55 protein-coding genes, 4 tRNA genes and 1 pseudogene (2 of these 60 cut by a window edge) are annotated in these 56,562 nt (G+C 67.2%); 32 read left to right on the top strand and 28 right to left on the bottom strand.

Annotated elements, in window-relative coordinates; all coding sequences use genetic code 11:
• Positions 1-916, top strand: partial view of a tRNA glutamyl-Q(34) synthetase GluQRS gene (gene gluQRS / locus IDF66_RS11520; protein ID WP_190266937.1) — the 3' portion only. Its footprint begins 17 nt before the window's first position; only the last 916 of its 933 coding nucleotides appear in the window; its start codon lies beyond the left edge, outside the window; the stop codon is at positions 914-916.
• A gap of 21 nt (positions 917-937) precedes the next feature.
• On the opposite strand, the gene IDF66_RS11525 is transcribed toward gluQRS, so the two are convergent.
• From IDF66_RS11525 to tgt, 3 genes are all read right to left on the bottom strand, one after another.
• Complete coding sequence (locus tag IDF66_RS11525) at positions 938-1,957, bottom strand: hemolysin family protein (protein WP_190266938.1); 1,020 nt, start codon at positions 1,955-1,957, stop codon at positions 938-940.
• On the bottom strand, positions 1,954-3,375 hold the full coding sequence (locus IDF66_RS11530) for a hemolysin family protein (RefSeq protein ID WP_190266939.1): 1,422 nt from the start codon (positions 3,373-3,375) through the stop codon (positions 1,954-1,956). Before IDF66_RS11530 ends, IDF66_RS11525 begins: the two co-directional genes overlap by 4 nt.
• A gap of 271 nt (positions 3,376-3,646) precedes the next feature.
• Positions 3,647-4,930 carry a tRNA guanosine(34) transglycosylase Tgt gene (tgt, locus tag IDF66_RS11535; protein ID WP_190266940.1) on the bottom strand — a complete coding sequence of 428 codons (1,284 nt, stop codon included), beginning with the start codon at positions 4,928-4,930 and terminating at the stop codon, positions 3,647-3,649.
• Positions 4,931-5,004: 74 nt separating this feature from the next.
• Here tgt and IDF66_RS11540 point away from each other — a divergent pair, with 74 nt between their 5' ends.
• Positions 5,005-5,436, top strand: coding sequence for a hypothetical protein (locus IDF66_RS11540; RefSeq protein ID WP_190266941.1), 432 nt, complete (start codon positions 5,005-5,007; stop codon positions 5,434-5,436).
• A gap of 115 nt (positions 5,437-5,551) precedes the next feature.
• Here the strand turns inward: IDF66_RS11540 and IDF66_RS11545 are convergent, their stop codons facing one another.
• Complete coding sequence (locus IDF66_RS11545) at positions 5,552-6,871, bottom strand: UDP-N-acetylmuramoyl-tripeptide--D-alanyl-D-alanine ligase (protein WP_190266942.1); 1,320 nt, start codon at positions 6,869-6,871, stop codon at positions 5,552-5,554.
• 61 nt (positions 6,872-6,932) lie between these two features.
• Here IDF66_RS11545 and IDF66_RS11550 point away from each other — a divergent pair, with 61 nt between their 5' ends.
• The 15 genes and pseudogenes from IDF66_RS11550 (at position 6,933) to nuoN (ending at position 24,591) form a co-directional block, all read left to right on the top strand.
• A complete protein-coding gene (locus IDF66_RS11550) occupies positions 6,933-8,012 on the top strand; it encodes a D-alanine--D-alanine ligase family protein (RefSeq protein WP_190266943.1) in 1,080 nt (359 codons plus the stop codon).
• Between the two features lie 103 nt (positions 8,013-8,115).
• Entirely contained in the window at positions 8,116-8,529 is a 414-nt protein-coding gene (locus IDF66_RS11555; RefSeq protein WP_190266944.1) for a DNA-binding transcriptional response regulator, read from the top strand.
• A gap of 83 nt (positions 8,530-8,612) precedes the next feature.
• Positions 8,613-9,026: an NADH-quinone oxidoreductase subunit A gene (locus IDF66_RS11560; protein ID WP_164309595.1), complete on the top strand. Its 414-nt coding sequence runs from the start codon at positions 8,613-8,615 to the stop codon at positions 9,024-9,026.
• Positions 9,027-9,095: 69 nt separating this feature from the next.
• Positions 9,096-9,650: a NuoB/complex I 20 kDa subunit family protein gene (locus tag IDF66_RS11565; RefSeq protein WP_164309594.1), complete on the top strand. Its 555-nt coding sequence runs from the start codon at positions 9,096-9,098 to the stop codon at positions 9,648-9,650.
• A complete protein-coding gene (locus tag IDF66_RS11570) occupies positions 9,647-10,390 on the top strand; it encodes an NADH-quinone oxidoreductase subunit C (protein WP_190266945.1) in 744 nt (247 codons plus the stop codon). Before IDF66_RS11565 ends, IDF66_RS11570 begins: the two co-directional genes overlap by 4 nt.
• Positions 10,390-11,745, top strand: a complete 1,356-nt coding sequence (gene nuoD, locus IDF66_RS11575; protein WP_190266946.1) for an NADH dehydrogenase (quinone) subunit D — start codon at positions 10,390-10,392, stop codon at positions 11,743-11,745. Before IDF66_RS11570 ends, nuoD begins: the two co-directional genes overlap by 1 nt.
• A pseudogene (gene nuoF, locus IDF66_RS11580) lies at positions 11,742-13,765 on the top strand (NADH-quinone oxidoreductase subunit NuoF). The gene nuoD and the pseudogene nuoF overlap by 4 nt, the downstream one beginning before the upstream one ends.
• On the top strand, positions 13,762-16,182 hold the full coding sequence (locus tag IDF66_RS11585; RefSeq protein WP_190266947.1) for an NADH-quinone oxidoreductase subunit G: 2,421 nt from the start codon (positions 13,762-13,764) through the stop codon (positions 16,180-16,182). Before nuoF ends, IDF66_RS11585 begins: the two are co-directional and overlap by 4 nt.
• On the top strand, positions 16,179-17,588 hold the full coding sequence (nuoH, locus tag IDF66_RS11590) for an NADH-quinone oxidoreductase subunit NuoH (RefSeq protein ID WP_190266948.1): 1,410 nt from the start codon (positions 16,179-16,181) through the stop codon (positions 17,586-17,588). Before IDF66_RS11585 ends, nuoH begins: the two co-directional genes overlap by 4 nt.
• Positions 17,581-18,117 carry an NADH-quinone oxidoreductase subunit NuoI gene (gene nuoI / locus IDF66_RS11595; RefSeq protein ID WP_164309589.1) on the top strand — a complete coding sequence of 179 codons (537 nt, stop codon included), beginning with the start codon at positions 17,581-17,583 and terminating at the stop codon, positions 18,115-18,117. The genes nuoH and nuoI overlap by 8 nt, the downstream gene beginning before the upstream one ends.
• A 23-nt stretch (positions 18,118-18,140) precedes the next feature.
• Entirely contained in the window at positions 18,141-18,959 is an 819-nt protein-coding gene (locus IDF66_RS11600; protein ID WP_190267458.1) for an NADH-quinone oxidoreductase subunit J, read from the top strand.
• Entirely contained in the window at positions 18,956-19,255 is a 300-nt protein-coding gene (nuoK, locus tag IDF66_RS11605) for an NADH-quinone oxidoreductase subunit NuoK (protein ID WP_164309588.1), read from the top strand. Before IDF66_RS11600 ends, nuoK begins: the two co-directional genes overlap by 4 nt.
• 10 nt (positions 19,256-19,265) lie before the next feature.
• The gene (gene nuoL, locus IDF66_RS11610) at positions 19,266-21,164 is read left to right on the top strand and encodes an NADH-quinone oxidoreductase subunit L (RefSeq protein ID WP_190266949.1); all 1,899 of its coding nucleotides are present in this window, start codon (positions 19,266-19,268) and stop codon (positions 21,162-21,164) included.
• Positions 21,165-21,166: 2 nt separating this feature from the next.
• On the top strand, positions 21,167-22,882 hold the full coding sequence (locus IDF66_RS11615; protein WP_223309425.1) for an NADH-quinone oxidoreductase subunit M: 1,716 nt from the start codon (positions 21,167-21,169) through the stop codon (positions 22,880-22,882).
• Positions 22,879-24,591 carry an NADH-quinone oxidoreductase subunit NuoN gene (gene nuoN / locus IDF66_RS11620; protein WP_190266951.1) on the top strand — a complete coding sequence of 571 codons (1,713 nt, stop codon included), beginning with the start codon at positions 22,879-22,881 and terminating at the stop codon, positions 24,589-24,591. Before IDF66_RS11615 ends, nuoN begins: the two co-directional genes overlap by 4 nt.
• A 149-nt stretch (positions 24,592-24,740) precedes the next feature.
• Here nuoN and IDF66_RS11625 read toward each other — a convergent pair.
• The 5 genes from IDF66_RS11625 to IDF66_RS11645 all read right to left on the bottom strand — a co-directional run bounded on the left by IDF66_RS11625 (position 24,741) and on the right by IDF66_RS11645 (position 26,707).
• Positions 24,741-24,828 (bottom strand) — tRNA-Ser (locus IDF66_RS11625).
• A gap of 140 nt (positions 24,829-24,968) precedes the next feature.
• Entirely contained in the window at positions 24,969-25,178 is a 210-nt protein-coding gene (locus tag IDF66_RS11630; protein ID WP_164309583.1) for a CsbD family protein, read from the bottom strand.
• Positions 25,179-25,288: 110 nt separating this feature from the next.
• Positions 25,289-25,558: a hypothetical protein gene (locus IDF66_RS11635; protein ID WP_190266952.1), complete on the bottom strand. Its 270-nt coding sequence runs from the start codon at positions 25,556-25,558 to the stop codon at positions 25,289-25,291.
• A gap of 121 nt (positions 25,559-25,679) precedes the next feature.
• Positions 25,680-26,120, bottom strand: coding sequence for a nucleoside deaminase (locus tag IDF66_RS11640; protein ID WP_190266953.1), 441 nt, complete (start codon positions 26,118-26,120; stop codon positions 25,680-25,682).
• 41 nt (positions 26,121-26,161) lie between these two features.
• Positions 26,162-26,707, bottom strand: a complete 546-nt coding sequence (locus tag IDF66_RS11645; RefSeq protein ID WP_164309580.1) for a tRNA adenosine deaminase-associated protein — start codon at positions 26,705-26,707, stop codon at positions 26,162-26,164.
• A 91-nt stretch (positions 26,708-26,798) separates the two neighbouring features.
• Between IDF66_RS11645 and IDF66_RS11650 the strand changes: the two genes are divergently transcribed.
• A complete protein-coding gene (locus tag IDF66_RS11650) occupies positions 26,799-27,773 on the top strand; it encodes a prephenate dehydrogenase (protein ID WP_190266954.1) in 975 nt (324 codons plus the stop codon).
• Between the two features lies 1 nt (position 27,774).
• Here the strand turns inward: IDF66_RS11650 and IDF66_RS11655 are convergent, their stop codons facing one another.
• The 5 genes from IDF66_RS11655 to IDF66_RS11675 form a co-directional block, all read right to left on the bottom strand.
• Positions 27,775-28,398 carry a putative glycolipid-binding domain-containing protein gene (locus IDF66_RS11655; RefSeq protein ID WP_164309578.1) on the bottom strand — a complete coding sequence of 208 codons (624 nt, stop codon included), beginning with the start codon at positions 28,396-28,398 and terminating at the stop codon, positions 27,775-27,777.
• A gap of 79 nt (positions 28,399-28,477) precedes the next feature.
• On the bottom strand, positions 28,478-29,224 hold the full coding sequence (locus tag IDF66_RS11660; RefSeq protein WP_190266955.1) for a hypothetical protein: 747 nt from the start codon (positions 29,222-29,224) through the stop codon (positions 28,478-28,480).
• Positions 29,225-29,334: 110 nt separating this feature from the next.
• Entirely contained in the window at positions 29,335-31,032 is a 1,698-nt protein-coding gene (locus IDF66_RS11665; protein ID WP_190266956.1) for a cation:proton antiporter, read from the bottom strand.
• Between the two features lie 72 nt (positions 31,033-31,104).
• Positions 31,105-31,899, bottom strand: a complete 795-nt coding sequence (gene aqpZ / locus IDF66_RS11670; protein ID WP_190266957.1) for an aquaporin Z — start codon at positions 31,897-31,899, stop codon at positions 31,105-31,107.
• A 102-nt stretch (positions 31,900-32,001) separates the two neighbouring features.
• Positions 32,002-32,424: an NUDIX hydrolase gene (locus tag IDF66_RS11675; protein WP_317628663.1), complete on the bottom strand. Its 423-nt coding sequence runs from the start codon at positions 32,422-32,424 to the stop codon at positions 32,002-32,004.
• Positions 32,425-32,569: 145 nt separating this feature from the next.
• Here IDF66_RS11675 and IDF66_RS11680 point away from each other — a divergent pair, with 145 nt between their 5' ends.
• Positions 32,570-33,442: a bile acid:sodium symporter family protein gene (locus tag IDF66_RS11680; RefSeq protein WP_190266959.1), complete on the top strand. Its 873-nt coding sequence runs from the start codon at positions 32,570-32,572 to the stop codon at positions 33,440-33,442.
• Positions 33,443-33,482: 40 nt separating this feature from the next.
• Here IDF66_RS11680 and IDF66_RS11685 read toward each other — a convergent pair.
• Together IDF66_RS11685 and IDF66_RS11690 are read right to left on the bottom strand one after the other, a co-directional pair.
• Positions 33,483-33,555 (bottom strand) — tRNA-Arg (locus IDF66_RS11685).
• A 70-nt stretch (positions 33,556-33,625) separates the two neighbouring features.
• A tRNA-Ser gene (locus IDF66_RS11690) sits at positions 33,626-33,714 on the bottom strand.
• Positions 33,715-33,823: 109 nt separating this feature from the next.
• Here IDF66_RS11690 and hisC point away from each other — a divergent pair.
• A complete protein-coding gene (gene hisC, locus IDF66_RS11695) occupies positions 33,824-34,888 on the top strand; it encodes a histidinol-phosphate transaminase (RefSeq protein ID WP_190266960.1) in 1,065 nt (354 codons plus the stop codon).
• A 25-nt stretch (positions 34,889-34,913) separates the two neighbouring features.
• On the opposite strand, the gene IDF66_RS11700 is transcribed toward hisC, so the two are convergent.
• Entirely contained in the window at positions 34,914-35,900 is a 987-nt protein-coding gene (locus IDF66_RS11700; protein ID WP_387999225.1) for an alpha/beta hydrolase, read from the bottom strand.
• Between the two features lie 202 nt (positions 35,901-36,102).
• On the opposite strand from IDF66_RS11700, the gene IDF66_RS11705 reads away from it, so the two are divergent.
• Complete coding sequence (locus IDF66_RS11705) at positions 36,103-36,717, top strand: acyl-CoA thioesterase (RefSeq protein WP_190266961.1); 615 nt, start codon at positions 36,103-36,105, stop codon at positions 36,715-36,717.
• A gap of 27 nt (positions 36,718-36,744) precedes the next feature.
• Here IDF66_RS11705 and IDF66_RS11710 read toward each other — a convergent pair whose 3' ends face one another.
• Both IDF66_RS11710 and IDF66_RS11715 read right to left on the bottom strand, forming a co-directional pair.
• Positions 36,745-37,986, bottom strand: a complete 1,242-nt coding sequence (locus tag IDF66_RS11710) for a hypothetical protein (protein ID WP_190266962.1) — start codon at positions 37,984-37,986, stop codon at positions 36,745-36,747.
• A gap of 54 nt (positions 37,987-38,040) precedes the next feature.
• Positions 38,041-39,159: an acyltransferase family protein gene (locus IDF66_RS11715; RefSeq protein ID WP_190266963.1), complete on the bottom strand. Its 1,119-nt coding sequence runs from the start codon at positions 39,157-39,159 to the stop codon at positions 38,041-38,043.
• Between the two features lie 42 nt (positions 39,160-39,201).
• On the opposite strand from IDF66_RS11715, the gene IDF66_RS11720 reads away from it, so the two are divergent.
• Positions 39,202-40,224: a magnesium transporter CorA family protein gene (locus IDF66_RS11720; protein WP_164309568.1), complete on the top strand. Its 1,023-nt coding sequence runs from the start codon at positions 39,202-39,204 to the stop codon at positions 40,222-40,224.
• 22 nt (positions 40,225-40,246) lie between these two features.
• On the opposite strand, the gene IDF66_RS11725 is transcribed toward IDF66_RS11720, so the two are convergent.
• Positions 40,247-40,921 (bottom strand): winged helix-turn-helix transcriptional regulator, encoded by a 675-nt coding sequence (locus tag IDF66_RS11725; RefSeq protein WP_190266964.1) that lies wholly within the window; start codon positions 40,919-40,921, stop codon positions 40,247-40,249.
• Between the two features lie 154 nt (positions 40,922-41,075).
• Between IDF66_RS11725 and IDF66_RS11730 the strand changes: the two genes are divergently transcribed.
• Both IDF66_RS11730 and IDF66_RS11735 read left to right on the top strand, forming a co-directional pair.
• Positions 41,076-41,891 carry a class I SAM-dependent methyltransferase gene (locus tag IDF66_RS11730; protein WP_190266965.1) on the top strand — a complete coding sequence of 272 codons (816 nt, stop codon included), beginning with the start codon at positions 41,076-41,078 and terminating at the stop codon, positions 41,889-41,891.
• Positions 41,892-41,947: 56 nt separating this feature from the next.
• Complete coding sequence (locus IDF66_RS11735; RefSeq protein ID WP_317628664.1) at positions 41,948-42,595, top strand: DUF5701 family protein; 648 nt, start codon at positions 41,948-41,950, stop codon at positions 42,593-42,595.
• On the opposite strand, the gene IDF66_RS11740 is transcribed toward IDF66_RS11735, so the two are convergent.
• From IDF66_RS11740 to IDF66_RS11750, 3 genes are all read right to left on the bottom strand, one after another.
• On the bottom strand, positions 42,588-43,808 hold the full coding sequence (locus tag IDF66_RS11740) for a multidrug effflux MFS transporter (protein ID WP_190266967.1): 1,221 nt from the start codon (positions 43,806-43,808) through the stop codon (positions 42,588-42,590). The two genes, IDF66_RS11735 and IDF66_RS11740, sit on opposite strands and share 8 nt — an antisense overlap.
• Before the next feature lie 173 nt (positions 43,809-43,981).
• Positions 43,982-44,066: transfer RNA gene (locus IDF66_RS11745), tRNA-Ser, on the bottom strand.
• Between the two features lie 12 nt (positions 44,067-44,078).
• Entirely contained in the window at positions 44,079-44,537 is a 459-nt protein-coding gene (locus IDF66_RS11750; RefSeq protein WP_190266968.1) for a MarR family winged helix-turn-helix transcriptional regulator, read from the bottom strand.
• 52 nt (positions 44,538-44,589) lie between these two features.
• Between IDF66_RS11750 and IDF66_RS11755 the strand changes: the two genes are divergently transcribed.
• Positions 44,590-45,555 carry an NAD(P)H-quinone oxidoreductase gene (locus IDF66_RS11755; protein ID WP_190266969.1) on the top strand — a complete coding sequence of 322 codons (966 nt, stop codon included), beginning with the start codon at positions 44,590-44,592 and terminating at the stop codon, positions 45,553-45,555.
• Between the two features lie 36 nt (positions 45,556-45,591).
• On the opposite strand, the gene IDF66_RS11760 is transcribed toward IDF66_RS11755, so the two are convergent.
• The gene (locus tag IDF66_RS11760; protein WP_164309557.1) at positions 45,592-46,062 is read right to left on the bottom strand and encodes a MarR family winged helix-turn-helix transcriptional regulator; all 471 of its coding nucleotides are present in this window, start codon (positions 46,060-46,062) and stop codon (positions 45,592-45,594) included.
• A gap of 111 nt (positions 46,063-46,173) precedes the next feature.
• On the bottom strand, positions 46,174-47,370 hold the full coding sequence (locus IDF66_RS11765; protein ID WP_190266970.1) for a cysteine desulfurase-like protein: 1,197 nt from the start codon (positions 47,368-47,370) through the stop codon (positions 46,174-46,176).
• A gap of 64 nt (positions 47,371-47,434) precedes the next feature.
• Here IDF66_RS11765 and IDF66_RS11770 point away from each other — a divergent pair, with 64 nt between their 5' ends.
• From IDF66_RS11770 to IDF66_RS11790, 5 genes are all read left to right on the top strand, one after another.
• Positions 47,435-47,974 (top strand): bacterial proteasome activator family protein, encoded by a 540-nt coding sequence (locus IDF66_RS11770; protein ID WP_190266971.1) that lies wholly within the window; start codon positions 47,435-47,437, stop codon positions 47,972-47,974.
• A 25-nt stretch (positions 47,975-47,999) separates the two neighbouring features.
• A complete protein-coding gene (gene wzm, locus IDF66_RS11775) occupies positions 48,000-48,863 on the top strand; it encodes a galactan export ABC transporter permease subunit Wzm/RfbD (RefSeq protein WP_164309554.1) in 864 nt (287 codons plus the stop codon).
• 12 nt (positions 48,864-48,875) lie between these two features.
• Positions 48,876-49,685: a galactan export ABC transporter ATP-binding subunit Wzt/RfbE gene (wzt, locus tag IDF66_RS11780; protein WP_164309553.1), complete on the top strand. Its 810-nt coding sequence runs from the start codon at positions 48,876-48,878 to the stop codon at positions 49,683-49,685.
• Positions 49,682-50,596, top strand: coding sequence for a galactofuranosyltransferase GlfT1 (glfT1, locus tag IDF66_RS11785; protein WP_190266972.1), 915 nt, complete (start codon positions 49,682-49,684; stop codon positions 50,594-50,596). The genes wzt and glfT1 overlap by 4 nt, the downstream gene beginning before the upstream one ends.
• A 166-nt stretch (positions 50,597-50,762) precedes the next feature.
• Positions 50,763-51,641 (top strand): TIGR03619 family F420-dependent LLM class oxidoreductase, encoded by an 879-nt coding sequence (locus tag IDF66_RS11790; RefSeq protein ID WP_190266973.1) that lies wholly within the window; start codon positions 50,763-50,765, stop codon positions 51,639-51,641.
• A 6-nt stretch (positions 51,642-51,647) separates the two neighbouring features.
• Here the strand turns inward: IDF66_RS11790 and IDF66_RS11795 are convergent, their stop codons facing one another.
• From IDF66_RS11795 to IDF66_RS11805, 3 genes are read right to left on the bottom strand one after another with little or no spacing between them, the layout of a single operon-like run.
• Positions 51,648-53,063, bottom strand: a complete 1,416-nt coding sequence (locus IDF66_RS11795) for a phytoene desaturase family protein (RefSeq protein WP_190266974.1) — start codon at positions 53,061-53,063, stop codon at positions 51,648-51,650.
• A gap of 4 nt (positions 53,064-53,067) precedes the next feature.
• Positions 53,068-53,571, bottom strand: a complete 504-nt coding sequence (locus IDF66_RS11800) for a GtrA family protein (RefSeq protein WP_164309548.1) — start codon at positions 53,569-53,571, stop codon at positions 53,068-53,070.
• A 53-nt stretch (positions 53,572-53,624) separates the two neighbouring features.
• Positions 53,625-54,455 (bottom strand): aldo/keto reductase, encoded by an 831-nt coding sequence (locus IDF66_RS11805; protein ID WP_190266975.1) that lies wholly within the window; start codon positions 54,453-54,455, stop codon positions 53,625-53,627.
• A gap of 67 nt (positions 54,456-54,522) precedes the next feature.
• Here IDF66_RS11805 and IDF66_RS11810 point away from each other — a divergent pair, with 67 nt between their 5' ends.
• Positions 54,523-55,740 carry a prolyl oligopeptidase family serine peptidase gene (locus IDF66_RS11810; protein ID WP_190266976.1) on the top strand — a complete coding sequence of 406 codons (1,218 nt, stop codon included), beginning with the start codon at positions 54,523-54,525 and terminating at the stop codon, positions 55,738-55,740.
• Between the two features lie 66 nt (positions 55,741-55,806).
• Positions 55,807-56,562 carry the 5' portion of a phytoene desaturase family protein gene (locus tag IDF66_RS11815; RefSeq protein WP_190266977.1) on the top strand. Its footprint extends 780 nt past the window's final position, so 756 of the gene's 1,536 nt are visible here — the first part of the coding sequence; it begins with the start codon at positions 55,807-55,809; the stop codon falls past the right edge of the window.

The following is a 56,562-nucleotide window of genomic DNA, read 5'->3' on the forward strand; positions in this document are numbered from 1 at the left end:
ACTCCCAGCGCCGACGCCGGCGGGACGCTTCGCACCGTCGCCGTCGGGTGAGTTGCACGTCGGCAATCTCCGCACCGCCGTGCTGGCCTGGTTGTTCGCCCGCACCACCGGACGCGGGTTCGTCATCCGGATGGAGGATCTCGATCGGACGGCGGTCGGCGCCGACCAGCAGCAACTCGCCGACCTCGCCGCGATCGGCCTCGACTGGGACCCGCCGGTGATCTATCAGACCGGCCGACAGGAGATCTATCAGTCGGTGATCGACGATCTCCGTGACGCCGGCCGCACGTTCGAGTGCTTCTGCACCCGGCGGGAGATCCTCGAGGCACCGTCGGCGCCGCATGCACCGCAGGGCGCCTATCCGGGTACATGCCGGGATCTCACGGCGGCGCAGCGCGTCGAGAGGCGGGCAACCGGCCGTCCTCCTGCGGTGCGCCTGCGTTCGGACACCGACGTGTTCACCGTCGACGACCTGCTGCACGGCAACCACACCGGGGCCGTCGACGACTTCGTCATCCAACGCAATGACGGCACACCGGCGTACAACCTCGCCGTCGTCGTCGACGATGCCGCGCAAGGGATCGATCAGGTGGTGCGTGGCGACGACCTGCTGTCGTCGGCGCCGCGGCAGGCCTATCTCGCCACGCTGCTCGGGCACACGCCGCCGACCTACGCCCACGTGCCGATGGTGCTGAACTCCGAGCACGTCCGCCTCAGCAAACGTGACGGCGCGGTCACCCTGACCGATCTGGCCGAGCGCGGGGTGACCGCCGATGACGTGCTGTCGCATATGGCGTCGTCGCTGGGATTGGCCGATCGAGGTGAGCCGGTCGACATCGCCGCCATCCTCGAGCGGTTCCGGCCTGCCGCGCTCCCCCGTGATCCGTGGATTCTCACCGACGACGAGTGGTCGTGAGCGTTCGCGGGGGCTCCTCGGTCAGCCGGACCTCGTGGCCAGCAACCTCTCGAGCACGTCGTCGAGCGTGAGCAGACCGAGGACGCGGCCGCCGTCGACGACCGTCGCGACGTGGCCCTTCGACTCGCGCATCGCCGACAGCGCCTCGTAGACCGGAACGCTCGACACGAACGAGAGCACCGGCCGCATCAGGTCGGCGGCCGTGGTGTCGGGCCCGGCGGCGAGACTGTCGCGGACGTGGACGACACCGTCGATCGCGGTGGTGTCGTCGGACCCGTTGGCTCGCACCAGGAGTCGTCGATGATTACTGCGGCGCGAAGCCTCCTGGATCTGCTCCGGCGTCGCCGACCTCGGCACCGCGGTCACCGCACCGTGGCCGATCACGTCACCGACGGTGAGCGACTGGAGTTCCAGTGCACTGGTCAGGTGGGCGTGATACCGCTCGTCCAGGGTGCCGACAGTTGCCGAGTGCTCGACGAGATGTCGGAGGGCTTCCGAATCCTGGCCGGAGGCAACCTGATCGACGGCCTCGACCCCGACCTTCGCGAGGCACCAGTTGGCCAGCCGGTTCAGCTGCACGATGACCGGCCGTGTGACCCACATGAACGCCCGCATCGGCAACGCGAGCATGGTCGCCGACCGTTCGGGATGGGCGATGGCCCACGACTTCGGCGCCATCTCACCGACCACGAGGTGCAGGAAGGTCACGATGATCAGCGCGAGTACGAAGCCGGCGATGTCGGCGGTCCACAGCGGTAGACCCCAACTCTCGAACGCCGGTGTGAGCCAGTGGTGCACAGCAGGTTTGGTGATCGCGCCGAGCGCCAGGGTGCACACCGTGATGCCCAGTTGCGATCCGGCCAGCAGCACCGACAGTTCGGAGGCGCTACGCAATGCTGCGCGCGCCGACCGACTCGTGGGTGCGGCGTCCTCGAGACGGTGACGGCGCGCCGCGATCAGTGCGAACTCCACCGCGACGAAGAACGCGCTCGCCGCGATCAGGCCGACCGTCGCGATGACGACGATCCATGGGTTGCTCATCGCGCACCGCCTTCCTCGGTCGCGTCGACGTGCCGTCCGCGACCCGATCGGGCCTCCGACGGCACCGGGGTCATGGTCAACTGCACCGACGACGGCACGTGCCGGTCGACGGCGAGCACCACGACGCGTACCGACTGCGGGCCGATCGGTTCGTCGTGCGCCAGCAGAGCGGGATCGGGTTCGAGGTCGAACACGACCTCGTCGCCGACGTCGGGCAGTCCGCCGAACTCGCCGATCACCAGGCCGGCGATGGTCTCGTGGTCGTCGTCGGGCAGGTCGTGGCCGATCTCGCGGGATACCTCGTCGAGATGGGTGTCCCCGCGGATCAGCCAGCCGTCGCCGGTGTGCTCGATCGCCTCCGGCGCATCCGGATCGTGTTCGTCGTCGATCTCGCCCACGAGTTCCTCGGCGATGTCCTCGACCGTCACGACCCCGGCGAATCCGCCGTACTCGTCGATCACCACCGCCATCTCGTCGTGTGCCTCCTCGATCTGGGCGATCACCTCGGGGAGCGGCAGCGACGTCGGCACGATGACCGGCCGTCGGCACACGTCGGCGGCGGTCGCAGACGGGTCGGTGGCGGCGGCGGCCGACCACACGAGCAGATCGTGCAGGTGGACGACGCCGACGATCTCGGCGTCGTCGTCGGTCACCGGGTAGCGGGTATGGCCGGTGCTCATTCGCGTGAGCACCGACGACGCGGTGTCGTCGTCGGCGACACAGTCGACCCGGGTGCGCGGGATCATCGCGTGACCGGCTGTGCGCGTGGGGAAGTCGAGGATGCGGTCCAGCAGGGTGGACAGATCCGCGGGGAGCTCACCGGCGTCGCGCGACTCGGCGACGATGTGTTCGAGGTCGCGGGGCGTGGCCGAGTGTTCGACGTCGTGCACGGGTTCGATGCGCAGCAGCCGGAGCAGCAGGTTCGAGGATTTGTCGAACAGCGCGATGAGCCAGCCGAACACTGCGAGGTAGGCGGTCGTCGACCGGGCCAGCCAGCGCGCGACCGGTTCGGGCCGGGCGATCGCCAGGTTCTTGGGGAACAGCTCGCCCAGCACCATCTGGATGACGGTGGAGAACAGGATCGCGATGACGGTGCCGATCGCGACCCCGGCGGCGACCGGGATTCCGACGTCGCCGAGGAGTTCGCCGACGCCGCTACCGATGAGCGGTTCGGCGACGTATCCGACGAGAAGTCCGGTGATGGTGATGCCCAGCTGGGCACCGGACAGCATGAAGGAGGTACGGCGGGTGACGGAGAGTGCACGCGCGGCGGCGGCGTCACCGGCCTCGGCTCGAGCGCGTAGTCGAGATCGGTCGACCGCCATGTAGGCGAACTCCTGAGCGACGAAATAGCCGGTCAGGGCGGTGATGAGGAAGACAACGAGGATGCCGGCAGCGATACCGAGGAGGGTCAGCACGACGACCTCCGGGCAGCCGCGACGGCGTGGTCGTCAGGCAGGGTGGAGCAGGGGTGGGCGGATCGTCGTCGGCGTTTTCGGCGCTTGGCGCGTCGCATCGTCTCTCTCGGTTCGGGCTCGGGGGTACCCCTTCAGGGTGCCGAGTCGGCGTATTCTTCGCAATCTCAACGAGCCGGACAGGGTTGTGGTTCCCGGTGCCGGGGGCCATGGCGATCCGGCCGAGGCAGCCGGGTGGGGTGGACGGCCTTGCCGCCGAACGGACTCGGTGAACTCAGGAACCGGAGCTGCGCGAACCCGCGTAGTACCGGCTCAGGAAGTCGTCGCGGTACTCGATGTAGTTCCCGGCCTCGATGGCGCGGCGTGCACCGTCGACCATCTGCACGATGAACGACACGTTGTGCAGCGTCGCGAGGGTCGCGGCGAGACCTTCCTTGGCCTTGAACAGATGGTGCAGGTAGGCACGAGTGTATTGCGAGGTGTAGTTCTCGACTTCGGGATCGAGCGGTCGAAAGTCTCTGCGATAGCGCGCATTGGTGATGTTGTAGCGGCCGTCGCGCGAATAGATCGCCCCGTTGCGGGCGACTCGCGTCGGTGACACGCAGTCGAAGGTGTCGGCACCGTTCTCGATGGCGGTGAAGATGTCGTCGGGCTCGCTGATGCCCAGCAGGTGCTTTGCCGAGTCCTCGGGCAGCTCCTCGTTGACCCAGCCGACGATGGTGCCGAGGTCGTCTTTCGTCAACGCACCGCCGATCCCGTACCCGCCGAAGCCCCGGCCGCCGTCGGCCTGGTCCATCGCGCTCATGGTGACCAGGTCCCGGGCGGCCTTACGGCGCAGATCCTCGTACTGGGCGCCCTGGATGACCCCCCACAGCGACTGCGGCGGACGATGGATGCGCTCGCGGGTCAGCCGATTGTGTTCGGCGAGACAGCGAATCGCCCACAGTCGGGTGCGCTCCAGCGAATTCTCCTGATACATACGGGTGTTCATCAGGGTGGTCAGTTCGTCGAACGCAAAGATGATGTCGGCGCCCAGCTGATGCTGGATCTGCATCGAGACCTCCGGGGTGAACCGGTGGGCCGACCCGTCGAGATGCGACTTGAAGGTGACGCCGTCGTCGTCGACGGCCGAGAGTCGCTCCTTGCCGGCGGCGGTCGCATCGTCGTTCTGCTCGCCGACGACATCCATCGAGATGACCTTCTTGAACCCGACGCCGAGGGACATGACCTGGAATCCGCCACTGTCGGTGTAGGTGGGACCCCGCCAGTTCATGAAGGCGCCGAGCCCGCCGGCCTCGTCGACGATGTCGGGGCCCGGCTGCAGATAGAGGTGATAGGCGTTGGCGAGCACCGCCTGCGCGCCGAGCGCCTCGACGGACTCGGGCAGCACCGTCTTGACCGTGGCCTTGGTCCCGACCGGCACGAACGCTGGTGTGTGGATGCGGCCGTGTGGGGTGTCGATGACACCGGTGCGGCCCATCGTGCCGGGCAGCGACGTGCCGACGGTGAAGGAATGGTCGGGGGGCAGAGCAGTGTCGCTGGAACTCACCCGATGCATCCTTGCAGGTGGGCGGGTGTAACCCAAACCCAGCAGGCGTTCGGGAGGCCGCGCGAACCCGGTACGGTGATCACATGTCGAGCAGCCTGCAACGCATCTCACTCGCTGTCCTGGCCGGATTTGCCGGTGTCGCGCTCGCCGCATGTGGCGGCGAGCAGGAGGCCACGTCGTCGTCGGAGACCTCGGCGGCAACCATCTCGGAGAACCCGAACGCATCCGTGGTGGGCGGACCGAAGCCGGTGTCGCCGACCACTTCGGTCGCCGACGACCACGCCGGCCACACCCAGTGTGGCATCACCAAGGGGCCCGACGGCTCGCTGCGGATCCTGATTCTGCAGGGCGATGTGTCCTGCGACACCGTGCAGCAGGTGGCCACGCAGTACAGCCCGAAGATCGCGACCGGCCAGCCGCAACAGGTGTCCGGCTGGCAATGCGGGCCGTCGGAGACCGCGGGAATCCTGGCCTCGTGCAGCAAGGGTGACCAGGAGTTCGGGCTCGCGCCATAGCCGGCTCCGAAACGGACATGCGTCCCCGAAATGCGGCCCCGTCACGAGGGCAGAGGACCCTTGGTCGACGGCGACTCACCCCGGGGCGCTTTCCCGGGGCACATTTCCGGAGCGCTCACGCACCCAGCGCGGTCGCCACCCGTTCGAGGGCCGCGACCCGACTGCCCTTCACGAGCACCGCATCACCCGCGGCGAGGTCGGCGAGCTCGGCGAGCGCGCCGTCGACATTCGCCACATGTCGCGCCACATTTCCGTAGTGCGACTCGTCGACGGCGATCACCTCGATCCCCAGGTCGTAGGCACGTTTGGCGATGGCAGCGTGCTGGGCCGCCGAATCCGATCCGAGTTCGGCCATCGTGCCGAGCACGGCGACCCGACGACGGGCGTCGAGTGCGGCCAGTGACTGCAGGGCGGCGGCCATCGAGGTCGGATTGGCGTTGTAGGCATCGTTGATGACGGTGACGCCTGCGGGCGTGGTCACCAGTTCCATCCGCAGTCCCGACAGCGCGGCGCTGAGCAGACCACTCGGGATCTCGTCGACGGGGACACCGAGCCATCCGGCCGCGGCGGCCGCGGCCAGCGCGTTCGGCACCTGGTGTTCGCCCCGGGCATCGAGCCGGACGTCGGCCTCGCCCCACGGCGTGTGCAGGCGGAACGAGGCACGCAACTGATCGTCGAGGGCGACGTCCGACGCGTGCACGTCCGACGACGAGCTCAGACCGAAGGTCAGCACACCGGCGTCGGTCCGGCTCGCCATCGCCGCGACACGCTCGTCGTCGGCGTTCAGCACGGCGAGACCGTCCACCGGCAGCGCCTCCACCAACTCGCCCTTGGCGAGGGCGACGGACTCGATGTCGCCGAACAGCTCCAGATGCACACCCTCGACGCGCGTGATGATGCCGACGGTCGGACGGGCGATGCCGCACAGCAGGTCGATGTGCCCGATGCCGCGCGCGCCCATCTCGACCACGACGGCCTCGGTGTCGTCGGGGGCGCCTGCGAGAGTGAGGGGCAGCCCGAGCTCGTTGTTGAACGATTTCTCGCTGGCAGTCGTCCGGTACGTCGTCGCGAGAACACCCGCGAGCAGATCCTTCGTCGACGTCTTGCCCACCGAGCCGGTCACGCCGACGACCCTCTCCGGCAGCCGATCGCGCGCCGCCCCACCGAGGTCGGCGAGCGCCGCGGCCGTGTCGGTGACGGTGATCGCGGGGAGCGTGATGTCGGGATCGGTGCCCTGGGACGTCAGATATGCCGAGGCACCTCCGTCCGCTGCGGCCGCCACGAACTCGTGGCCGTCGCGCGCCGCGACGATCGGTACGAACAACTGCCCGGGGCGCATGCTCCGGGAGTCGATGCCTGCACCGTCGATCTGCACGTCGTCGCCGACGAGCCCTCCGGCGACGGCTGCTGCGACCTCACTTGCCCTGAAATGCACACCGCAACGCTACAAGCACCACGTCCGGTGAGCCGGTTGTGGTGGCCGTATCGTGTCAGCCATGGCTTCACCCCTGCTGCGTCTGGTCGTCCTGTTCGGTGGCGTCTCCGCAGAACACGACGTCTCATGCGTCACCGCAGCCCATGTGCTCGCAGCCGCCGATCGCGACAAGTACGAGCTGGTGCCGATCGGTATCGCGAAGAACGGGACGTGGCTGCGCAACGACAAGGCGATCGCGACGCTCGCCGACGGCGGCGAGCTGCCCGACCGGCTGGAGACCGCAGGCACCGAGGTGGAACCGTTGGCCGCGATCCGTGGCGACCTCGATGCCTCGACCATCACTGTCGTGCTGCCGCTGCTGCACGGGCCGCACGGCGAGGACGGCACCATCCAGGGGATGCTCGAGCTCTTCACGGTGCCGTACGTGGGCGCAGGTGTGTTGTCGTCGGCGCTGTGCATGGACAAGGCGATGGCCAAGATCGTCGCCGAGCAGGCGGGTATCCCACAGTGCCGGTGGATCGAGTTCCGCGACGGCATCGACGACCCGAACACCATCGTCGCCCGGGCGATCGACGAGCTCGGACTGCCACTGTTCGTCAAACCGGCCAACCTGGGATCGTCGGTGGGCATCACCAAGGCGCACGACGCGTCCGAACTGGACAAGTCCATCGACCTCGCACTGCGCTACGACGACGTGGTGATCATCGAGGAGAGCGTGACCGCACGCGAGGTGGAGGTGGCCGTCCTCGGGAACACCGCGCCGGAGGCGTCGGTCCCCGGCGAGATCCTGCCCGGCAGCGAGTTCTACGACTACGAGGACAAGTACGTCACCGGCGCGGCCACCCTCGTCATCCCTGCCGATCTGCCCGCGGAGGTCACCGGCGAGGTCCGCGAACTCGCGGCCAGGTCGTTCACCGCGCTGCGCTGCGCAGGCATGGCGCGCGTGGACTTCTTCTACGAGGCAGGCGGCCGCGGCTGGCTGTTGAACGAGGTCAACACGATTCCCGGATTCACCCCGGCATCGATGTACCCCAAGCTGTGGGAGGCGTCGGGTCTGAGCTACCCCGACCTCATCGATCGTCTGGTCACCTTGGCGCTCGACAACCACCGTCGACGGGCCGGGTTCTCCACGGAGCACTGAGCGCGCGGTCGGCGACGGGTCTCCACCCGCTCGGCGGGAAAGTGAACCCGCCCGGCGCGATTCTGCGCACGGTCGGCGGAGATCTGACGGTAATGTGCTCGACGTGACCGACCCCGCCCGCGATACCGTCTCGGCGCTGCGCGTGTTGGTCTATTCAGATCATTCGGACACCCGCGCGGCGGTCATCCGCGCACTCGGCCGCAGCCCCGACCCCGACCTTCCCGAGCTGAGTTTCGTCGAGGTCGCCACCGCCCCCATGGTGTTCGCGCAACTCGACGCCGGCGTGATCGACGTGGTCATCCTCGACGGCGAGGCGACACCCGCGGGCGGGATGGGCCTCGCGAAGCAGATGAAGGACGAGATCGATCCGTGCCCGCCGACGCTCGTGCTGCTCGGCCGGGCCGACGACCGCTGGCTGGCGGACTGGTCACGGGCCGACGCCACCGCGACGCTGCCGGTGGACCCGATCACCCTGTCGACCACGGTGGTCGAGCTGCTTCGAAACGCCGAACTGTAGAAAGCTCGACAACGGCCCCTCCCCCGCTAGTAGGCTTGTGGCACAGCTCACATCAGGCCGCAAATGTGGGGAGCCGCCACCCTATGAACGCCTACGTCCCGATCATGGTTCTCGGGGCAATTGCCATGGGGTTTGCGGTGTTCTCGGTCGGCATCGCAATCCTGGTCGGCCCGAAGCGGTACAACCGCGCCAAATTGGAACCGTACGAATGCGGCATCGAACCGCTCACCGAATCGCACAGCCTGGCCCCCGGCGGCGCATCGGTGACCACCACGCCACGCATCACCGACCGCGTGGTCCAGCGCATCCCCGTGAAGTACTACCTCACGGCGATGCTCTTCATCATCTTCGACATCGAGATCGTCTTCCTCTATCCGTGGGCAGTCGCCTTCGACTCCCTCGGATGGTTCGGACTCGCCGCCATGGCCCTGTTCATCGTCAACGTGTCGGTGGCCTACGCCTACGAGTGGCGACGCGGAGGACTGACCTGGGAATGACCATGGCCGCGGCGTGCGCCCCGCCGGGTGCATGCCGCGACTGCCGGCACACGCAAGGAGGTTCGCGACATGGGACTCGAGGAGAAACTGCCCAGCGGCTTCCTACTGAGCACTGTCGAAGACCTGGCCGGGTTCATGCGCAAGGGATCGTTGTGGCCTGCCACCTTCGGGCTGGCCTGCTGCGCCATCGAGATGATGGCGACCACCTCCGGCCGTTACGACCTCGCGCGATTCGGGATGGAGGCATTCCGGGCGTCGCCGAGGCAGGCCGACCTGATGATCGTCGCAGGCCGCGTCAGCCAGAAGATGGCCCCGGTGCTGCGCCAGATCTACGACCAGATGGTCGAGCCCAAATGGGTACTGGCCATGGGTGTTTGCGCGTCGTCCGGGGGCATGTTCAACAACTACGCGATCGTCCAGGGTGTCGACCACGTCGTCCCGGTCGACATCTACTTGCCCGGCTGTCCACCCCGGCCCGAGATGCTCCTCAACGCGATCCTCACACTGCATGAGCAGATCGCCGAGATGCCACTCGGGGTCAACCGCGAGCAGGCGATCTGGGCGGCCGAACAGGCGGCGCTGCAGGCGAAGCCGACCATCGAGATGAAGGGTCTGCTCCGATGAACACAGAACGGCCCGAGGACCCCGCCCCGGAGACCACCGGGACCGCAGGCGAGATGACCAGAGACGAGCAGACCGGACCAGAGCAGATCGGTGTACGTCGCGGCCTGTTCGGGGTCCAGGGCAGCGGCGACACCTCCGGATACGGCGGGCTGGTGCAGGCCGTCACCCTTCCCGGAAGTTCGGTCCGACCCTTCGGCGGCTACTTCGACGAGATCGCCGACCAGCTCGCCGCCGGTCTGGACGAACTACCCGGAACGGACTACCACCAGGCCATCGACAAAGTGGTGATCTTCCGCGACGAGATGACACTGCACGTCCACCGTGATCATCTGCGGGCGGTGGCTCTGACGGTCCGCAACCGCGACACGCTCCGCTTCGAATTGTGTTTGGGCGTGAACGGGGTTCACTACCCGGACGACCGCGACCGTGAACTCCACGCGGTGTATCCGCTCGCCTCGATCACCCACAATCGCCGCCTGCGGCTCGAGGTGTCGGTCGCCGACGCCGATCCGCACATACCGAGTCTGACCGACATCTACCCGACCAACGACTGGCACGAACGCGAGACCTACGACTTCTTCGGCATCGTCTTCGACGGACACCGGTCCCTGACCCGGATCCAGATGCCCGACGACTGGCGGGGGCACCCGCAGCGAAAGGACTACCCACTCGGCGGGGTTCCCGTGGAGTACAAGGGAACCCGGATCGCACCGCCCGATCAACGGAGGTCCTACAACTGATGACCACCACCGACCACGGCAACACCGGCGCCCACCGTTCCGCAGATGTGCACCCCACCCAGACCTACACCGTCTCCGGCCAGGACTGGGACGAGATCGTCACCGCGGTACGGGAACGGGCCGCGGAGCAACCCGGTGACGAGCGCATCGTGGTCAACATGGGCCCGCAGCACCCGTCCACCCACGGCGTGCTGCGGCTCATCCTCGAGATCGAGGGCGAGACCGTCACCGAGGCCCGCTGCGGAATCGGGTACCTGCACACCGGTATCGAGAAGAACCTGGAGTATCGCAACTGGACGCAGGGCGTCACCTTCGTCACGCGGATGGACTATCTCGCGCCGTTCTTCAACGAGACCGCGTACTGTCTCGGCGTCGAACGCCTGCTCGGTATCACCGACGATGTCCCGGAGCGCGCAAGCGTGATCCGCGTGATGCTGATGGAACTCAACCGCATCTCATCGCATCTGGTCGCGTTGGCAACCGGCGGAATGGAACTCGGGGCGGTGACGGCGATGTTCCTCGGATTCCGCGAACGGGAGATGATCCTCGACGTCTTCGAGCACATCACCGGGTTGCGGATGAACCACGCCTACATCCGGCCGGGCGGCGTGTCGCAAGATCTCCCCGATGACGCGGTCGACAAGGTCTCCGCGCTGCTCGACGTCCTGCCGTCGAGACTCGGCGAGCTCGAGGACCTGCTCAACGAGAACTACATCTGGAAGGCCCGCACCCAGGGCGTCGGCTACCTCGACCTCACCGGATGTATGGCGCTCGGCATCACCGGGCCGGTGCTGCGGTCCACCGGACTGCCACACGACCTGCGCAAATCCCAACCCTACTGCGGCTACGAACATTACGAGTTCGATGTCATCACCGACACGACCTGCGACTCCTACGGTCGCTACCTGATCCGGGTCAAGGAGATGCAGGAGTCGGTGAAGATCGTCCGGCAATGCATCGACCGCCTGCGGCCCGGTCCGGTGATGGTGTCCGACCGGAAGCTCGCCTGGCCCGCCGACCTCGCCCTCGGACCCGACGGCCTCGGCAACTCGCCGGAACACATCGCGAAGATCATGGGCACCTCCATGGAAGCCCTCATCCACCACTTCAAGCTGGTGACCGAAGGGATGCGGGTACCCGCCGGACAGTGCTACGTCGCGGTCGAATCCCCGCGCGGCGAACTGGGTGTCCACATGGTCAGCGACGGCGGCACACGACCGTACCGGGTGCACTACCGGGATCCGTCGTTCACGAATCTGCAGGCGGTGGCGGCGATGTGCGAGGGCGGCATGGTCGCCGACGTGATCACCGCCGTCGCCAGCATCGACCCGGTGATGGGAGGGGTTGACCGATGACCGATCCGGTGTTCGTGGACCTGACGGCGCCACCGGCGGAGGGCGTTCCGGTGGACATACCCGCACCGCACCCGACGATCCGCTTCGACGGCCGCGCCGACTACCCCGACGATGTGGCCGAACGACTCTCGGCCGATGCCGCCGGCATCATCGCCCGCTACCCCCGGTCACGTTCGGCCCTGTTACCCCTGCTGCACCTGGTGCAATCCGAGGACGGCCAGATCACCCCGGCGGGTGTGACCTTCTGCGCAGAGCAACTGTATCTGACCACGGCCGAGGTGTCCGCGGTCGCCACCTTCTATTCGATGTACCGCCGCTCGCCGACCGGCGAGTATCTCGTCGGTGTCTGCACCAACACGCTGTGCGCGATCATGGGCGGTGACGAGATCCTCGCCGCGCTGCGGGACCACCTCGGCATCGACGCGGGCGAGACATCGGCGGACGGGCGCATCACCCTCGAACACGTCGAATGCAACGCCGCATGCGATTTCGCCCCGGTCGTGATGGTCAACTGGGAATTCTTCGACAACCAGACCCCGACCAGCAGCGTGGAACTCGTCGAGGATCTCCGCGCAGGCGTCCCCCTCACCCCGGCCCGCGGAACCGGCACCGTGTGCACATTCCGGCAGACCGCCCGGCTGCTCGCCGGCCTTCCCGAGACGGAGGACCGGGTATGACCGACCCGGCACAGACCCCCGTGCTCAGCCGATTCTGGTCCGAGCCGGAGTCCTGGACCTTGCGGAACTACGAATCGCACGACGGCTATGCAGCGCTGCGGTCCGCTCTCACGACCCCGCCGGACGAGATCATCGCGTTGGTCAAGGCATCCGGGCTCCGCGGCCGCGGCGGCGCAGGCTTCCCGGTGGGGATGAAATGGTCGTTCATCCCGCAACAGGACCCCGACGCGCCGGCCGATCCGGCGGCACCACCGCACTACCTGGTGGTCAATGCCGACGAGTCCGAACCGGGTACCTGCAAGGACATCCCGTTGATCCTGGCGTCTCCGCACTCCCTGATCGAAGGCGCGATCATCGCCGCCTACGCCATCCGCGCCGAACACGCCTTCATCTACCTGCGCGGCGAGGTCGCCTCGGTGCTGCGCCGACTACGCGACGCCGTCGACGAGGCCAGGGCGGCAGGCTATCTGGGTACCGACATCCTGGGGTCCGGTTTCGATCTCGATCTCGTGGTCCACGCCGGTGCCGGTGCGTACATCTGCGGGGAGGAGACCGCGCTCCTGGACTCCCTGGAGGGCCGCCGTGGGCAGCCACGCCTGCGTCCCCCGTTCCCCGCCGTGGCGGGGCTGTACGCGAGTCCGACGGTGGTCAACAACGTCGAGTCCATCGCGAGTGTGCCGCCGATCATCCGCAACGGTGTCGACTGGTTCCGGACGATGGGCACCGAGAAGTCGCCCGGCTTCACGCTGTACTCGCTGTCGGGTCACGTCGCGCGACCCGGCCAGTACGAGGCGCCACTGGGGATCACCTTGCGGGAGTTGCTCGATCGGGCCGGCGGTGTGCGGTCCGGCCATCAGCTGAAGTTCTGGACACCGGGCGGGTCGTCGACGCCCATCCTCACCGCCGAACACCTCGATGTGCCCCTCGACTACGAGGGGGTCGGCGAGGCCGGCTCGATGCTCGGCACCAAGGCCCTGCAGATCTTCGACGAGACAACCTGCGTGGTGCGCGCCGTCCTGCGGTGGACCGAGTTCTACGCGCACGAATCCTGCGGTAAATGCACACCCTGCCGGGAGGGCACCTACTGGTTGGTGCAGTTGTTGCGGCGACTCGAGGCGGGCGACGGACGACCCGAGGACCTCGACACCCTCACCGACATCACCAACACCATCGTCGGAAAGTCCTTCTGCGCGTTGGGTGACGGTGCCGGCAGTCCGATCGTCTCCTCGCTCAAGTACTTCCGGGACGAATACCTGGCACATTTCGAGGGCGGCTGCCCGTTCGATCATCACCGGTCGACGCTGTTCGCCGAATCAGTACCCGCTGCAGGAGGTGCGCGATGACCGCCGTCGACGACTCCACCGCCACCGGGCAGAAGAAGCCCGACCTCGTGTCGGTCACCATCGACGGAATCGAGATCTCGGTGCCGCCGGGCACTCTGGTGATCCGGGCGGCCGAGATGATCGGGACACAGATTCCGCGGTTCTGCGACCATCCACTGCTCGATCCGGTCGGCGCCTGCCGTCAGTGTCTGGTCGAGGTCGAGGGACAACGCAAACCGCTGGCCTCGTGCACCACGGTGGTGACCGACGGGATGGTGGTGCACACCCAACGCAGCTCCGAGGTGGCCGAGAAGGCCCAGCGTGGCGTGATGGAACTCCTGCTGATCAATCATCCCCTCGATTGCCCGGTGTGCGACAAGGGCGGTGAATGTCCGCTGCAGAACCAGGCGATGTCGTCGGGGCGCGGGGACTCACGCTTCACGGGCGCCAAACGCACCTTCACCAAACCGGTTCCGTTGTCGTCGGAGGTGCTGCTGGACCGGGAGCGGTGTGTATTGTGCGCCCGCTGCACCCGCTTCTCCGATCAGGTCGCAGGCGACCCACTCATCGGCTTCGGTGATCGCGGTGCGCTGCAACAGGTCACCATCTACCAGGACGACCCGTTCGAGTCGTACTTCTCCGGCAACACGGTGCAGATCTGCCCGGTCGGCGCGCTGACCAGCACCGCGTACCGCTTCCGCGCCCGTCCGTTCGATCTGGTGTCGTCGCCCAGCGTCTGCGAGCACTGTGCGAGCGGATGCGCGCAACGTACCGATCACCGGCGCGGAAAGGTGTTGCGGCGCCTGGCCGGTGACGATCCCGACGTCAACCAGGAATGGAACTGCGACAAGGGGCGGTGGGCGTTCGCGTACGCCTCCGCCGACGACCGGCTGACCGGACCCATGATCCGCAGGCCCGACGGCACCCTCGTGGAGGTGTCGTGGGCTCATGCCCTGCGGCATGCCGCCGAGGGACTCACCGCCGCACGTGGACGGACCGCGGTGCTGACCGGCGGCCGGCTGACCGCCGAGGACGCCTACGCGTATTCGCGTTTCGCCCGGACGGTTCTCGACACCAACGACATCGACTTCCGGGCGCGTGCCCACAGCGCCGAGGAGGCCGACTTCCTCGCCACGCACATCGCCGCTCGGCCCGACGACGTGACCTACCGTGAACTCGGCGTCGCCCCGGCGGTCTTGCTCGTCGCCTTCGAACCGGAAGAGGAGTCGCCGATCGTCTTCCTCCGGATGCGGCGGGCGATGCGCACCGCCGGCCAGCAGGTCACGGCTGTCGCCGCCTTCCGCAGCGCCGGGGTGGCGAAGTTGAATGGCACGCTCGTGCCGACGGCGCCCGGAGGCGAACCGGCCGTGCTCGATTCGGATGCCGCCGCCGACGCGGTCGCCGCCGAGGGTTCGGTCATCGTGGTCGGCGAACGGTTGGCCGCCGTCCCCGGCGGTCTCAGTGCCGCCGTCCGGCTCGCCAGACGCACCGGTGCACGCCTCGCCTGGATTCCGCGCCGGGCAGGCGAACGTGGCGCCGTCGAGGTGGGCGCGGCGCCGAACCTCCTGCCGGGCGGTCGGCCGGTGGCGGATCTGTCGGCACGCACCGAGATCGCGATGGCCTGGCAGATCGCCGATCTACCCAGCACCCCGGGGCGGGACACCGCGGCGATCCTGGACGCGACACTGCGTCAGGAGATCTCCGCACTCGTGGTCGGCGGAGTGGAACCCGACGATCTCCCCGATCCGGCGTCGGCCACCGCCGCGCTGGCCGACGCCGACTTCGTGGTGAGTCTGGAGATGCGTCGCAGCGCGGTCACCGAACACGCCGATGTGGTGTTCCCGGTCGCCGCGGCAGCAGAGAAACCGGGCATGTTCGTCGACTGGGAAGGGCGCGCCCGCCCGTTCGCGACGGCACTGCCCGAGGTCGGGACGCTCTCGGACCACCGGGTTCTCGACGCACTCGCCAAACAGATGGGGGTAGCGCTGCATTGCGACGACACCACCGCCATTCGTGGTGACCTCGAACGGATCGGCGCGTGGCGCGGTGCGCGGCCCGCGATGCCCGAGGTGGAGCCGAGGTCCAACCGCCCCGGCAATGGCACGGAGACCCGGCGCGCGGTGCTCGCGACCTGGCGGATGCTGCTCGACGCCGGCCGGATGCAGGACGGTGAACCACATCTCGCAGGCACGGCGCGTGCGCCCGTCGCCCGCATGTCCCCGACCACTGCTGCGGGTATCGGGGCCGACGCGGGTACCGACGTCGAGGTCGGCACCGATCGCGGCGCGATCGTCCTGCCCCTCGAGATCGTTCCCATGGCCGACGGCGTCGTCTGGGTGCCGCAGAACGCGCCCGGCGCGGGCGTGTACACCCATCTGCGGGCCCGGGCCGGCGACGTCGTGGCCATCGCACCGGCGGCAACTCGGGAGGTGCGATGACCTTCCCGACACTTGCCGACTTCGGCCATGACCCCTGGTGGCTCATCCTGATCAAGGCGGTGGCGGTCTTCGCGTTCCTGGTCGCCAATCCACTCGCCGCCATCCTGATCGAGCGAAAGATCATGGCGCGGATGCAGACCCGCATCGGACCCAACCGGGTCGGTCCGCGCGGCCTGCTGCAGAGTCTGGCCGACGGCGTCAAACTGGCGCTCAAAGAGGGCATCATCCCGTCGAGCGTCGACAAGCCGATCTACCTTCTCGCCCCGATCATCGCGGTGGTGCCGGCGATCATGGCATTCGCGGTCATCCCGTTCGGTCCGATGGTGTCGGTGTTCGGGCACCAGACCCCGCTGCAGCTCACCGACCTCCCGGTCGGTGTTCTCTACGTCCTCGCCATCACCTCGGTTGGCGTGTACGGCATCGTGCTGGCCGGGTGGTCGTCGGGCTCGACGTATCCGCTGCTCGGCGGGCTGCGCTCCACGGCCCAGGTGATCTCCTACGAGATCGCGATGGGCCTCACCTTCGCCGCGGTGTTCCTCGATGCGACCACCATGTCGACATCGGGCATCGTGGCTGCACAAGAACATCATTGGTATGTGCTGTTGCTGTTGCCGTCGTTCGTGATCTATGCGATCTCGATGGTCGGCGAGACCAATCGCGCACCCTTCGACCTGCCCGAGGCCGAGGGCGAACTCGTCGGCGGATTCCACACCGAGTACTCCTCGCTCAAGTTCGCCATGTTCATGCTCGCCGAGTACATCAACATGGTCACCGTCTCGGCACTCGCCACCACCCTGTTCCTCGGTGGTTGGCAGGCGCCCTGGCCGGTCAGCATCTTCGACTGGGCGAACTCCGGCTGGTGGCCGATCCTGTGGTTCACGATCAAGGTCTGGGTGTTCCTGTTCGTGTTCATCTGGCTGCGGACCAGTCTGCCCCGCCTGCGCTACGACCAGTTCATGAACCTGGGCTGGAAGGTCCTGATCCCGATCTCGCTGACCTGGGTGATGGTGGTCGCCCTGATCCGCGCGGCGATCGGCACTTCCGCCGACGACGACCTCGTGCGCTCGCTGGTCTCGGCAGGCGCCGGACTCGTGGTGACCGCGCTGATCGGATATGCCATCTGGCGGCTGATGAGACTTCCTGCTGCGCAGGATGTCTCGAGACGCGGTGCCTCCGTCGCCACTACTCCGCCGGATCGAGTAGCCGGCGCGCGAAGCGTGTCGGCGTATCGAGATCGACCACCGGGAGACGGACCACCCGACGACGAACGGGAAGAGGTCTTCGACCCGATGGCAGGCGGATTCCCGGTGCCTCCGATGCCGGGTCAGGTGCTTGCGACCGGCCCCGCAAGCAAACCCGCCCAAAGCCCTCCATCCGGCCCCGCGAAGGAGACGACCGATGCCTGAGTTCCTCAAGCCGATGAGCGGTCTCGGGGTGACCTTCTCGTCGATGTTCTCGCCGACCATCACCGAGCAGTATCCCGAGGAGAAGACCCCCACGGCGCCGCGCTATCACGGGCGGCATCAGCTCAATCGGCATCCCGATGGACTGGAGAAGTGCATAGGCTGCGAGCTGTGCGCCTGGGCCTGCCCGGCCGACGCCATCTATGTCGAAGGTGCCGACAACACCGCCGAGGAGCGGTATTCGCCCGGTGAGCGTTACGGGCGCGTCTACCAGATCAACTACCTGCGCTGCATCGGCTGCGGCCTGTGTATCGAGGCGTGCCCGACCCGCGCGCTCACGATGACCAACGACTACGAGATGGCCGACGACAACCGTGCCGACCTCATCTACGAGAAGGACCGCCTCCTCGCACCACTCGAGCCCGGGGTGACCCCGGCACCCCACGACATGGCACCTGGTTCCACCGAGGAGAGCTACTACCGAGGCGAGGTGTCGAAGGACGGGCGACTGATCGCGAAGGACGAGTCGTGACGACGGCACTGGTCGCGGAATTGATGCGGACACCCACAACGGTCCCGCTCGCTGCGCTCCCGACGACCAGCACCGGCGAGGCCGTGCAGTTCTGGGTCCTCGGCGTGGTCGCGGTGGCCGGTGCGCTTGGCGTGGTGTTCGCGACCAAGGCGGTCTACTCGGCGATCTTCCTGGCCACCACCATGATCGTCCTCGCGGTCTTCTACGTCGCGCAGGGCGCGCTGTTCCTCGGCGTCGTCCAGGTCGTCGTCTACACCGGGGCGGTGATGATGCTGTTCTTGTTCGTGCTGATGCTGATCGGTGTCGACTCGTCGGATTCCCTGGTGGAAACCCTTCGTGGACAACGTGTCGCGGCCGTCGCCCTCGGTATCGGCTTCGGTGTGTTGCTGATCGCCGCAATCGCGAACGCATCGCTGGCGGTGTTCGCGGGGGCACCGACGGCCGGGCCGCCCACGGTTTCCGGCACCGGCTCCGACGGGAACATCGAGGCGATCGCGCGGCTGATCTTCGTCCAGTACCTGTGGGCATTCGAACTGACCGGCGCGCTGCTGATCGCCGCCACCCTCGGCGCGATGGTCCTGGCGCATCGGGAACGGTTCGGGCCGCGGCGAAGTCAGCGTGAACTGTCCGAGGAGAGGTTCCGAAACGGCGTCGACATGACGCCGATGCCCAGTCCCGGCGTGTATGCCCGTCACAACGCGGTCGACGTCCCCGCACTGCTGCCCGACGGTACTCCATCGGAGCTCTCGGTGAACGCGACTCTGCGTCCACGGCCGGCAGCCGCGCCGCCGACGTCGGAGCCGGACGGCATCCGTCGAGCCCTCGGAAAGGCCGGCCGATGAACCCCGCGAACTACCTGTACCTCTCGGCGCTGCTGTTCTCGATCGGCGCCGCCGGGGTACTGATGCGCCGCAACGCGATCGTGGTCTTCATGTGCATCGAGTTGATGCTCAACGCGGCGAACCTGGCGTTCGTGACGTTCGCCCGGATGCACGGTTCGTTCGACGGCCAGGTGATCGCGTTCTTCACGATGGTCGTCGCTGCGGCCGAGGTGGTGGTGGGACTGGCCATCATCATGACCATCTTCCGCTCCCGCAGGTCGGCCTCGGTCGACGGCACAGATCTGCTGAAGCGGTAGGGGGCCACCGGTGAGCATCGAATCGACCGCAGATCTCCTCTGGCTGGTGCCGGCTCTTCCGTTGATCGGTGCGGCGGTCCTCCTGCTGGGTGCCCGTCGGACCGACAAGTGGGGGCATCTCCTCGGCACCGCTCTGGCTCTCGCATCCTTCGCGCTCGGACTGTCGATGTTCATCGGCATGCTCGGCCGGACCACCGATGACCGCGCCGTCCACCACATCCTGTTCTCCTGGGTGCCGGTCGGAGAGTTGCAGATCGACTTCGGGCTGCAGCTCGATCAGTTGTCGATGTGCTTCGTCCTGCTGATCACCGGGGTCGGTTCCCTGATCCACATCTACTCGATCGGCTACATGGCCGACGACCCGGACCGGCGCCGGTTCTTCGCCTATCTCAACCTCTTCCTGGCGGCCATGCTGATCCTGGTCCTCGCCGACAACTATCTCGGCCTCTACCTCGGCTGGGAGGGCGTGGGCCTCGCCTCGTACCTGCTCATCGGCTTCTGGCAGTACAAGCCGACGGCGGCGACCGCCGCGAAGAAGGCTTTCGTCGTGAACCGAGTCGGCGACATCGGTCTGGCCGTCGCGCTGATGATCATGTTCGCCACCTTCGGGGCCGTTTCCTTCGAGACCGTGTTCGCCGGCGCCGATCAGGCAGGCCAGAGTGTGCTCACCGCACTGGGATTCGTGTTGCTGCTCGCGGCGTGCGGCAAATCGGCGCAGGTGCCGCTGCAGTCGTGGCTCGGCGATGCGATGGAGGGCCCGACCCCGGTGTCGGCGCTCATCCATGCCGCGACGATGGTGACCGCAGGCGTATATCTGATCGCGCGCTCGAACCCGATCTTCGACCTCGCGCCTGCCGCACAGGTCGGGGTCACCGTCGTGGGCGCGGTCACCCTGTTGTTCGGCGCCATCATCGGCTGCGCGAAGGACGACATCAAGAAGGCACTGGCGGCGTCGACGATGAGCCAGATCGGCTACATGATCCTGGCCACCGGATTGGGTCCCGCCGGTTACGCATTCGCGATCATGCACCTGCTCACCCACGGGTTCTTCAAGGCGGGACTGTTCCTCGGCGCGGGCTCGGTGATGCACGGGATGAACGACGAGACCGACATGCGCCGTTTCGGCGGCCTCCGCACGGTCATGCCGATCACGTTCGTCACCTTCGGACTCGGCTACCTCGCCATCATCGGTGTGCCGCCGTTCGCCGGGTTCTTCTCCAAGGACCCGATCATCGAGGCCGCCTTTGCCTCCGGCGGCGCGGGCGGATGGCTGCTGGGCAGTGCCGCGCTGCTGGGTGCCGGGATCACCGCGTTCTACATGACACGCGTGATGTTGTTGACGTTCTTCGGCGACCGCCGCTGGCATGACGATGCACACCCCCATGAGTCGCCCGGCGTGATGAGTGCGCCGATGATCCTCATCGCAATCGGATCGGTGATCTCCGGCGCACTGCTGGCGTGGGGGGATTCGCTGGTGCACTGGCTCGAACCCGTTGTCGGCGAGGAACACCACGAACTGGCGGTGCCGACGTGGGTGGTCACGGTGACGATCCTGGCCGTCGTCGCGATCGGGATCGCCCTCGCATGGCGGCAGTACGCCACGCATCCGGTCCCCGAAATCGCACCGGAGGACGTGTCCGCGCTCACCGTGGCCGCGCGCCGCGACCTGTACGGCGACGCGGTCAACGAGAACCTGCTGATGCGGCCGGGTCAAGAGCTCACCCGGGGACTCGTGCTCGTCGAGAACGACGGCGTGGACGGACTCACCACCGGGATCGGCCGCACCGTCGGCGCATTGTCGCAACGAATACGTGGCTGGCAGAACGGCTACGTCCGGTCATATGCGTTGTCGATGTTCGCCGGCGCAGTCCTGATCGTCGCGATGGTGATGGTGGTGAACGTCCTGTGAGCATGCCCTGGTTGACCATCTTGTGGCTGTTGCCGGCGGTCGGGTCGGTTGCGGTGCTGGCGATCCCGAGCAGCCGACCGGATGTTGCGAAGTGGCTCGGGCTGGGCATCTGCATCGCTGTGCTGATGGTCGCGCTGGGCCTGGCCGCCGGCTTCGACAGCACCGGCGCCCGCTACCAGTTCGTCGAGGATCACAGTTGGATCCCCGCCTTCGGCACCCGGTATGCCCTCGGACTCGACGGCATCGGTCTGGTGCTGGTACTCCTCACCGCGGTACTCCTCCCACTGCTCATCCTGGCCGGCTGGAACGACGCCGATCACACCGGTTCACTGGATCATTCGGCCGGGCGCCGTCAGAAAGGACCGCACACCTATCTCGCCCTGATCCTGGCGGTCGAGGCGATGGTGCTGATGAGTTTCGTCGCCCTCGACATCCTGCTGTTCTACATCTTCTTCGAGGCGATGCTGATCCCGATGTACTTCCTGATCGGCGGCTTCGGTGGTCGCGGGCCGCATGCCGACGGCGCCGGGAGCGCAGCGAGCGGGCCGGATGAGAACGGCGCCGGGAGCGGCGCGAGCGGGCCACAGGACAACAGCCTCGATCGATCGCGGGCAGCGGTGAAGTTCTTGCTGTACAACCTCTTCGGCGGATTGATCATGCTGGCCGCGGTGATCGGCCTCTACGTGGTGACCGCGCGGTCGGGCCTCGGGGCCGACGGCGGCGGGACGTTCGACCTGCGGACGGTGGTCGACGCCGTGTCGTCGGGACAGCTCGACGCCGGGGGTGGCCTGCTGAAGCTCCTCTTCCTCGGCTTCATGTTCGCCTTCGCGGTCAAAGCACCACTGTGGCCTTTCCATTCGTGGCTGCCCGATGCCGCGGTGGCCGCCACCCCGTCGGGCGCCGTGCTGATGATGGCCGTGGTCGACAAGGTGGGCACCTTCGCGATGCTGCGCTACTGTCTGCAACTGTTCCCTGACGCCGCGAAGTATTTCGCACCACTGATCACGGCGCTCGCGGTCATCGGCATCGTCTACGGCGCGGTCCTCGCGATCGGGCAGACCGACGTGATGCGGCTCATCGCCTACACGTCCATCTCCCACTTCGGCTTCATCATCCTCGGCATCTTCGCACTCACCACGCAGGGGCAGACCGGCTCCACGCTCTACATGGTCAACCACGGGATCTCCACCGCTGCACTGTTTTTGGTGGCCGGGTTCCTGGTGTCGCGCCGTGGCAGTCGGCTCATCGCCGACTACGGGGGGGTGCAGAAGATCGCCCCGATGCTGGCGGGGACGTTCCTCGTCGCGGGTCTCGCCACCCTGTCCCTGCCCGGACTTGCTCCGTTCATCAGCGAGTTCCTCGTCCTGATCGGCACATTCACCCGATATCCGGTCGCCGCGGTGGTGGCGACGAGCGCGCTGGTGCTGTCCGCGATCTATGTGTTGTGGCTGTACCAGCGGATGATGGGCGGCCCGGCACGACAGGTGGAGGGTCCGGGAGCGGCAACCCGGTCGATGCGTGACCTGCACGGCCGGGAACTCGTCGTGGTGACCCCGCTGATCGCATTGCTGCTGGTGTTCGGGGTGTATCCGAAACCGCTGCTGGATCTGATCGATCCGGCCGTCTCGCACACGATGAGCACCATTCACGAGCCGGACCCGCGCCCGACGGTGAGTGCCCCGACGGATCGGGTGCCGACAGAAGGGGTACCGAAGTGACCTCCGAGTATCTCGCCGCCATCGATCCGCCCAGCGTCGAGTACGGCCTGTTGTCGCCGATGCTGATCGTGTTCGGGGTGGCCGTCGCCGGGGTGCTGGTGGAGGCGTTCGCGCCCCGCAGGTTCCGCTATCGGACTCAACTCACTCTCGCGCTCGGTGGTCTGGCAGCGGCGTTTGCCGCGCTGGTGGCCGTCGCCGTCGCGCAGACACGGAACGGCGGTCACGGCCAGTTCGCGATGGCGGGTTCGGTCGTCATCGACCGGCCTGCCCTCTTCCTGCAAGGGATCCTGCTGCTCGTCTCGATCCTGGCGATCGCGTTCATGGCCGAACGACGACTCGAACGTGTCGTCGCGGCGCCGGCGATCACGCTACGAGTGAGCGACGGACCCGGGGCCGCCGCCCAGGCCGCCCTGGACTCGGTCGACGCCGACATGTTCACACCGTCAGGCGCCTCGGTCCCCAACACCGATGCGGAATTCGAGGCCACCCGCGCTGGTGCCATCACGACCGAGGTCTTCCCGCTCACCCTGTTGGCCGTCGGCGGCATGATGCTGTTCCCGGCGTGCGGTGATCTGCTCACGATGTTCATCGCGCTGGAGGTCTTCTCGCTGCCGCTGTACCTGCTGTGCGGCCTCGCACGTCGTCGACGATTGATCTCGCAGGAGGCCTCGCTCAAGTATTTTCTCCTCGGCGCGTTCTCGTCGGCATTCTTCCTCTTCGGCGCCGCCTTCGCCTACGGTGCAACCGGGTCGCTGCAACTCGGGGCGATCGGCAGGTCTGTCGGCGCGCCGGGCGCCGACTCCACGCTTCCGCTGATCGCCTTGGGACTGCTCTCGGTCGGCCTGTTGTTCAAGATCGGTGCCGTGCCTTTCCATTCGTGGATTCCCGACGTGTATCAGGGCGCGCCCACCACGGTCACCGCGTTCATGGCTGCGGCCACCAAGATCGCCGCCTTCGGCGGTCTGCTCCGGGTGTTCTTCGTCGGTTTCCCTGACCTGAAGAACTATTGGGAACCGGCACTCTGGGCGGTCGCCATCGCCACGATGCTGGCCGGCGCGGTGATGGCGGTCACGCAGACCGACGTCAAAAGGATGCTCGCTTACTCGTCGATCACGCACACCGGGTTCATCCTGCTGGGCCTCGTCGCCTTCGACGACGCGGGCGCCGCGAGCGGAGCGAGTGGGCCCACTCAGCCGGGCCTCGCGGCGACGATGTTCTACCTGGCCGCGTATGCGTTCTCGACCTTCGGCGCCTTCGCAACGGTCGCGGTGGTACGCGAGCCGGATCGGGTGTCCGGACCGCACCTGTCCGGGCGAGAAGCCACCGAGATCGCCCAATGGGCGGGGCTGGGCCGGCGATATCCTCTTGTCGGCGCGATGTTCTCGATGTTTCTGCTCGCCTTTGCCGGTATCCCGCTGACGAGCGGCTTCATCGCCAAGTTCGATGTCTTCGCGGCGGTCGCCGGGGCAGGCGGCGGAGTGCTGGTGGTGATCGGCGTGATCAGCAGCGCGATCGCCGCCTACTTCTACATCCGGATCATTGTCGCGATGTTCTTCGCCGACGTGCCGGTCGGCGCACCGCACGTCGTGAAGCCGAGTGTCCTGACGACCTCGTCGATCGCGGTCTGCACCGTCGTGACCATCGTGCTGGGAATCTTCCCGCAGCCGCTGTTGGACCTGACACGGGACGCGGCGCAGTTCCTGGCGTGATCCGGTCGCCGTCACGCACCCACCTCTGTTCGCAGAAGCCACCGTCATTCGGAACCACGGTGATGTGACCGGACCGGGGTATGTGCACAGCGGAGGGGCTCACACACGAAAACGGCCCCTCATCTGGTCAGATGAGGGGCCGTTCGCTGCGGTGGCGGAGGGATTTGAACCCTCGGTACGGGGTTACCGCACACAGCATTTCGAGTGCTGCACCTTCGGCCGCTCGGACACGCCACCGCGGAAGACTGTACCGCAGGACGCGCTCAGCCCTAAATTGACTGGTCAGAGGGCCCTTCGAGACGCTTCGCTCCTCAGGGAACGGGGAACGCTTCGCTCCTCAGGGAACGGGGAACGCTGCTCCTGAGGGAGCGGGTGCGTCAATTCCCGGTCAGTTTGTCCTTGACGTCGTCGACCTTGCCCTTGACCTTGTCGGCGGCCTCGGTGACCTTCTGCTTGCCTTGCGCGACACCCTGGTCGCCGCGGCCTTCGTCCTTGAGATCTTGATTGTCGGTGAGATCGCCGGCAGCTTCTTTACCGCGACCCTTCAACTCTTCGGCCTTGTTCTTGGCGTCGTCTGCAACTCCCATGAACTGCCTCCTCGTTGATATGACCGGGACATGGTTGTCACCGGTTGCAAGGCACTTCCCACCGTGCCATGGATGGCCCAGACGGGCCAGAACTGCTGGTCAGAGCCCTGTCAGCGATCCGTGATCTTGGTTTTGATCTCGTCGAACTTGTCCTTGGCGGTCGAGAGGGCATCCTGGACCTTCTCGTTCTCGGCGAACTCGCCGAACTTCTCCTTGGCAGTGCCGACGGCTCCCTGCACGGTGTCGCTCGCCGCGAACTCGTTGATCTTGTCCTTGGCCGTACCGACCGCGTCCTGGACCTTGCCGCTCTCGGCGAACTCGTTGATCTTGTCCTTGACGGTCTCGAGCGCCTCGTTGACCTTGTCGCTGGGATCGGACATGTCAGTCTCCTCGGGGTCTCCGAACGCGACCGGTGTCGCGCCCATGTGTCCAATCTGCCAGAGCATCGGCGCAGGCGAACCCTGATTTCCACCCTGATTCCGACCCGCAGCCACCCCGGGGTCAGTCCGTCCGGCGCGCCGTGAAGAAATCGATCATCAGGGCCTGGCAGTCCGCCTCGAGGATGCCGCCGACGACCTGTGGCCGGTGGGACAGTCGCGGGTCGCGGACCACATCCCAGAGCGAGCCGACAGCGCCCGTCTTGGGCTCCCACGCGCCGAAGAGGAGCGCATCCACCCGGGACAGCGTGATCGCCCCCGCGCACATCGTGCACGGCTCGACGGTCACCACGATGGTGCAGCCGGGCAACCGCCACCCGTCGCCGAAACGCTGTGCGGCCGCTCGCAATGCGAGGATCTCGGCGTGCGCGGTCGGGTCGCCGTCCGCCTCACGCCGGTTCGCGGCGCGCGCGAGCTCGATCCCATCGGGGTCGAAGACGACTGCGCCGATCGGCACGTCACCGTTGCCGCCCTCGCGGGCGGCAGCCAGAGCCGAGCGCATCATGGTCTCCCACCCCGCGCGCGGAGGTCCTACGTCGGCGGGCGTCAATGCCCCAGCGAGTCGAGCACCTTGGACAGCTCGTCGGCGAATCCGAGTCGCGCGGCGATCATGCCGAGCTGCTCGTCCGCGTAGAGGTCGGTATCCCCGACGATCACACTCATCACGGCATCCGGCAGCCCCAGATCGGCCAGGATGCCCAGATCCCCCTCTTCCCAGGGGTCGATGTCATCGAGCTCGTCGGGATCGAGATCCGGGACGTCGATGTTCATGGCGTCGAGGGCGTCGGCCGCGACGTCGTAGTCGACACCCGCCGTGGCATCCGAGATCAGCAGCTGCGCTCCCGACGGCCCGGGCCGGACCACGATGAAGAACTCGTCGTCGACGTCGAGCAGACCGAACACCGCACCCGCGGCACGCAGCTCACGGAGCTGGCGTTCGGCATCGTCGAGGGTCAGCAACGCCGACGGCTTGAGCGCACTCACCTTCCATGCACCGTCGTCGCGTACCACCGCCACCGCGAAACCCTCGATCTCGTCGGTGACGTCCTGCTTGTTCGAACCACCCGATACACCTGCGCCGGCACCTGCCATGCAGGTCACCGTAGCCGTAATCCGCGGGTCACCCAAGTCTCGGTCCCCGGCTCGCTGTTCACCGGATCAGGCCATATGGGAATCTGAACGGATGACTGCCGCGTCGACCCACCCCGACCCGTCCGCCGGTCTGCCGGTCTGCGTGCTCGGACTCGGACTCATCGGCGGTTCACTGCTGCGCACACTGCACGACGCAGGTCGATCTGCTTACGGTTACAACCGTTCCGGCGAGACCGTGGCGGCCGCGACGGCGGCCGGTTATCGGGCCTCCACCGATCTCGCGGCGACGCTGCGCCAGGCCTCCGCCGACAACGCGATCGTGGTGCTGGCGACGCCGGTGACCATCATCGACGACCTGCTGCCTGCCATCGTCGAGCATGCCGCGAACTGTCTGCTCACCGATGTCATCAGCGTCAAGCAGGCCGTCGCCGAGTCGGTGGCGCGACTGGCCCCCGGCGTGCGTCACGTGGGCGGCCACCCGATGGCCGGAACCAGCCAATCCGGTTGGACGGCAACAGATCCCGACTTGTTCCGCGACGCGATGTGGATGGTCACCACCGAAGACCACACCGACCCCGACGACTGGCTTGCGGTGGCCGCCATCGCCCGATCCGCCGGTGCATTCGTGGTGCCGGCGGCCGCCGGGGCACACGATCGCGCGGTCGCCGCGATCTCGCATCTGCCGCATCTGACCGCCGCGGTCACCGCCGCGGTCGGGGCGGGTGAAAGTGACCTGGCGCTACGCCTGGCGGCCGGCAGCTTCCGCGACGGCACGCGAGTGGCGGGCAGCGCACCAGCGCTGCAGCGAGCCATGTTGGAGGCCAACGGCATCGCCCTGCTGAACGTGCTGAGCGAGACCATCGACCGATTGATCGCGGCACGGGACGAGCTGCGGGACAAGGGCACCGTCGAGATCGTCGTCGACGACGGCCACCGCGCGCGATCGGCCTACCAGCAGATCGCCGGCGCGGCACCGTTGCCGATCACCGGCGTCACGGTCGGCGAGCCCGGCTGGGCGCAGGAACTGCGACGGCAGGCGCACCAGGCGAAGGTCTGGGTCGGGTGATTCAGACCCGGGTGGCCAGCCCGGCGTAGTCCACCACGAATCCGTTGTCGTCGACGGTCAACGTCGAGGTGACGACGGGCGAGACCACCGCGATCGAGTCCTTGCTCGCGGTGTAGTGCAACGTCGCGGGTTCGATCGTGCCTGCCGGGAGATAGAGGTAGGCGACCGGCACGTCGATCTCGCCAGAGCCGTTCTGCAATCCGTGACGACGGATCGGCAGCGCATTGAACATCGGCGACAGTGCCAGATCGACATCCTCGGCACCGTTGAAGTCGCTGCTGATGGTGCCCTCGGGCGTCTGCACCAGCCAGTTGTTCTGTCCGTCACGGGTGATGCCCAGTTGTGTTTCGCCACTCGCACGCAGCAGATGGACCGACAGACGCCTGGTCACGCCGTTGTCGTTGGTGACGAGTTCATACGACGCCGAGAACGCCTCGTGCTCGTCCGATGCGGCCGCGATGATCCGGCCGTACGCCTTGATGCGCGCGCCGGTCACGTGCAGGCGCACCTGTTCGAGCCGGTCAGAGGACTCACCGCGCCACGTGATCACCGTCTTGAGATCGGCCGACGGCGTGGTGCCGTCCTGTGGAGTGGTGCCGTCTGAGGCTGTCTGGGAAGAACTCACAGATCTACGGTAGCGACCCGAGTGCCTCGGTACACAGTCGATGCGCGCGTTGAGGACGCCGGCCGGTGACGTCGGTCACTCAGGCACGGCAGGAAACCGTCCGGCGGGGCGACTGCGCGGTGATGCGATCCGCGGCCACCGGCCGGCCGCCGACCTTGATCAGGCACTGTGCGTCGCCGTCCCCGGCGAGGACCAGGACTCGCAACGGATTGCCCGTACCGGTGAAACGGACCGTCCAGGTGGTCGGTGCGCCAATCGTGGTGCGCAGCCCGTCGGCGTCGACGTAGAGGATCGTGGTCGGGCTCGACGCGGTCACCTCGTAGACGATCTCCTTGCCGACCGGCGACGCAGGCGAGTTCGGGTCTCCTGGCACCTCGTCGGGGTTTCCACCGGGCGGGGCGGTGGGCATCTGGGTGGGCATCTGAGTGGGAAGTTGTGTGATGACCACGGGGAGTTGCTGGTCGGCCGCGGGCCGAGGGTCGTCGCGCAGGGCGGCGCGGCCCACTGTCATGGCCAGGAGCCCGAGCGCCGCCACGGCCACGATCGCCAACACACCGACAAGACGGCGATCAGATGACCGGGCGCTCGCAGCGGGGGTCGCGGCGTCGTCGGCGGGGATACCGGAGCCGGGGATATCGGAGTCGGGGCCGGGCATGCCGGCGGGGGGCACCGACGGCCGTTCTGGCTCACCGGGCACGAAGATCGGTCGCCCGTCCGGTGCATAACCGAGCGGCGGGTAGAGATGGGGGTAGAGCGGGATCCGGTAGAGATCGTCGGGCGGCGGAGGGTCACCCGCGCGCGGCGGCGGCCCGCTGGGTTGTCCCATCCTCGCCTCCCGTTCCGTCGCGTCACCCACTCCGACTCGCGCCGGACGCGGGTGCGCACACCCGCACCTTCGACAGTACGACGACCGCGTGACGGCGTGTACCGCGAGATCTACAGGCGGCTCTCCAGTCGCGCCGACAGACCGGCTTCCTGCAGGTCGAGGCGTTCGAGCATCGCACGGACGGCTTCGTCCTCGAGGTTGCCGGCGTCGCGGTTGGCGACCAGTGCCTCCCGCTGTGCGTTCAGCACCGAGCGATAGAGCGTGGCGAACGCGTCGTTGCGGGCGGTGTGCGCCTCCGGGTCGGGCATCTCCTCGGCGTCTCGGGACTGGCGCGCCACCGTCTCCATGATGAAGGCGACGGTCGCGGCATCGAGTCCAGCGGGTGGGCTGTCGACGAAATCCGTGATGACCTGATCGGCGGCAGCGTGCACCACCTCCTCCGTCCGCACGGTCTGGTCGTGGTCGTGGCGCTCCTCGTCCTCATTGCGGAGCTGTAGCCGAGCGATGATCCACGGCAGTGTCGCCCCCTGGATGAGGACAGTCCCGACGGCGACGACGAAGGCGATCGCCTGGATCGCCGATCGCTCGGGGAACGGTTCGCCCGAGGCCACGGTGACCGGGATACCCGAGGCAGCCGCCAGGGTGACCACGCCACGCATGCCGGTCCAAGCGACGACGGTGGACTCCTGCCAGGTCAGCGGGCGGTGATCGATCCGCTCGGACCATCGTCGGCGACGCCCCGGCCGTCGGGCCGGATCACGGGCGCGCCGGACCGAGCGACGCGGGTTGGCAGGTACCTCGACGCTGACGGCACTGTCGATCCGACGACTCAGGGCACCGCGGCCGAACATCGCGAACACGCAGATGGGGCGGATCGCCAGGACCACCACCAGCACCAGCAACGACGCCATCGCGATGTGCACCAACGACTCCCGCGCGTCGCGGAGGTCGGTGATGATGAATCGCATCTGGAGCCCGATGTAGGCGAACACGAAGGCCTCGAGCAGCACGTCCACCGAGTTCCACACATACCGTTCCTGCAGCCGGGTCTGATAGCCCGCATGGACCGAGCCCGAGCCCACTACGAAACCGGCGATGACGACGGCCAGCACGCCCGATGCGTGCAGGTGCTCGGCCGCCAGGAACGCGGCGAACGGCACCACGAAACCCTGCACCGTCTCGAGCGCCGGATTCTGCAGGTGCCTGCGGATCCACAGCGTCAGCATGCCGAGGACCGCACCGACGATCGGCCCGAGTATTGCGTTGTAACCGAACAGCACCAGCGGGTTCCCGATGAACGAGTGGGTGTCGGCGATCTGCGAGATGGCGATCGCGAACAGCGACAGGGCCGCGGCGTCATTCACCAGACTCTCGCCGGTCAGGATGGTCATCAGCCGCTTCGGCAGGCCCAGCTTGCGGCCGATGGCCACCGCGGTCACCGCATCTGGTGGCGCGACGATGGCGCCCAGCAGCAGGGCCAGCATGAAGGTGAACTCGGGGATGACCAGCGAGGCCACCCACCCCACCGCCAGCGCCGTGATGACGACCATCGCGACGCCGAGCCCCAGGATGGGCTTCAGGTTGCGTACGAAGTTCGGGAACGAGAACCCGAGCGCCGCCGAGTACAGCAGCGGCGGCAACACCACCGTCAGCAGAATGTGCGAATCGAGTTCGACGCGCGGCATTCCGGGGATGAACGAGACCGCCAGCGCGATCACGATGATGATCAGCGCCGGCTGCATCCCCCGGCGGTCGGCGATCGCGGTGACGATGATTGCGCCGACGAGTACCAGGATGAGCAGTTCCATGGCCGGGATTCTCCCAGGCCACCGACGATGTGGCCGGGTGGGACGACGCGGACGGGCCGCCCCACCCGGTGGCTACGCCCTGGTGCGGTCGACGTCGGTGCGGTCGGCGGCGGCGCGGTTACCGAACGCGAACTTCCCGTTCTCGAACAGCAACGGATAGAGCAGGCCGCCGATGATGCCGCCGATCAATGGCGCGACCCAGAACACCCACAACTGCCCGGGCGCCCCGTTGCCGTTGAAGAAGGCGACACCCGTCGACCGGGCCGGGTTGACCGAGGTGTTGCTGATCGGGATGGAGATGAGGTGGATCAGGGTGAGGCTCAGGCCGATCGCCAGCGGTCCGAAGCCCCCGGGGGCACGCCCGTCGGTGGCGCCGAGCACCACGATGAGGAAGAACGCCGTCAGAAGGACTTCCGCGATGAAGACCGAGGTGAGGTTGTAATTGCTCGGCGAATGTTCCCCATAACCGTTTGCGGCCATGTTCCCGGTGGCGTCGAATCCGGGTTGCCCTTTCGCGATGACGAACAGCAGCAATCCGGCGACCAGACCGCCGACAACCTGGGAAATCCAGTATCCGGGTAATTCCTTCCAGGGGAGGCGCCCACCCACGGCTGCGCCGAGAGTGATAGCGGGATTGAAATGCGCGCCCGAGATGTGCCCGACCGCATATGCCATGGTGACCACGGTGAGGCCGAATGCAAGTGCGACACCGAGGAATCCGATACCGACCTGAAAGGTGCTCTGTCCATCGTCGGATTGCGCTATCTGTTTTGCGGCATATATCGCGCTACCACAACCACCGAACACCAGCCAGAAGGTACCGAAGAACTCCGCTGCGAGTTTCGCCGCAGGCGATGGAGAGGTCATGGAAGATCCTTTCACTAGATCCGCGCATAGGTCCCCCCGCGTGCACACGGTAACCGAAACCGCCCGATTTTCGGTGAATGCTGCGAAAACTGTGATAACAGGTCAGGAATCGTGACCGGCGCGACGCAATGCCGGAATCACGTGTTCGACAAGCAATGGCGCGAGATCATCGGCCACGATTTCGGCATCGATGTCCATCCACCGGATCTCGTCGATCTCCGCCGTCGGGGTGATTTCCTGGTCGATCACTTCGGCCTCGAAAATCGTTGCCACCACGTCCCATCCGGCTTCATTGGCAGCTGCTGACCGAAATCGACCCCATTGACGCAAGCGGGACATGTCGACTCCGAGTCCGACCTCCTCGGCACATTCCCGAACTGCCGCCGCAGCTGCCGATTCGCCCTGTTCCGGCTTACCCCCGGGCAGCATGAACCGCCGCGTCCCACGTTTGCGCACGGTGAGCAGAAAGCCTCGGACGTCACGGACGACGACTCCACTCACGACGATGGTCGACGGGCCCGGCACCCCGGAGATGTTACTGCGCGACACCCCGAGCCGGCAGCGTGCGGTTCCGTCGGGACCACCCATATCCGACAATCGGTATGGCAGAGTCGCACACGGGGCGACCGGGCACGGAACACCGCGCATCGGCGTACGCGAGGGGGCCGGGATGGAATCGTCGTTCGCGACAGTCGGGCTGCCGATGGCCCTGGCCGTCATCATGTTCGGGCTGGGCCTGGCGCTCTCGGTCGCCGACTTCCGGCGCGTCGCGAAGAATCCCCGGGCGGTCGTGATCATTCTCGGCTGCCAGGTCGTGCTGCTCCCGCTTCTCGGCTTCGCCCTCGCCAATGCCTTCGGCCTGCAACCCTTGCTCGCCGTCGGGCTGATGACCCTCGCCGCCGCACCGGGTGGCACCGTCGCGAACCTCTACAGTCATCTGTTCCATGGTGACGTCGCCCTCAACATCACCCTGACGGCCCTCAACTCGATCCTCGCGCTCGTCACGTTGCCGATCGTGGTCAATCTCTCGGTTGCCTGGTTTCTCGATTCCGCCGACAACCTCGGTGTGCAGCCGAGCAAGATGCTGCAGGTCTTCGCCCTGGTGCTGCTCCCGGTGGCCCTCGGCATGCTCGTGCGGGCCCGTGCCTCGACCTTCGCCGCCCGCGCCGACCGCCCGGTACGGGTCGCCTCGGTGGTCCTGATCGTGGTGGTGGTCCTCGGCGCACTGCTCGGCGAGGACCGGGCGTTGGAATACGCCGCCGAGGCCGGCGCGGTCACCGCGATCTTTTGTGCCCTGTCGCTCACCATCGGATACGTGGTCCCCAGACTTGCAGGCCTGTCCACCACGCAGTGCATCGCAGGCGGTTTCGAGATCGGATTGCACAACGCCACCCTCGCGCTCGCCGTCACGCTCACTGTGCTCAACAGCTCGGAGATGTCGGTGGCGCCGGCCGTCTACGGGATCGTGATGTTCCCCCTCGCGATCCTCTTCGGTGTGGTGGTCACGAGGATCGGGCGGATTCGGACCGTCGAGGCGCCTTGAAAACACGAGAACCCCGGCAAAGCCCGGGGTTCTCGTTCTGTGCGCCCGTAGGGATTCGAACCCCAAACCTTCTGATCCGTAGTCAGATGCTCTATCCGTTGAGCTACGGGCGCGTGGTCTTCAGTTGTATCTCCACTGCCGGAGCAGCAGAGCCTCTCCACAGTCGGCGCGACTGCGGTTCGGCGGAGGCGAGAGGATTTGAACCTCCGGTCCCGTGTTAGCGAGACAACTCATTAGCAGTGAGTCCCATTCGGCCGCTCTGGCACGCCTCCTCGCGGAGTCCTTTCGAACTGCCGAAGCGAAAGATTACACACTCGTCGCAGCGGTAAGCAAACCGCGACCATTTTGGCCGTTCACGTGCGGTGCACCTACATTTGACGGGTGACCCTGCGCATCCGTCCAGACCTCGACGATCTGCCCGTCTACGTGCCCGGCAAGACCTTTCCCGGTGCCGTGAAGCTGGCGAGCAACGAGGTCACCGAGGGACCGCTGCCCAGCGTCCTCGACGCGATCGTCGCGGCTGCCGGAACCGCGAACCGTTATCCCGACAACGGCATGGTCGAGCTGACCGCCAACCTGGCGAAGAACCTCGGGGTGACCGAAGACCAGGTGCAGGTGGGCTGCGGCTCGGTGATCCTCTGCCAGAACCTGATCACCATCACCAGCGGGCCCGGCGACGAGGTGTTGTTCGGGTGGCGGTCCTTCGAGACGTATCCGCTCGCGACACGGGTGACGGGCGCGACCCCGGTCCAGGTGCCGCTGACCGACGAGCTCACCTACGACCTCCCGGCGATGGCGGCGGCGATCACCGACCGCACCCGACTGATCTTCGTCTGCAACCCGAACAATCCGACCGGCACCGTCGTCGAGGCGGCCGCGTTGCGGGAGTTCCTGCGCGCGGTCCCCTCCGACATCATCGTCGCGCTCGACGAGGCGTATTTCGAGTACCTACGACTCGGCCCCACACAGGCCTACGACGCGGTGGAGCTCTCCCGCGAGTTCCGCAACCTGGTGGTGTTACGCACGTTCTCCAAGGCCTACGGGCTGGCCGGTTTACGAGTCGGATACGCGATCGGCGATTCCGAGGTGATCACCGCACTCGGCAAGGTGCACGTCCCGTTCTCTGTGAACAGCGTCGCCCAGCACGCCGCGCTGGCGTGCCTCGAGGCCGGGGACGAGCTGCTGGCACGGACCGAGGCCGTGGTGGCCGAACGCACCCGGGTCACCGGGCGATTGCGTGACCTCGGCTATCGCGTGCCCGATTCGCAGGCCAATTTCGTCTGGCTCGAACTCGGCGACGCGACGATGGATTTCGCCGGCGCCGCCGTCGACGCCGGAGTGGTGGTGCGACCGTTCGCCGAGGACGGCGTCCGGGTCACGGTCACCAATCCCGCCGAGGACGACGTCTTCCTGCGCTTCGCGGAGCAGTGGAGCCGGCAGGCGTGACCGGCAGGCAGATGTTCTCGGTCGGCTAGAGGCCCTGCGAGATGGTCGGCCAGGCCACCGGCAGATCCCGCTCCCAGTAGACCCAGTTGTGGGTACCGATCACGCGGAATCCGTCAGTGAACGGGACGTTGTTCGCGCGCAGGGTCGCGGCGAACTCGAGCGAGCAACGCCACGCACCGAGTTCCAGCGCCGAGCCTGCCGCGGTGACCGCCGAACGTGGGCCGTCCTTCGGGTCATAGGGTGCGGTGAGGTCCAGCGGACCGACCGCCCCCGAGCCCGCGGAGATGAAGATGTTCTTGCCGCGCAGCTTGTCGAGGTGCCTGCTGGGGTCGTGCGCGTCCCAGTTGGCGGAGCCGAACGGACCCCACATGTTGGTGGCGTCGCCGCCGGACTTCGCGACGGTGGTGCGCACATAGCTCTCGTTGACCGGGCCGGACACCGGCGGGCATCCGCTCAGCGACGCGATTCCCGAGTAGAGACTCGGGTGCCGGAACGCCAGCGTGAAGGCCGACTGGCCACCCATCGAGAGCCCGATGACGGCGTTGCGGCCGGTGCCGTCGAATTTGGCGTCGATCAGCGGCGGCAGCTCCTTGGCGAGAAAGGTCTCCCACTGGGGCTTGCCGATCTTGGCGTCGCGATGCACCCAATTGGTGTAGAAACTGCCGGCACCGCCGGTGGGCAGCACAACGTTGACGTTCTTGTCGGCGAAGAACTTGCCCGCCCGGCCCTTGGTGATCCAGTCGCTGACGTCCTTACCGGCGTCTGCCCCGTCGAGCAGGTAGACGGTGGAGCGCGGGCCGCTGCTGTAGCGAGGGGTCAGCACCGACACCTTGACCTTGCCGCCCATGGCCGGGGATTTCACCCAGATGTCGGTGCGCTCCGGGCTCAGCTTCGACGATTTCGAGATCTGCGCTGCCTTGAGGTCGTCGGCGTGCGCCACCCCCGAAGTGCCGACCACAGCGACCATCAGTGAGGCGACCACAGCCGCCCAACGGCTCGACTTCCGCATCATCTCCCTCACTGCACACACCACGGCTGCACCCACCCGCCGACATCATCGTCTCGGGCAACGCAGACTTCGATAGTGCGGTTTCCCCCTGGCACCGCAGCCTCCTCCTGACAGAGTACTGATGAGTAACCGTCTCGCGTAACCCCAAGACGAGGTTCGGTGCGGATATGACCACTGTTCGACGACTTCCCGAAAGGCGGATGCGATGACTCCGGCCCCCGACGACCCCGACGGCACCGCAGCCGAGACCGGTGCAGGACTCGGCCCGGGCGGCTTCGCATTCGTCGCGGAGGTGGGCGTTCGCTGGTCGGACATGGACGCGTTCGGTCACATCAACCACGCCCGCATGGTGACCCTCATGGAGGAGGCGCGCATCGAATGGCTGCTGTCGGCCGGCGCCGGGAGCGACGCGAGCGGGCCGAACGGTGCCGGCGCCGGGAGCGACGCGAGCGGGCCGAACGGTGCCGGCGCCGGGAGCGAAGCGAGCGGGCCGAACGGGCCGAGCGCCGGGAGCGAAGCGAGCGGGCCGAGCGACAGCTACGCCGCACTGATCATGAGCGCGATGATCGTGCACGTCGAGATCCGCTATCAGCGTCAGCTGCGCCACGAGGACTCGCCGCTACGGGTCGGCATGTGGATCAAGGGGTCGCGGTCGGTCGACTTCACGATCGGCTACGAGATCCGCGCGTCCGGCGACGAGCCGTCGGCGAAGGCAGCCTGCGTGGCAAGTACGCAGATGGCTGTCGTCGACATCGAGGCGCACACCCTGCGGCGTCTCACACCGATGGAGAAGCAGTACCTGCGGTCCTGGTCGCGGTGACGCCGCGGTACCGCACGCGGACCGGCCTCAGGACGGCTCGTAGCGGGCCGGGAGCTCCCGCGGTACCGCCGGGGATATCCGGGCGATGTTGCCCTGCAACACATCCCGATAGATCCGGAGTTGCTCTTCGCCGCTGCGGACCTGTTCGGTGAGTCGCTTGGCGTTGTCGACCGAGATCTCCCGGTCACCCGAGCGCGCGATGAGATCGTCGATCCGGTCGTCGATCGTGCTGGCGCGGTCGTACTCGGCGAGCACCCGCAGTTCGACGGCGGCCGATTCCACGACGGCAGCCACCTCGCCGAGCGCCTGTACCCGGTCGATCAGTTCGGTCCACACGGGACGCAACGCAGTCTCCCGGCGGTCGATGTGCTCGGCGAAGGTCCGATCGAACCCGCCATTGCGCTTGGCGCGATCGAGGTCGATCCGCACGGCGCGCAACGCGATCACGTCGGCGGCGATCTCCGCCAGCTCGGCATGGAGATTCACCTGCGTGCGTTGGATCTCGAAATGGTCGGACAGCCAGGCGGGATTTCGCACGATCCGGTCGTAGAAATGCCCCGCGACGAACAACAGGGTCTCGTAGCCGTCGACAAAGGTCACCGAACCCGGGGTGCCCAGCGGCGCCGTCGAGGCGCCCTCCGGCTCGGGCACCAGGATCTGGTTGGCCCACTCGCCGGCCTGCGGATAGCCCGTCTTCGCCGCGACCTGGCCCACGACGCCTGCGAGGCGATCCATGGCCGCCGTACCGGCCCGCCGCATGTAGCCCGAGGTATTCGCGTCGGGGGTCGGGGTGCACATCAGCCCCGCGAAGAGCCGTTCGCGCTCCTCGATCTCGAGATACACGTTCTCGCGACGCTCGCGGCGGATGGCCCGGGTCCCGCCGGCGAACACGCCCTTTGCGGTCACGATCAGTTTCCGGGCGTCGTCGCGCCTGCGATGCAGACCGTTCACCCGATTGCGCATCACCGCTGCCACCACGCCGGGCATCATCGGATTCGCCAGCTGATGCTCGCTCTGCGCGATCGCTCGCCCCAACCGCCGGAGGTCGCCGAACCCACTGTGGAGCACCGGCACCGGCAGGCCCGTGGAGATACGGCGCACCAGGATGGCCCGGCCGGATGGTGTCAGGAAACCGGAGGCGACGAGAATTGCTGCGGTGTCGGACAGTTCGGGACGATCACCGGGCAGGCGCGACTGGTCGCACCACGACCGGATCTCGTCACTCGTCGTGCCCGTGGTCGGGAGACCACGACGCCGGTTGTCGACCATACGAATGTCCCTCTGTCTCCCCGTCCGCTCACCGTCCGGACGTCACCGTCGATGCTACCCGCGGCTGTGGGACAGCCCGGGCGTGCGAGCACGCCACAACGGTGCGGTGAGACGGTGCAGCAACCAGGCGACCGGAATGCTGACCGCGGTCGTGGCGAGGAACGCGATCGGCATCGACCCGCTGAACACACCGAAGCCGAGCACGTCCATGACGATCTCCAGCACCACGACATGCACGAGGAAGAACTCGTAGGAGATCTCGCCCAGCCACACCATCGGACGGCTCCCGCATAGCCGGGCCCACCAGTCCGACTGGTCGCGGACGGTCAGCGGACCGATCAGGCCGACGGCGATCACCAGGTAGAGCACGTGCTTGACGACCGTCGCCGACGCGGTGGTCGGGGTGATGGTCGGTTCACCGGCGATCGAGGTCGCCGACAGCACCAACGCTCCCACCGCGATGGCCACCGACACCGTCGCGTCCCAGCGCCGGATCAGGTGCGCGCACACCGCGAGCAGCATCCCCGCGACGAACCAGCCGAAGAACGCCGGTGCCCACAGCCGCGCCGTCACATCGATCCCGGCGCTGCCGGCGACCACCACCGACCAGATCGGCGACACCAGCAGCAGCGCCAGCAAGCCGACGATCAGCAGATCGGGACGCCATCGTCGACGACAGACCACCGACACGAGGAGCCACGCGATGGGCGGCAGCACCAGGTAGAAGACCACCTCCGCGGCCAGACTCCACATCTGCGTGAGACCGGAGTGCAGGTGGCCGAACCCATAGACCTGGGTGAGCGTCATGTTGCGCAGGAAGCCGGACCAACCGGTGCCGGTCGGCGACGCATCGGCCGGTTCGTAGACGAGATAGATGGCATACACCGCCACCACGGTGATCCAGTAGGCAGGCAGGATGCGTCGCGCCCGATGCCAGAAGTACCGCCCGGCCGACGGTGCGCCACGCCCCTCGGCGAGCGCGGTCACCCACGGCGAGAACAGCAGGTATCCGGACAACACGAAGAAGATGGCGACGCCGACCTCGAAGCGGGACGTGAGTCTGCCGAGGAAGTCATCGGTGTAGTGGCCCGTCCAGAAAGCCGCGTGGGTGAGACAGACCGACAACGCCGCCACAGTCCGGATTCCGGTGAGAGATGGGATCCGCGCGGCCATGCTGCGATCCTGCCATCCGGCCCCGGTGGCAGAATGCGGGCCATGTCGGAACGAATCCGCGGGCAGATCTGGCGCGACGGCGAAAAGGTCGACGGATTCGAGCTGAGCAAGGTCTCCGACTGTCTCGAAGATTCCGATCTGCTCATCTGGGCCGACCTGGAATGCCCCACCAGCGAGACGATGGCGGCCCTGGCCGACGAACTCGACCTCGACCCCTTCGCGATCGAGGACACCACCGCCACCGCGGAACGGGTCAAGACCGTCGCGTACGCCCACCACACCTTCCTGATGGTCTACGCCGTCGTACTGAAGGGCGCGGACACCGACCAGCGGCCCGAAGCCCAGAAGTCGCCTGCCGAACAGGCCAAAGCATTTGATCTGCATCGGATCTCGGTGTTCGTCAAAGGTAATGCACTGATCACCGTTCGACGGACTGCCGATTTCGACATCGACACGGTGGTGCAGCGGTGGGACGACATCGGTGGCGAGCAGTACGGGATCGGGGCGTTGCTGCACGGACTCCTCGACGTCGTCGTCGACGGTCATTTCGATGCGGTCCAGCAACTCGACGACGCGATGGAAGACCTCGAGGGGCTGCTCTTCGACGAGCGGGTCGCGGGCCGCGCACTCCAGCGCCAGACCTACGATCTCCGCAAGGATCTGGTGCTGCTACGGCGAGTGGTCCTGCCGATGCGGGAGGTCATCGGAGGTATCCAGCGCAGGCGATTCGAGAACAAGGCTCCGCCCGAGCTCGATCCACACTTCTCCGACCTCTACGATCACGCGCTGCGCGCGGCGGAGTGGACGGAGTCGTTGCGCGACATGGTCACCACGATCTTCGAGACCAACCTGTCACTCGCGGACGCACGCCTCAACTCGGTGATGAAGAAGCTGACCGCGTGGGCCGCGATCATCGCCGTACCGACGGCGATCACCGGGTTTTATGGCCAGAACGTGCCGTACCCGGGCTACGACCACACCATCGGATTCGTCACCAGTTCCGTGCTGATCGTGGCGATCGTGGTGGGTCTCTACGTCAGCTTTCGCCGGCGCGACTATCTCTGACCCGCAACCACATCCGAGTGGATCAGGCGGGACGCGGGATCGCCGACGCCATGCTCTGGCCGATCCACTCCGGCACGTCGCGCCGCACGTCCGCCTGAGCCAGAACCGTTATCCGGTCCTCGCGCAGGGCGGTTCGCCAGTCGATGTCGCCGCGCCACACCTCGGTGAGGGTGCGCAGATCGGTGACGACAGTGGCGTCGATGTCGTAGCCGGGATTGACGTCACAGACCTGGGCCTCGCCGTCGCTGACCACCAGCCACCACGAACCCTCCTTGCCGATGACATCGCGAAAGTCGAACTCCACCATCGTGCGCCGGCGTGGCCAGCGGTCGATGGGCACGGTGCGGTGGATGTCCCACATCAACAGATGCGGGTCCAGGTCGGCGTCGCCGAGCTCCCCGATCCAGCGCGTACCCCACGCACTCAGTGCGGTCACCACCTCGGTGAGTTCTTCACCCTTGTCGGTCAATGTGTATACCGACCGACCACCGACCTCGGATCGTCGCACCACTCCCGCGCGTTCGAGCCCGCGCAGCCGCTTGGTGAGCAACGCAGGCGACATCTTGGGCACGCCCCGCCGGAGTTCGTTGAAATGCCTACTGCCCAAGAGGAGTTCACGAACGACAAGGATCGTCCAGCGCTCGTCGAGCAGCTCCATCGCCTTGGCGACGGGACAGAATTGTCCATAGGAGGTCATCGGGACCCCTTCCCTCGGTGCATCAAGTACACACCCGGACCGCGGCGATGACCAGTACAGATTCAGTACCATCGCCGGTTCATTTCCTGGCCTGGATCGACAGGCGCCGCGGCGCGATGCTGACTGCGTCATTCATTCCGATCGAGGAGACACCATGTCCATCGACAACATCACCACCGACCAGGCGCTGAAGGACAAGCACCGCGCACTCTGGGCGTCCGGCGATTACCCGGCCGTCGCCGATGTGATCGCGGCCCTGGGCCCGCGCCTCACCGACGCGGTCGCGATCGGCCCCGACGATCGTGTGGTCGACATCGCCGCGGGCGCAGGCAACGTGGCCATCCCGGCCGCGCGGACCGGGGCACACGTGGTCGCGACCGACCTCACCCCGGACTTGCTGGTCATCGGCGAATCCCGCGAACCCGATCTCGGAATCGTCTGGCGCACTGCCGATGCCGAGGATCTGCCGTTCGACGAGGGAACCTTCGACGTCGCCGTGTCGTGCGTCGGCGTGATGTTCGCGCCGCATCATCAGCGCTGCGCCGACGAACTGATCCGGGTCTGCCGGCCCGGGGGCCGGATCGGCCTGATCAACTGGACGCCGACCGGTTTCATCGGCCAGTTGTTCTCCGTCATGAAGCCCTACGCACCGCCACCACCTCCCGGCGCGAGCCCCGGCGTGCTGTGGGGCGACGCCGACCATGTCCGCGCCCTGTTCGGCAATCACGTCCACGACGTCACCGCCACCACCGAATCACTCCCGATCAGTCGATTCGCCGACGGTGCCGCGTTCCGGGACTTCTTCAAGGCGACATACGGACCGACCATCGCGACCTACAAGGCGATCGGCGACGATCCGACGCGGGCTGCGGAACTGGACGCGGCGATGGCGGCCTTGGCCGACGACCACATCGCCGACGGACAGATGGAATGGGAGTACCTGCTGGTCACGGGCACCGTCACCGGCTGACGAACCGGATTGTGCTGAGGGACAACAATTCCCACAGTGCGGTTATGATCGGGCGGGTGAATACGACCGCCGTTCACCTGCCCGACCTCCCGGCACAGGCCCGTCGCCTCGTCGACCTCGGCGTCGCGCGACTCGCCGGCATCGACGACGCAGCGATCATCGACGCCGCAGCAGCCGCAGCCGACACCGGCAACGCTCTGCTCGTCCCACACCCGGAACTCCTCGCTCCATCGGTGACCGCACCACTGCTGACCCGTAGCGACAAACCCGGATTCGTCGTCGTCGACATGACCGACCTCGACGATTTCGCGCCGATCACAGGCGTCGACCTCCCGGCGGGGCCGTTCTATCTGCTCACGGGCATCGAGCGCGGCGACGAGATGGCGAACTGGAGTCCCGACGAGGCGCTCCCGACGATCACCGGCGCCGCCCGCACCCCGCTGACGATCGGGGAAGGGATCGCCTGGCTCCTACAGCAGCCCGGGCAGCTCGAGCCGAATCGGTGTTTCATGACCATCGGCTCTCGGCTGCCCAGGCAGGACGGTCGCCTCGACGCCCGCACCCCGGCGATCTGGATCTCCGGGGGCACCGGCAGAGACGGACGCGAGCGCAAGGGCGCGCCGAAGGTCGGCTGGTGCTGGGCGGGTAATCGCCACACGTGGCTCGGGTTCGCCTCGGCATCGGACCGTCGGGCCATCAGCTGACGAAGGCCGCCTCCCCCTCCGGATGACGCGCTGCGCCTCGTCGGGCAGCGACGAAACAGATCAGCGCCATCACCGCGGAGCAGACCATCACGCACGCCATCGGGACCGCGGTGTCGTCGCCGGCGAGACCGCCGAGGGGCGAGACCACACCGCCGACGAGGAACATCAGACCGCCCAGCACGGCGCTGCCCGCGCCTGCCGCATCGCGGGTGTGCTCCATCGCGAGCGCCGCGCTGTTGCCCATCACGAAGCCGACGGACGTCACCGCCACGAAGAGCGGCACGACGAGCAGGACCGGTACCGGTGAGAGCGCCGCCCCGAGCACGCACACCGACGCGACGAGTAGCACCGGCACCGCGATCCGGATCGTGTGAGCCGGGTGCACGCGCCTGCGGGACAGTCGGGCGGCCACCAGGCCCGCGATGGTCATCCCCAACGCGTTCACCGCGAAACACAGTCCGTAGACCACCGACGACGTCCCCAGTACCCGCTGATAGACGAACGACGAGCTCGAGATGTAGGCCATGAGCGAGCCGAATGCGAAGGCCTGGGTGAAGACGTAGGCGAGGAATGCCGGCCGCCGGAACCGGCCGAGCAGGTCACGGTAGCCCAGGCGGGGTGCGCGGTCCGCCGCGGCGAGGGTCTCCGGCACCGACGTCACCGCCATGACGAGCTGCACCACGGTGGCTCCGAGGATCACCGCCAGGACGCCACGCCACGAGACGTGCCCGGCCAGGACACCACCGACAACGGGCGCGATCACCGGGGCGAGACTCTGGATGGTCATCATCAGCGTCATCGATCGGGCCCCGGCGAATCCGACCAGGAGGTCGGCGATGATGGCGCGCGCGATGACCATGCCGGCCGCCGCGGCAACGGCCTGGACGAAGCGGGCGGCGATGAGAACCTCGATGGTCGGTGCCGCGACCACCACGATGCCCGCGAGAACCGCGGCGGCCGAGCCGATCAGCAGGGGTAGGCGCCGCCCGTAGCGATCCGAGACCGGACCCCACAGCACCTGTCCCACCGCGACACCCACCAGGAACGCCGTGAGTGTCAGCTGCACCGACGTGGCGTCGGTGTGGAGCGATTCCTTGACCTCCAGGAAGGACGGGAGATAGAGATCCGTCGCGATCGGCGCGGTCGCCGAGAGCAGCGCCAGGGCCAGGAGCAGCCGCGGCCCCAGGCCGTCGCGGGTCGTGGTCGCGGTCACGCGGGAAACGATAGTGTCGGCGATCAGTCGAGCGTGACGCGTACCCGGCACTCACGCTCATCCGCCGGGTGAAGACACCTCGGGTCGGTGAATCCACCTTCGTCGCGGATGACGGCGGATTCGTCGAGTCGACGTGAATGTTTCTCGGACGGGCTCGACCCCGACGCTTGACGCGGAAGCGGAGGGATTTGAACCCCCGGTGGTTTTACCCACGCTCGCTTTCAAGGCGAGTGCATTCGGCCGCTCTGCCACGCTTCCCTGACGACGAGGCTACTGGACCAGGCCCGTCAGACTCGCATCGACCTTGCCGAACACCGACTCGAGCGCACGCATTTCACCCTCGTCGATCCGGTCGAAAAGGTGCCTGCGAATCCGCGCGACATGATCGGTGGTGGCCGCCGCCACCAGGTCGCGTCCGGAGTCGGTGAGCCGGACGAGCCGACTGCGTCCGTCGGAGGCCTCGGTGAACTGTTCGACGTAGCCGAGCGCCACCAGCCGCGCGACCAAGCGGCTGATACCGCTGCGGGAGACCATCCCCTCTTGGGCGAGCTCCGACATCCGCTGCGGCCCTTCGCGCGCGATGGAGACCATCGTCCGATACTCCGCATAGCTGATCCCGTTGTCGGCGGTCAGCGCTTCGTCGAGGTGATTGATCAGCCGCATCGAGCCGACCAGAACGGTCAGCCAGACGCGCATCTCCTCCTCCGACAACCCCTCAGGTGCGGGCATGTCCTCCCCTGTCTCCCCGACCCGATCTCGCAGATTGTGACAGCATCGGCACGTGCGCGCCATAGCCGGAACCGACCAGCTTTTCGTGACCACCCTGCCCGACCCGGAGCCCGAGCCGACCGACGTGGTCATCGACGTCGTCGCCGCGGGCGTCAATCGGGCCGATCTCCTCCAGAGAGCCGGTCACTATCCGCCGCCACCCGGTGCGGTCGACACGCTCGGCCTCGAGGTGTCGGGACGGATCTCCGCGGTCGGGCGGCACGTCTCGGACTGGTCGATCGGCGACGAGGTGTGTGCCCTGCTGGCCGGAGGTGGCTACGCCGAGAAGGTCGCCGTGCCTGCCGTGCAGGTGCTGCCGAAGCCACTGGGTGTCGACCTCATCTCCGCTGCCGCCTTGCCCGAGGTCGCCTGCACCGTCGCGTCGAATCTGTTCGACACGGCGCACCTGGACAACGGTGAGTTGCTGCTGATCCACGGCGGGTCGAGCGGCATCGGCACACATGCGACCCAGGTCGCCCATGCGCTGGGGATCAGGGTCGCGGTCACCGCTCGCACCCCCGACAAGCTCGCACGTTGCCAGGATCTCGGCGCCGACATCCTGATCGACTACTCGACCGAGGATTTCGTCCAGGTCGTCCGCGACAGCGGCGGCGCCGACGTCATCCTCGACATCATGGGTGCGGCCTATCTCGAACGGAACGTCAAGGCGCTGCGGACCGGTGGACGGCTGGTGATCATCGGGATGCAGGGCGGGATCAAGGCCGAATTGCCGATCGGCACACTGCTCTCCAAACGCGCCACGGTCCACGGCACGATGCTGCGGTCGCGGCCCGTCGAGGGCGTCGGCTCCAAGGCGGAGGTGGTGGCGAGCACCCGACGGGTCACCTGGCCACTCATCGACGAGGGGAGGGTTCGTCCGATCGTCGACTCGACGTTTCCGCTCGACGACGTGGAGGCCGCACATGCACGCCTCGACAGTGGCGGGGCGATCGGCAAGGTGCTGCTGACGATGGGGTGACGTGGCTCGTCGCAGGCTCAGGCGAGCACGCGACGATCACTCCGGCAGGTCGGACAGCCCACCGTTGATCTTGCGGAACACCTCGCCGAGCGTCTGGTACTCGTCGGCCGTCACGCGATCGACCACGAGACGCCGGATCAGGTCGTTGCGTACCGACACATGTCGATCCCGCGCAGCCAGACCGCATTCGGTGATGCGGACGTACCGATGCCGGGCGTCGGTACCGCATTCGACCCGCTCGACCAGACCGTCGGCGACGAGCCGCGCAGTCTGCCGCGACACGGTGCTCACCGTCATGTGCACATCGGCGGCGAGCTCACTGATCCCACGCGTGCGGGAATCGCCGAGAGCCTCGAGTACGCGCAGATCGGCCTGTGACATCCCCTCGGCCGACATCGCAGTGTTGATCTCCGCCAGCAGACCCCAACCACCCTTGACCACGGCCCGCCAGATGGCCAGCTCCGTGGAGCTCAGGGCCTGATCCGCCGCTCCGGAGTCGGCCCGCATCAGTGCACAGCCGAAATCGCGACAACCTTCATTGTCGTAAATTTAATGACCGCGATGCCGAATTGCGAGTCAGGTGACCCACTTCTCAGACAATTGACCAACTCGTGTCGTTCAGCCGAGTGACCCCAGCGCACGCGCGAGGTGATCCACCTCATAGGGGGTGGAGTAGGGCCCGAGGCCCACCGTGACCGCACCACCGAAATCACCGGCCCCCAGGCGGGTCAGCGCGCGACTCGGCACGTCCGCGAGGGCACAGATCCCGTTGTCGGCGAGTCGTCGCACCACCTTGTCGGCACTGACGCCGTCAAAGGTGAAGCTCACTGCCGGGACACGATCCTCCACGGTGCCGACCAGACTGACCTGGTTGAGGTGCTGCAGGGTGGTGGTCAGATAGAACGTGAGGCGCCGCAGGTATTCGTTCACGCCGTCGAGTGCCGTCACGAGCCTCCTGCGGCGCTTTCCGATCGCGTCGTCGTCGAGGGCGGCGAGGTGTTCCACGGACGCGACGAGTCCGGCCAGCAGCGCTCCCTGATGCGGCTCGGGCTCCAACCGGGCCGGCCCGACGGCGCGCGGATCCATCGCCAGGGAACGCAGCCGATCCATGGCTGCGGCACTGCGGAATCCCATCGCGGCCACACGCGGCCCACCCCAGCGTTCGGCGGAGACGATCAGCACGTCGGCGCCCAGTTCGCCGATGTCGAGCGGGAGGTAGGGCGCAGCGCTGGTCGCGTCGACCACCAGGAGTGCACCGGCGGCACGCGCCATGGTCGCGATCGCGCCGACGTCGGTGATCGCACCGACGGTCGACGACGCCAGGGTCACCGCGACGACGTTGGTCCGCTCGTCGATCAGATCGCGGTACTGCCAGGTCGGGAGGGCGCCGGTCTCGACGTCCACCTCCGCCCACCGGGTCCGGGCGCCGTGCCGGTCGGCGACGCGCAGCCAGGGCACGATGTTGGGTTCGTCGTCCTGGCGGCTGAGCACCACGTTGCCGCCCAGCCAGGACGTGACCGGCATCGCCTCCGCGAGGCCGCTCAACAACGCCGACCGCGACGGACCGAGGACCACCGCCGCGGAATCCGCGGCCATCAGGTCCGCGATCGCCCGCCGGGCACCGTCGACCACCTCGGCAGATGCCCGAGCAGCCGGGTACACGCCACCGGGTGCCGCGCCGAGCTGCCGAAATCCTTTCGACACGGCAGACGCCACCGAGTCCGGTATCTGCAGACCGGCCTGCGGATCGAGATGGATCCAGCCGTCACCGAGCGAGGGAAACAATCCACGCACGTGTGCGACGTCGAAGGCCATGGCTCTCACGATAGACATGGGGTATCACGACAACCGACACACGTCCTTCGGCACAATGGGTGGCATGACATCTGGACCGTTCGGAGGCAGCGACCCACGCACCGGCGTTCCCGGCGAGGAGCCGGAGAACGTGATCGTCGTCGGGGGGCAGTCCGGCGGCGACGCCAACGGTGACGGCAGCAGCGTCGCCGACATGGTGGAACAGCCTGCCAAGGTGATGCGGATCGGCACCATGATCAAGCAGCTGCTCGAGGAAGTGCGGGCGGCTCCGCTCGACGAGGCCAGCCGCAACCGGCTCCGCGAGATCCACGAATCATCGATCCGCGAACTCGAGGACGGTCTCGCCCCTGAGCTGCGCGAAGAACTCGAGCGGCTGGCGCTGCCCTTCACCGACGACGGGACGCCGTCGGACGCCGAGCTACGAATCGCCCAGGCCCAGCTCGTGGGCTGGCTGGAGGGCCTGTTCCACGGCATCCAGACCGCACTTTTCGCCCAGCAGATGGCGGCTCGCGCACAACTCGAACAAATGCGGCAGGGCGCGCTGCCTCCCGGCGTCGTGACCGGCGGCGGACCGCACGGACCCAGCACGGGGCAATACCTCTGATGCCCCGCTTGTATGCTGGGTCCCCGTGTCATCGGTAGTCAACAGCGAGGTACCCCCAGCACCGGCGGTGTCCGATTCCCGCACGCTCCGCCGGGCGGTGAAGGATCTCCGCGACGGCCTGACCACCTCGGAGCTGTGGCTTCATCTCGGGTGGCAGGACATCAAGCAGCGGTATCGGCGGTCGGTGCTCGGTCCGTTGTGGATCACCATCGCGACCGGCGTCACCGCGGTTGCCATGGGCCTGCTGTACGGCGAACTCTTCGGGATGGACATCAAGGTCTTCCTGCCGTACGTGGCACTCGGCTTCATCTTCTGGAACTTCATCCAGAGCTCGATCCTCGAGGGCGCGGAGGTGTTCTCCAAGAACGAGGGGCTGATCAAGCAGATACCGGCACCGGTGAGCGTGCACGTCTATCGCGTGGTGTGGCGGCAGCTGATCATCTTCGCGCACAACGTCGTGATCATCGTGCTGATCTTCGTGATCTTTCCGCCGCCGATCCATTGGTCGGTGCTGCTGGTGTTCCCGGCCATCGTCCTCTTCGTGCTCAACTCGGTGTGGGTGTCCATCGTCTTCGGCATCCTCTCCACCCGATTCCGCGACATCGGTCAGCTCCTCACCACCGTCGTGCAGCTGGTGTTCTTCATGACGCCGATCATCTGGAGCACCCAGAGCCTCGGGAACACCGCGGCAGGCGACAAGTCGCCGCGGTTGAAGCTCGTCGAGCTCAACCCGATGTTCCACTACCTCGAGATCTCCCGCGGCCCACTGCTGGGGCAGTCGGTGGCGTTCTACCACTGGGCGATCGTGATCGGCTGTACCGCGGTCGGCTGGCTGTTGGCCATGCTGGTGATGCGCAATTATCGAGCCCGCGTGGCGTATTGGGTTTAGGACGGGCGAGAAATGGCACCTGAGGACAGAGTTCGCGTCGACACGTGGGGAGCATGCGTCGACTTCCCGATCTTCGACGCCAAGACCCGCTCGCTGAAGAAGTCCGTGATGGGCGCGGCCGGCGGCGTGATCGGCTCCACCGAGTCGAACGTCGTGGTGGTGGAGGCGCTCAAGAACATCGATCTGCATCTGCAGCACGGCGACCGGGTCGGGCTCGTCGGGCACAACGGTGCCGGTAAGTCGACACTGCTGCGACTGCTGTCGGGCATCTACGAGCCCACCCGCGGATCGTGCCGGGTGAGCGGTCGGGTTGCCCCGGTCTTCGACCTCGGCGTCGGCATGGATCCCGAGATCTCCGGCTACGAGAACATCATCATCCGCGGCATGTTCCTCGGGATGACCCGCAAGGCGATGCTGAAGAAGATCGACGACATCGCCGAGTTCACCGAGCTCGGCGACTATCTGCAGATGCCGCTGCGGACATACTCCACCGGCATGCGGGTGCGCGTGGCACTCGGCGTGGTCACCAGCATCGACCCCGAGATCCTCATCCTCGACGAAGGCATCGGCGCGGTGGACGCGGACTTCATGAAGAAGGCACGCACCCGCCTGCAGGCGCTGGTCGAACGGTCCGGCATCCTCGTGTTCGCCAGCCACTCCAACGAATTCCTCGCGCAGCTCTGCGACCGCGCACTCTGGATCGACCACGGTCAGGTCCGGATGGAGGGCGGCATCGAAGACGTCGTCGGCGCCTACGAGGGCCCGGCCGCGGCCGCTCATGTCCGCAAGGTGCTCGCCGAGCTCGAGGCACCGGGCGCATGACCGACCGTGTGATCGCCGTGGTGGTCACCCACCGCCGGGTCGAACTCCTCGCCGGTTCGCTGGCCGTGGTGGCCAACCAGGACCGTCCGGTCGACCACCTGATCGTGGTGGACAACGCCGACGAACCGGAGGTCGCGGAACTCGTTGCCGGACAACCGATTCCGACGACATATCTCGGTTCGCAACGCAACCTCGGCGGCGCGGGCGGCTTCGCGCTCGGCATCCTGCACGCACTGGCGATGGGTGCGGACTGGGTCTGGTGCGCCGACGACGACGGTCGCCCCGACGGCCCGGCCGTGCTGAGCACACTCCTCGACTGCGCCGCACGGCATCGGCTCGACGAGGTCTCGCCCGTGGTCGCCAACATCGACGACCCGGACACCCTCGCCTTCCCGCTGCGTCGTGGACTCGTGTGGCGACGCAAGCGCTCCGAGCTGTTCGCCGACGCCGGGAGCGGGTCGCATGCAACCGACGATCTGCTGCCCGGAATCGCCTCACTCTTCAACGGCGCGCTCTTCTCGGCGCGCGCGATCGAGGAGGTCGGCGTGCCCGATCTCCGCCTGTTCTTCCGCGGCGACGAGGTGGAGATACATCGACGCCTACAGCGGTCGGGACTCGCGTTCGGCACCTGCCTGACGGCGGGTTATCTGCATCCCGACGGCTCCGACGAGTTCCGGCCGATCCTCGGCGGACGGATGCACACGCAGTACCCCGACAACCCGACGAAGCGCTTCTTCACCTACCGCAACCGCGGCTACCTGATGAGCCAGCCCGGGATGCGCAGGCTGTTGCCGCAGGAGTACGCCCGATTCGGCTGGTATTTCCTTGTGCAGCAGCATGATCCGAAGGGCTTCGCGAACTGGATGCGACTGCGACGGCTGGGTCGGCGGGAGCGGTTCGCGCGGCCGTAGCCAAGGATCGATGGCCGACGATGGACGCGACCTCATCTCGACTCCGCGACTTCGGCCGAGGTCGCGGACTCGAAATGAGGTCGCGAACGGTTCGCGAGCCGCTTCCCAGACGAATTAGAACGTGTTCTACTCTTGGTGAAGACTGTCACACGTCCCGAGGAGCACGATGCGCTTCACCTTCGCCGAGGCAATGACCGACCCGACGTTCTACCCACCGCTCGCCCAGGCGGCGGAGCAGGCGGGATACGCGGGTTTCACCATCCCGGACTCTCTGGCATACCCCGAGGAATCGGACGCCACCTACCCCTACACCGAAGACGGGAACCGCGAGTTCCTCGAGGACAAGGCGTTCATCGAGACGTTCATCCAGGCCGCGGCGCTCGGCGCGGTGACCTCGACGATCCGGTTCACGCCCTTCGTCGTGAAGCTCCCGGTCCGCCCGCCTGCCCTGGTGGCCAAACAGGCGAGCTCGGTCGCGTTCCTCACCAACAACCGCTTCGCGATGGGTGTCGGCACCAGCCCCTGGCCCGAGGACTACGACTTCATGGGCGTCGACTTCAAACGCCGCGGCAAACGCATGGACGAATGCATGGACATCATCCGGGGCCTCACCACGGGTGAGTACTTCGAGTTCCACGGCGAGTTCTACGACATCCCCAAGATCAAGATGTCGCCGGCCCCCACCGAGCCGATCCCGATGCTCGTCGGCGGTCACGCCGAGCCTGCCCTGCGCCGGGCGGTCGTCCGCGGTGACGGCTGGATGCACGGTGGCGGCGACGGCGAAGAGCTCGACGCGCTGATCGAGAAGATCGGCGACATCCGCAAGGCGGAGGGAAAGCTCAACGACCCCTTCGAGATACACGTGATCTCGGTCGACGCGTATTCGGTCGACGGATGCAAACGACTCGAGGACAAGGGCGTCACCGACGTGATCGTCGGATTCCGGTTGCCCTACATCAAGGGCCCGGACACGGAGCCTCTGCAGAAGAAGATCGACCACCTGAACTGGTATGCGGACAACGTCATCGCCAAGGTGAACGGCTGATCGCCGTCACCGATTGAGGTACCGCAACGCCGCCTCAGCGGCGTTGCGGCCGCACATCCCGTGGACGCCGCCACCGGGCGGCGTGGCCGACGAGCAGAGGTACACACCGGGCACCCCGGTGTCGTACGGGTTCGGCGACAGTCGCGGTCGGGCGATCAGATGGGTGAGATCGTTTCGCCCGCCCCCGATGTCGCCACCCACGTGGTTGGCGTTCTGCTGTTGCAGCTGCGCGGGCGAGGTACTGATCGAGTCGACGATCTGCGCTCGGAAACCCGGCGCGAATCGTTCGATCTGCGCGGTCACCGCCGGCGTCGCATCACCGGTGAACCCGTGCGGCACATGAGCGTAGGCCCAGAGCGGTCGAAGGGAGCCAGTAGCGCGCGTCGGATCGGCGAGCCATTGCTGGCCCACCAGTGTGAACGGGCGAGCCGGCATCCGGCCGGCGACGACATCGTTCTCCGCCGCGACGATCTCGTCGAAGGTACCGCCGAGATGCACCGTGCCTGCGCGCCCACAGTCGGGGTCGGTCCAGCCGATGTCGCCGTCGACGAGGTAGTCGACCTTGAATGCCGCCGGACCGTGACGGTGCGCGAGGTAGCGCCGAGACCGGCGCCCCGACAATCGATCTGCGAGGATGCCGGCCGCTGCCGCAGGCATGACATCGAGCAGCACCACGTCGGCCGAATCCACTTCGTCGATGCTGGTGACCTCCTGGCCCGTGGTGATGGTGCCGCCCGCATCGATGAGCGCCGAGGCCAACGCGGTGACGATGGCACCCGAACCGCCCTGCGCCACGGGCCAGCCATGGCGATGGCCTGCGGCGAGCAGGACCAGACCCGGTGCGGCCGAACCCGGTCGATCGAGACGCGTGAAGGCATGTGCGGCGACGCCGCCGAAGAGCGCGCGGGCCTGTGCGGTGCGGAAGACCCGGGCCACACCGGTCGCCGGATAGAGGGCGCGATGCCCGAACTCCGCCAGCTTGATCGGATGGCGCGGCATGGCCACGAGCGGACCCAGGAGGTCGTCGGCGAGCTCGTCGAAGTCTGCTGCGATCCCGCCGATCATGTCGCGCCAGGTCGCCCGGTCCTCACCCAGACCGTCGGCGGTGTCGGCGACCGAGCGATGGAGCAGCGCCGCCGGGCCCTCGTCGAGCGGATGCGCGCAGTCGATCTCCGGCCACCGCCATCGCAGACCGTGCCGGTCGAGGCCCAGACTCCGCAACGCGGGCGAGCCTGCGCCGATCGGATGGAACGCCGAGCACAGGTCGTGCACCACGCCGGGTCGCAGCAACTCTGCCGAGCGAGCGCCGCCACCGATGGCATCCGCGGCCTCGATCACGTGGACCCGGCAACCCGCGCGGGCCAGTACGACCCCGGCGGTGAGACCGTTGGGCCCACTTCCGACGACGACCGCGGAGGTCATCGCGTCAGCGGATCCGGAAGATGACCAGGCGTTGCACGATGAAATTGATGACCGTCGCAGTGCCCTGCGCGATGACATAGGCGGCGAAGCTGTAGACGATCGTCTGCGGCCACAGGTGCGAGCACCAGGTGTACAGACCGACGTTGACGAAGAATGTCACACCGTAGAGGGCCGCCACCGCCACGAACCGCAACGCGCTCGGCTCGGCCTCGAACGTCCAGCGACGATTCAGCAGATATGCGGTGGTGGTGCCGAGGATGAAGCCGAACGACTTGGCGATCCAGAACGGCGTACCGATCACGTATTGGAGGAGCAGGGTCAGTCCGAAGTCGAGAACCCCGGACCCCGCGCCGGTGATGGCGAATCGGATGATCTGTGTCTTCAGGTCGACATTCGTCGACGCCTCGCCATCGTTGAACGGCAGCTCCAGGGGCGTCGGAGCATGGCGGGTGGTGAAATCGTCGTGGCGCGGATGTTCGTCCTCTGCGCCGGACTCGGGTCGAGACACGCCTGCAACCCTAGTCCAGCCGTCGATCGGATGGCCGACGGTGGCCCCCGTGCCTAGAACTCTTCCTCGACCTCGGAGTCGCGTGCGGCCTTCTCACCCCGATCGAGTTCGGCCAGCGCGGTCAGGTCATCGGGCTCGAACGCGAAGTCGAAGAGATCGGCGTTCTCGATCTGACGGCCGGCGTGCGACGACTTCGGCACCACGCTGATCCCCTGTTGGACCGCCCACCGAAGCGCGATCTGGGTCGGCGACTTGCCGTACTTGCGTGCCAGCCGGATCACCGCCGGCTCACCGAGCATGCCCTCCTTGCGCCCGGTCGGATGCCACGCCTGGGCATGGATTCCGTTCTCCGTCATGAATTCCCGCAGTTCCGTGCGCGCCAGCGCCGGGGAGCACTGGATCTGGTTGAGTGCGGGCCAGCGACCCGTCTCGTCGTAGAGCGACTGCAGTTGGCGCTGTGTGAAGTTCGAGACGCCCGCGGTACGTATGAAACCCTCGTCGGCCAGTGTCAGCAACGCCTTCCAGGACTCGACCGTACGGCCGAGACTCGGGCAGGGCCAATGGATCAGGTAGATGTCGATGTGGTCGACGGCCAGACGTCGCGCACTGTCCTGCGCCGCGTTGATCGCCTCGTCGAAGCCCTGGTCTCCGCCCCCGAGTTTGGTCTGTACCACCACGTCGTCGCGCGGGACCCCGGACTGCCGCAGACCCATCCCGACGCTGCGCTCGTTGCTGTAGCGGCTCGCCGTGTCGATCATCCGATACCCAGACCGCAGGGCTCCGGCGACGGCGGTGACACTCGGTCGCCCCAGCAAGCCCGACGTCCCGAGTCCGACCATCGGGATCACGTATCCGTTGTTCAGCTTCACTGACGGAATGTCCACCCACCAAGGATAGGCGTATCGGGGCATCTCGGTGAGGCGGTCGAAGACGTGATCTACGCTGCCGTTCATGAAGTCTCGCTCGCTGCGCCGGGGCGCCGCCGCAACCATCGCCGCCCTCACCGTCGCAGGCGCCGCCTGGGCCGCGTCGCCGTCGGCCCTCGCCGCCCCGGAACCGGCCACCGCACCACCACAGTGGTCGGGCCTCGACGTCCGCGACTACCCGGGCCCGGTACCGACCACGGCAGGGACGCTGATCTCGAAGGTGCCCCTCGACGCCGGTCTGAGTGTGCCCGGCGCTGCGAAGGCATATCGGATCCACTACGCGACGCCCGATCAGCACAACCGCCCCGCATCCAGCACCGGTGCCGTGTTCGTGCCCGGTGGAACACCGCCCCGCGGCGGCTGGCCGATGATCGCGTGGGCGCACGGCACCACCGGCCTCGGCGACAGCTGTACCCCGTCGGCGCAGCCCCGCAGCGCACGCGACGCAGCCTACCTCGGACACTGGCTACGCCAGGGGTACGCCGTGGTGGCGACCGATTACGTCGGCCTCGGCACACCCGGGTTGATGAGTTACCTCAACGGAGAGTCGGAGGCGCATTCGATCGTCGACTCGGTGAAGGCCGCACGACAGATGGACCTGCCCCTCGCGTCGCGATGGGCCATCGTCGGCCAGTCCCAGGGTGCGGGAGCCGCACTCGGCGGCGCGCGCCGGGCAACCGAACTGTCCGCGGGCAGCGGCCTGGATTATCGCGGCGTGGTGGCCACCGGCACACCGGCGAACATCGAGTTGCTCCTCGGTCTCGGTGGGCCCGCGTTCCCGCCGGTGACCCTGCCGGCCGCGCTCAACACGTACGCCGCCTACATCCTGGCCGGTTTCGCCGACGCCCGACCGGATCTCGACCCGCTGTCGATCATGACCCCGACGGGCCGGCGACTGATCGGCGCTGCACGGACCCTGTGCTATCCGGAGATGACCGCCCTCATGAAGGGGCGTGATCTGCGGACCATGTTCCGCGCACCGATCTCGTCGCTCCCGGGCGCACAGGCGGCGCTGACCCGGTACATGGGCACCCCCTACTCCGGCTACGACCGGCCGATCTTTCTCGGGCAGGGTCTCCTCGACACCGATGTGCCTGCGCCGTCGGCACTCTCGCTGTATGGCCAGATGCGCGCCAACGACCAGCCCGTCGAGCTGCACGTCTACCCGGACAAGGACCACTCCGGCACCGTGATCGCATCGATGGCCGACTCGACACCGTTCCTGGCCCGCATCATGCGCTGAGCGGTGTCGCGCCACGTGCGGTGAACCCCGCCCGCCGCGTGCGGCGATCTGCGAGGCTGGACGGTGATGACCTACGACGACATCATCATCGGTGCCGGGCACAATGGGCTGACCGCGGCCGCGTATCTCGCAGCCGCCGGGCGCTCGGTACTGGTGCTCGAGCGAGCCGATCACGTCGGCGGCGCCGCGGTGTCGGCGATGCCGTTCCCCGGGCTACCCGCCCGTGTCTCCCGGTACTCGTATCTGGTCTCACTCCTGCCCCGGGAGATCATCGCCGACCTCGAACTCGACATCCGGCTGATCCGACGCCGTTTCTCCTCGTACACCCCGCTGCCGGCCGACCCCGCCACCGGCATCCTCGTCGACAACGAGGACACCGCGGCGACCGCCGCAAGCTTTCGGCGCGCCACCGGCTCAGAGGCGGCGTTCACCGCGTGGGAGTCGTTCGGCACCCGGATGGGCACCATCGCGCAGCGGGTCTTCCCGACGATGATCGAACCCCTCCGCTCGGCGGAGCAGATGCGCGACCTGGTGGTCGGCACCGACACCTCGGATGCCGAGATCTGGGAGATGCTCACGTCGCGTCCGCTCGGTGAGCTCCTCGGACAGTACTTCGACGACGACGTGGTGCGCGGCATCGCGGCCACCGACGGACTCATCGGAACCTTCGCCGACCTCGACGAATCGCCGCTGCGGCAGAACATCTGCTTCCTCTACCACCTGATCGGCGGCGGTACCGGCAACTGGGATGTGCCGGTCGGCGGGATGGGTGCGGTGTCCGGCGCGCTCTATCAGGCCGCCGCCGCGGCGGGCGCCGAGATC

The sequence above is a fragment of the Gordonia hankookensis genome, from assembly GCF_014673215.1.
GTDB classification, from domain to species: Bacteria; Actinomycetota; Actinomycetes; order Mycobacteriales; family Mycobacteriaceae; genus Gordonia; species Gordonia hankookensis.

What these genes read in the sequence shown, in the direction of transcription:
- IDF66_RS11525 (WP_190266938.1), bottom strand. Translation starts at nt 1,957, where the DNA reads ATGAGCAACCCATGGATCGTCGTCATCGCGACGGTCGGCCTGATCGCG.
- tgt (WP_190266940.1), bottom strand. Translation starts at nt 4,930, where the DNA reads ATGCATCGGGTGAGTTCCAGCGACACTGCTCTGCCCCCCGACCATTCC.
- IDF66_RS11540 (WP_190266941.1), top strand. Translation starts at nt 5,005, where the DNA reads ATGTCGAGCAGCCTGCAACGCATCTCACTCGCTGTCCTGGCCGGATTT.
- IDF66_RS11550 (WP_190266943.1), top strand. Translation starts at nt 6,933, where the DNA reads ATGGCTTCACCCCTGCTGCGTCTGGTCGTCCTGTTCGGTGGCGTCTCC.
- IDF66_RS11560 (WP_164309595.1), top strand. Translation starts at nt 8,613, where the DNA reads ATGAACGCCTACGTCCCGATCATGGTTCTCGGGGCAATTGCCATGGGG.
- IDF66_RS11565 (WP_164309594.1), top strand. Translation starts at nt 9,096, where the DNA reads ATGGGACTCGAGGAGAAACTGCCCAGCGGCTTCCTACTGAGCACTGTC.
- IDF66_RS11570 (WP_190266945.1), top strand. Translation starts at nt 9,647, where the DNA reads ATGAACACAGAACGGCCCGAGGACCCCGCCCCGGAGACCACCGGGACC.
- nuoD (WP_190266946.1), top strand. Translation starts at nt 10,390, where the DNA reads ATGACCACCACCGACCACGGCAACACCGGCGCCCACCGTTCCGCAGAT.
- IDF66_RS11585 (WP_190266947.1), top strand. Translation starts at nt 13,762, where the DNA reads ATGACCGCCGTCGACGACTCCACCGCCACCGGGCAGAAGAAGCCCGAC.
- nuoH (WP_190266948.1), top strand. Translation starts at nt 16,179, where the DNA reads ATGACCTTCCCGACACTTGCCGACTTCGGCCATGACCCCTGGTGGCTC.
- nuoI (WP_164309589.1), top strand. Translation starts at nt 17,581, where the DNA reads ATGCCTGAGTTCCTCAAGCCGATGAGCGGTCTCGGGGTGACCTTCTCG.
- IDF66_RS11600 (WP_190267458.1), top strand. Translation starts at nt 18,141, where the DNA reads ATGCGGACACCCACAACGGTCCCGCTCGCTGCGCTCCCGACGACCAGC.
- nuoK (WP_164309588.1), top strand. Translation starts at nt 18,956, where the DNA reads ATGAACCCCGCGAACTACCTGTACCTCTCGGCGCTGCTGTTCTCGATC.
- IDF66_RS11615 (WP_223309425.1), top strand. Translation starts at nt 21,167, where the DNA reads ATGCCCTGGTTGACCATCTTGTGGCTGTTGCCGGCGGTCGGGTCGGTT.
- IDF66_RS11630 (WP_164309583.1), bottom strand. Translation starts at nt 25,178, where the DNA reads ATGGGAGTTGCAGACGACGCCAAGAACAAGGCCGAAGAGTTGAAGGGT.
- IDF66_RS11635 (WP_190266952.1), bottom strand. Translation starts at nt 25,558, where the DNA reads ATGTCCGATCCCAGCGACAAGGTCAACGAGGCGCTCGAGACCGTCAAG.
- IDF66_RS11640 (WP_190266953.1), bottom strand. Translation starts at nt 26,120, where the DNA reads ATGATGCGCTCGGCTCTGGCTGCCGCCCGCGAGGGCGGCAACGGTGAC.
- IDF66_RS11645 (WP_164309580.1), bottom strand. Translation starts at nt 26,707, where the DNA reads ATGGCAGGTGCCGGCGCAGGTGTATCGGGTGGTTCGAACAAGCAGGAC.
- IDF66_RS11650 (WP_190266954.1), top strand. Translation starts at nt 26,799, where the DNA reads ATGACTGCCGCGTCGACCCACCCCGACCCGTCCGCCGGTCTGCCGGTC.
- IDF66_RS11660 (WP_190266955.1), bottom strand. Translation starts at nt 29,224, where the DNA reads ATGGGACAACCCAGCGGGCCGCCGCCGCGCGCGGGTGACCCTCCGCCG.
- IDF66_RS11665 (WP_190266956.1), bottom strand. Translation starts at nt 31,032, where the DNA reads ATGGAACTGCTCATCCTGGTACTCGTCGGCGCAATCATCGTCACCGCG.
- aqpZ (WP_190266957.1), bottom strand. Translation starts at nt 31,899, where the DNA reads ATGACCTCTCCATCGCCTGCGGCGAAACTCGCAGCGGAGTTCTTCGGT.
- IDF66_RS11680 (WP_190266959.1), top strand. Translation starts at nt 32,570, where the DNA reads ATGGAATCGTCGTTCGCGACAGTCGGGCTGCCGATGGCCCTGGCCGTC.
- IDF66_RS11700 (WP_387999225.1), bottom strand. Translation starts at nt 35,900, where the DNA reads ATGATGCGGAAGTCGAGCCGTTGGGCGGCTGTGGTCGCCTCACTGATG.
- IDF66_RS11705 (WP_190266961.1), top strand. Translation starts at nt 36,103, where the DNA reads ATGACTCCGGCCCCCGACGACCCCGACGGCACCGCAGCCGAGACCGGT.
- IDF66_RS11710 (WP_190266962.1), bottom strand. Translation starts at nt 37,986, where the DNA reads ATGGTCGACAACCGGCGTCGTGGTCTCCCGACCACGGGCACGACGAGT.
- IDF66_RS11715 (WP_190266963.1), bottom strand. Translation starts at nt 39,159, where the DNA reads ATGGCCGCGCGGATCCCATCTCTCACCGGAATCCGGACTGTGGCGGCG.
- IDF66_RS11720 (WP_164309568.1), top strand. Translation starts at nt 39,202, where the DNA reads ATGTCGGAACGAATCCGCGGGCAGATCTGGCGCGACGGCGAAAAGGTC.
- IDF66_RS11725 (WP_190266964.1), bottom strand. Translation starts at nt 40,921, where the DNA reads ATGACCTCCTATGGACAATTCTGTCCCGTCGCCAAGGCGATGGAGCTG.
- IDF66_RS11730 (WP_190266965.1), top strand. Translation starts at nt 41,076, where the DNA reads ATGTCCATCGACAACATCACCACCGACCAGGCGCTGAAGGACAAGCAC.
- IDF66_RS11750 (WP_190266968.1), bottom strand. Translation starts at nt 44,537, where the DNA reads ATGCCCGCACCTGAGGGGTTGTCGGAGGAGGAGATGCGCGTCTGGCTG.
- IDF66_RS11760 (WP_164309557.1), bottom strand. Translation starts at nt 46,062, where the DNA reads ATGCGGGCCGACTCCGGAGCGGCGGATCAGGCCCTGAGCTCCACGGAG.
- IDF66_RS11765 (WP_190266970.1), bottom strand. Translation starts at nt 47,370, where the DNA reads ATGGCCTTCGACGTCGCACACGTGCGTGGATTGTTTCCCTCGCTCGGT.
- IDF66_RS11770 (WP_190266971.1), top strand. Translation starts at nt 47,435, where the DNA reads ATGACATCTGGACCGTTCGGAGGCAGCGACCCACGCACCGGCGTTCCC.
- wzt (WP_164309553.1), top strand. Translation starts at nt 48,876, where the DNA reads ATGGCACCTGAGGACAGAGTTCGCGTCGACACGTGGGGAGCATGCGTC.
- glfT1 (WP_190266972.1), top strand. Translation starts at nt 49,682, where the DNA reads ATGACCGACCGTGTGATCGCCGTGGTGGTCACCCACCGCCGGGTCGAA.
- IDF66_RS11790 (WP_190266973.1), top strand. Translation starts at nt 50,763, where the DNA reads ATGCGCTTCACCTTCGCCGAGGCAATGACCGACCCGACGTTCTACCCA.
- IDF66_RS11795 (WP_190266974.1), bottom strand. Translation starts at nt 53,063, where the DNA reads ATGACCTCCGCGGTCGTCGTCGGAAGTGGGCCCAACGGTCTCACCGCC.
- IDF66_RS11810 (WP_190266976.1), top strand. Translation starts at nt 54,523, where the DNA reads ATGAAGTCTCGCTCGCTGCGCCGGGGCGCCGCCGCAACCATCGCCGCC.